Below are 57,671 nucleotides of genomic sequence, written 5' to 3' on the forward strand. Positions count from 1 at the left end.
CCGTGCTGCTGATCAGCGGGCGCTTTGCTTGTGTGAATACTCGAGGACCGAGCAGAAACGAAACCTGACGATCGCCATTCGGCGCCAACGGCGGAGGCTGCGGTTCCTCGCAGCTCTCGCTTTTCTGTAATTCTTCTGGTGGTAGACATCGCAGCGGCGGAGTGGGCTTCGCCTTGGCGGTTACCGTCGCTTCAGGTCACCTGCAGATTAATTAAGCCAAGAATAATCCGATCATCGTCGCCGCGAAAATAGCGATCACCGCAGTAAGCGCGATTGACAACATGGTCCGCTGGTCAGAACTCATTCCAGTTGCTCCGTGGTCGATGATAGCAAAAGAGCAGTGCGAATCAGTTCGCTGTCATTGCTCCTCTGGCAAAGGGATGATGACTTTTGACTTGCTCTTTGTCGGCTTTTCGCCGGGCACATGCGACATGGTCTTCGTTCTGCTCTGCAATTCGTCATCTTTGACCGTGGTCTTGGTCTGCGACTTGCTGAATGTGCCTTGGTCCATGGCTTGTGCCTTTGCCTTTCCTTGCAATTGGTTTGGGTTCTCCTTTACCGTCGTCCGGCTTTTCGCCTTTCCGTCCGCCGAAGCGGCGCTTCCACCTACGCCGATGGATGAGGTGGTGCCGTTATCGGTATTGCATGTGCCGGCCGTGCCGACCGTACTTGCCGAAGTTCCGCCGGCTGCAGCGCTCCCGCCAGATCCTACGGTCGCAGCCGTGTTGCATTCTTGAGCATGGACCGGCATTGCTGTGGTGACCCCAACAACGACGTAAATTCTAAACAGAGTTCTCCCAAGCATGGCAGCGCCTCTCACTTCTTCGGCTTGATGATTGCGCAGGTCCCGTCCGACCTGCGCGTTACGGTCGTCCCATCCGGGCGAGTAACGCTTGCAGTGGCATAGCTCTCTCCAGTGGACGATCCTGCTGTCACCGACGACCCGGCGCTGCTGGCTGATCCACCACTTGCCGTGCTTCCGCCGACCGTCGTGGATGAAGATACGCTGCCCGATCCGGCAGTAACCGAAGTCGAAACGCCACCGTCTGATGATTTCTGCTCGATAACCGTGCAGGTCGAACCATTGTCCAGCTTGATTTCTTCCGCCATCACGGCACCTGGTGCGATGATGGCCATTACGCCCATTGCTGCGAGTAGGTTGATTGCTGATGAACCGGAGGTCATTGGCCTCCTCCTGTCACAAAAGGCGCTGGCTCGGAAAACTATCCAAGCCAGCAGATTTAAAGTTAGCAGGACGGCCGCTTACCCTTCGAACCATCCTTCTTGGCGAGACCGGGAGGACAATCCTTGTTGCTCTCATTGTCCTGGGCGGAATCCCTGGCACTGTTGTCGTCGCCCGTTACGCTACCTGTCGTTTCGCCCGACGTTGAGCCACCGGTACCCGTCGTCGAATTCGCCCCGCCCGTTCCGGCGGCGGAACCGCCAGTTCCGACCGAGCTGCTGGTGGACCCGCCACCTGCCGAGGAACCGCCAGTACCAAGCGTGGAAGCCGAGCCGGCGTTACCTGAACCTGCCGCGGATCCGGCCGTACCGACAGAACTGCTTGATGTGCCGCCACCCGCCGAAGAACCACCCGTCCCGAGCGTTGATGCGGAGCCGGATTGGCAATTGGTGGTGTTCGGGTCGCAATTGCCGCCCGCAGAGCTGCCGCCCGTTCCGACGGTGCTGCTCGAGGTGCCACCGCCCGCGCTGGTGCCGCCCGTTCCGACCGTACTACTCGACTGTGCGTAGGCGCCCAGAGTGGTGCCTGCAAGAAGGCCCGCTGCGAGGGCTGCCCTTATGAAATACCGCATTCGGAGTTCCTTTCCTCACGTTGAGAGACTCGAGGCTGCAACCTGCCCTTCAAACTCGAACGATCACAACCTGTTCCGGCATAGGACTTCGGACCCTGCAGGCACCCCGCCAGAGGTCCGGTCGCCCATCAGTCTTTGGTCTGAAGGAGTGATGGGGAAGCGTGCTGTATTAGCGGCGCGATCGCCCGCAGACGGTCTCGCGGCCCCGGTCGGGATCTTGATCTTTCCGTTCATCCCGGTGGGATAGAAGCCGCCCTTGGAACCTCGCGGCCGCTGCTGGCGGCAAGGAGGAGGGGTGGGCTTGCCTATGTCGGCGGTTGCGCAACCGGCTGGACATGCGCGGAGTCGGCCAAGCTGCGCGAATTGCTCGAGGCAATCCGGACGGATTCGCCGGCGGTGAACCTGAAGAAGAAGAGGGCCGTCTTTGTCGAGCCTGTGCTGGTCGCCAACAGCGTTCATTGCGGCCGTCGCAGAACCGTCTATTCTGCGACGTTGCAAAAGTCAGGCAAACAAGGGTCGCTGCAATCGGGAACTTCGCGACCAAAGAGAACCACAGTATGGAAACGATTATCGAGATTGGGACCATAAAAGATATCGAGTCGTGGGCGGAGCTTCGCGTTGCGCTGTGGCCGCATCACTCGCTCGAAGATCATCGAGCTGAGTTGAGCCGGGCGTTTCTTTCAGAAAGTGGAGAAGCCGTCGCGTTCATCGCTCGAAATGCTGAGAATGAAGCTGTCGGGTTTGCCGAGGCCACTTTGCGACATGATTATGTGAATGGATGCAGCAGCTCGCCCGTTCTATTCCTCGAAGGAATTTATGTTCGGCCCGTTGACAGGCGAAAGGGTATCGCACGACTGCTTTGCAATGCCGTTGCCGATTGGGGAAAGCCGTTTGGGTGTGTCGAGTTTGGCTCTGACGCGCTGCTTGAGAATTCAGCCAGCCATGCGCTCCATGCCGCTTTAGGATTTGAGGAGACAGAGCGCGTCGTGTTCTTCCGAAAGCCACTTTAGGCCGGTGTTGCCCTTCCACAAGGATGGTTCGCCGCACAGATCCTAAATTTCGCGACAAAATCGCGGAGCTGATTTTTCAGTAAAATTCTGTCGCAAGAATACCCTTGCAAACGTTGGAATCTCGCGACGGACTTTTGCGACAGGTTCGATGACCGGAACGTGCCGACTGCCTCCATGTCCCTGAACCGCCATCATAAACTCACGGTTGACTGAGAGGTCACCTAAGCTCCTAATTTCAGCTATGGGCTCCAAAGCTCGCTCGCCTCTGGGGAACACGTAGTCTCTCATCTGCTGCTGACGCAACCGTCCGCATTCACAGCCGCTTGGCCATCCAAAGGTGCGGCTGGCCCTCGTCCTCGTAATCGACATCGCTGATCTGCGTATAGCCCTGCTTGGCGTATACATCCTGCGCGTATTCCTGGGCATGCAACTTCACCAGTTTAGCGCCGGCCTCGCGCGCGGCCTCGTCGCTCGCGGCAATGATCACACTCGCCAAACCCCGGCGGCGAAACGCCGGCATCACGGCTACGCGGCCCAGCAGGTACGTCTCCCCTGCCGTCACGCCCTCATCGAACGTGCATGGGGGCGACTGAGGGCTCTCGGGCGCGAGTGCGCGCTGAACTAGCTCGGGAAACAGGCGTGAGCACCCGGCCAGCTCGCCATGGATATAAAGCGTCACGTGCACGCAGGAAGGGTGGTCGTCGATGCCGTCGAACTCATTCTCATAGCCCTGCTCTTCTATGAAGACAGTGCGCCGCACCGCAAAGGCGTCGTCACGCGCTTTGGTCTTGATCTGCGGAGACATGGAGGCCCTTCATCCGTCGGTTCGCTTGCGCGCCATCATATCGGCAGGCAAACCATGTCACCCATATTTCCTGATTGTATCGTTTCGGCGCGCCCTAGTCAGTTCGTGGTTCGTCCGCTGTTGGCGCATCTGGGCCGCTGAACGCGACACCTGGAAGATGCCTAGGGCTCGTCCTCGTCCCCTGGCGTAAGGGTCGATTTTACGTGTTGCCTTTGGATGTCCTACAGTCTGTGATGCCGAACGAGCTCGTTCGGCCGCATAAGGTCTTGGTCGCTTCAACGACATTCCTATGGCATTGTGTATAGGCTATGGTTCCCGGCATGGTGGAGCCGCTGTATGCCTTCGGTGACTTCGTGCTTGATCCCGGCCGCTCTCTGCTGCAGCGGAACGGCAAGGCCGTCGTTGTTGGTCACCGCGGCCTTGCGCTCCTTCAGGCGCTGCTGGAGGCCCGAGGAAAGGTCCTGTCGAAGGCCGACCTGATAGAGCGATGCTGGCCGAATACGGTCGTCGAAGAAAGCAATCTTACCGTTCAGATCGCGGCCTTGCGCAAGGTGCTCGGCACGGCTCCTGATGGCCGGGAATGGATCGCGACCATACCGCGCACTGGCTATCGCTTTGCGATCGCATCCGCGGGCGAAGGAGGCATGGCAGTGATGCCGGTAAGGCCAACACTCGCGGTTCTACCCTTCACTAATCTCGAGGGTAGTCCTGACCAGGGTTACTTCGCAGACGGCGTGGTGAACGACCTCATTACGGCGTTGAGCCGCTTCAAGAGCTTCGCAGTGGTCGCCCGACATTGCTCGTTCGGATACAATGGAAGTCTCCCGGACGTGCGCTTGGTCGCGAAAGAACTCGGGGTGGGCTATTTGCTCGAAGGCAGCGTAAGACGGTCGGGAGATCGATTGAGGATTGCGACGCAACTCGTCGACGGCGGCAGTGGGATACACCTCTGGGCGCAGAGTTTCGACGGCCTGGTCGGCGACCTTTTTGATTTCCAGGACCGGATCACCGAAAGCGTCGCGACGTTGATCGAACCGCATATCCAGACGGCAGAGATCGAGCGGTCGCGTCTGGCTCGGTCGGGAAGCATCGCGACCTACGACATCTATCTGCGAGCTCTGGCAAAGATCTCGACAGAGTGCGAAACCGACAACGCCGAGGCGTACGCGCTCCTCATGAAAGGCCTGGAGGCGGAGCCTGACAATGCCCTTTTGCTCGCGCATGCGGCCTGGGCCCTCGAACATCGTCACACGATGGGCTGGGCACCGCTCGGCAGGGACGACGTGGGAGATTGTGCGGCGCTCGCGCGCCGCGGCCTCGAACATGCAGCGGGAGACGCGATGGTGATGGCGCATTGCGGTGTCGCGTTGCTCCAGACAGCAAAGGACTACGACTGGGCTGTGGCGGTTCTGCAATCTGCGGCAGAAGCCAACCCAAAAAATCTGATGGTCCTGGTCAGGGCCGGCCTTGCGCATCTTCATTGTGGGAGCCTTGATGAGGCGCTCGCCCACTTCCATCGGGCCAACCGTTTGAGTCCCGGCGATCGGGGCGCCCATTTTTCGCTTTGCGGGATCGCGGACGTGCACCTGATCCGCGGCGAATACGCCGAAGCTAAATCCTGGGCTGCTCGCGCACTCGCAAGCAATCCCAACTTTGACCCGACCCTATGGGTGCTGATCGCTGCCAATGCCCATCTCGGCCGCATAGAGGAAGCGCATAGCTATCTGCGTGCGCTCAAGCGCATTACTCCGGCAGTTACAATTGCCCGCATCGAGGCCGGACAGCCTGCCAAGGACCCGACGAGGATGGCTGCCTTGCTCGAAGGGCTGCGGAAGGCGGGCCTCGAGGAAGGCTGACGATTTAGAAGATTTCGGAATTTTTCGAAGGGAGATTTAGGACAGAAAGAGCCTTGTTGATCGAGCCTGCTCTCACACCGCACAGAGGACGGAGCAGATGCTTACCACTTTCACGATCCTTTCCCGAGACCAAGGCAACATCCATATCCCGTCTCGCGACCAGCATCGCGAGCAAGCTGAACCGTTAAATGAAGGCGTCGTGGAACCGACCAACGGCCGATGGAAGCTTCGGAATATCGCCAGCACTATCGTGAGCCTTCCCAGCCGACTTCTACTCGGCGGCTCCTCACGTGCGTGTCCCTAAAAGTCTCGGCCCAGAACGCGTGACAGGCTTGGCCGAAAATCGTGGCGACAGAGGTCACCTCTCGAGCTCTTCTGATGCTCCTGCGCACCACCGTGCAGTTGGTAGGCGCTCAGGTCATCGGGTGTCGCCGGATCTGGTGATCGCTTGAGAAACCCGGCGACATTCTTGATCGCCCGAATATGGGCTTGCTGGGCTTTGTCGCCCAGTCCACGGATGCGTATGTCTTCGATCATCCGCTCGCGTAGCGGGGAGGTCCTATCCTCCGTCATGCAACCTCCTGTCTGAAGATTGAGAACACCCCAATCGTCAGCCAGGACCGCAAAACCCGCAAACGCACGGCGTTCAGTTCATTGCTGCACCCTCACCACAGGCGCCAGTGCCGCGCGAGCGGCTTCGTCCTTAGCTCGAATTTGGACTTCCGCGTAGCAAGATGGCGGCGCTTCTCTTCGAAGCGCCGCCATTAAGTACTACAGCTCGACCTGCTCAGAGATGGCCATGTGCGCCGCCTTCGTCCGTCTCATCGAGTGCGTGCCGTAGCGCTTCGGATCAAGTCCGATGCTCAACACCCAACTTTCGACGACCCTGCTATATTGCCGCGTCGACAGATGCGGCAGTGCGCAGGCCCAAATCTCGGTAAAGAAACTCACTCCCGAAGGGCCATCGACTTCATTGATTTTCCCGCGGTGACCGAAGACGTCGGCGGTGGCTGGTCAACCAACGCGCTTTGTGTCTGACATCCGTTGCCTTTTCGGAGTATCGTCTTCCAATTGAGGGATCCGCATGCCGGAATCAACCGTCTCAGTTTTCCGGTTCGGCAGCTTTACGCTGGACCTGGCCCAAGGCACGCTGCGGCGGGGCGCCGACCCTGTCTTCCTGCGGCCCAAAGCCTATACGATCCTTGCCCATCTTGCGGAAAATTCAGGACGCGTGGTTCCGAAATCCGAGCTAATGGACGCAGCCTGGCCGGGGATATATGTTACGGAGGATTCGCTGACCCAGTCGATCAGGGAAATCCGCAAGACGCTCGGGGAAAGCATGATCCGGACAGTGTCGAAACGCGGCTACATGCTCGCGGTCGGCACGGAGGAGATGCCGGACCTGTCACGCCAGCCGATCGTCGCCGTACTACGCTTTCGAAATGACAGCGGAAATCCGACGGACGACGCGCTCGTCGATGGTTTTGCGGAGGACATCATATACGGTCTCGCACGCTTCGGTACCTTCACGGTGCTGGCGCGCAATTCGAGTTTTTCCTTTGCTTCCTACGTCGCTCCGGAATGGCAGCAGATCCGCGCGCGCATTGGCGCTGATTATGTGGTCGAGGGCTCGGTCAATCGACATGGCGACCGCATCGCCGCCGCTGTCAGTCTCGCCGATGCGTCCAACGGAACCCAGCTCTGGGGCGAACGCTACGTGACCGAAGGGACCGGCCTCTTTATTGCCGAAAGCGATATCGTCGAAGCGATCGTCGGCCGCTTGGTGGCGCGCGTCGACAATGCCGGGCTGCAGCAGGCCATTCGGAAGCCCGTCACGAGCCTTGCCGCCTATGAACTGGTGCTTCGTGGCTTTGCCTTGCTGCGCGATCCGGCTCAGAGCGATTTCCAGGGGGCGGAAACCCTTTTCCTCGCAGCCTTGGAAAAGGACCCGAATTACGGCCTCGGCCTTGCCTACCTGGCGCTGTCGCGGATCGTCATCGCCGAGTTCGGGCGCGCCAGCCCGGTAGTGCTGGCAGAGGCGCATGATCTCGTCGAGCGCGCCGTGGCGCTCGCGCCGGATCAGTCCCCCTGCCGACGCGTGCAATCCCTGGTGAGACTCTACATGCGGGAACACGAGGCGGCGGAGCGCCACCTCAGGATCGGCTTGACGCTCAATCCGTACGACGCCGACTCGATCGAGCAGATGGGCTATGTGCTGACAATGCGAGGACGTCACGTCGACGCGCTTGGTTGGCTCGACCGGGCGATCCGCATCGATCCGCTGCAGCCGCACTGGTGCCAGTACGACCGCTCGCTCGCGCTCTATCTGATCGGCGAGTATCGGGCGGCAGCGGAGGCGCTCGAAATGGCGACGCGGCCGGCGCCGTGGATATCGACGCGGCTGGCCGCCTGCTATGCCCAGCTCGGCCGGATCGAGGACGCAAGGCGTCAGCTTGCCAGCGCCAGGGAACGCGACCCTTCTTTCTCCCCGCTCGACTACACCAGGAGCGGCATACCCTTCGAGCATCGCGGCGATGCCGAGCATCTGACAGACGGGGTTCTGCTGGCTCTCGGCAGCACCTGAAGCCAGCATAGACCCGGTAGGTCCGTCGAGCGCCACCGCCGCGTGAGCCAAATCAATCGATCACGACCACCACATAACCTCTCCGGTAGGGTTGATAAAAGGCGCTGCCGCACCGCCAGACAGGGGTGCCGTTGACATATGTGAGGGCGCAGCCGGTGGGGAGTGCCGCAACGGTGACGGCCGTGCGGCGGATCACGCGGCGCGTGGTGCGGCGGGTGACGCCGGCAACGCTTACCGGCGTCAAGGGGCGCCCAATGCGGGCCTGGGCGCTGCCGACGAAGGAAAAGGCGGGCGGGAGCCCCGTCAGATCGGTCAACGCGACCGTAAGGGCGATCGCGATCCCAAACGCGCGGGAGGCGTGAAATTTTGCTCCAGTCATTGAAGGTTCCTTATCCGGGTTGGTCGGGTTTATTCCGGAAAATGAATTCGCAGGGTTGAGCGCGGATCAGCGAGCGGCCACCTCCCAGCGAACGGCATTGAACGCGGCGAGATGGGCGAGGACGAAGAAGCCGTGCAGGCCGGCAGTCATGTAGCCTGCTGCAAGCGTTCCGGTCAGAATGAAAAACTGCCAGAACAGGAGATTGGCGGTGCCGAGCAGTAGGTGCACCGCTGCCCCGACGACGTGCAAACTGCTCCCCGCTCGCCACAGCATCACCCCGAGTATGAAGGCAAGACCATGGGCTTCGATGAAACCTATTGCGGCACCGGGCACCCCGTTCAGGAGCAGCGCTTCCGGCCCTCTTGCAAGAAAGGAGCCCGCAATGTCGACCGTCATGCCGCCGGTCGAAGCAATGAGCAGGAAGGCTGCGTCAAAGCGTAGGAGAAAATTTCTGTAGGCAAGCATGTTGATGTTCCTTCGGAGTGCGTTTCACTCAATAGGCCGAGATCGGCATGGGCTGGGCCGGCGGCTTGATGGCCAGTTCATGCAATTTTTGCGAGCTTGGCTCTGGCGCCTTGATCCGGAACCAAGCGACATAAAGCGTCGGCAGGAAGACTAGCGTGAGCAGCGTCGCCACCACCAAGCCGCCCATGACCGCGTAGGCCATCGGACCCCAGAACACCGTCGGCGCAATTGGGATCATGCCGAGAATCGCCGCGGCGGCAGTCAGCAGGATGGGCCGCAGGCGGTGTTCCGTGGCGCTGATCACCGCCGACCAAGGCTCCTCACCGTCGGCGATGTGCTGGTCGATCTGGGCGATCAGGATCACGGAGTTGCGGATCACCATGCCGATCAAGCTCATTACGCCAAGGATCGCGACGAACCCCATCGGAGCCCCGGAGAGAAGCAGCGCCGCGGCAACGCCGATGAGGGCGAGTGGTGCCGTCATGAACACGAGGATGAGGCGCTGGAAGCTCTTGAGCTGAACTATCAGCACCGTAGTCATCAGCAGCAGCATCATCGGGAAGACCACGTAGATGCTGGTCTGCGCCCTGGCGCTGTCCTCCATGACGCCGCCGAGCGCAATGTGGTAGCCGTGCGGCAACCGCCCTTCGAAGGCCTTGATATCGGAGTCGAGTGCCTTGACGATGGCAGTCGGGTCACTGCCGGGCGTGACGTCGGCCTGGACCGTGACCGTGGGCACGCGGCCGCGGCGCCAGATCAGTGGCGGCTCCGTCGCATAGGCGAGGGTGGCCACATGGGCGAGCGGGATGCGCCGCCCACCGGAGGCGGTGACGGTCAGGTTGCGGAGCGTGTCGAGCTTCGCCCGTTCCTCCGGCACGGCTCGCGCGACAATATCGATCAGGTGGGCGCTGTCGCGCATTTGCGTGATCGTTGATCCGCTCAGCACCGTGTTGATCGCTTCCGAGAGCTGCTGCGAGCTGATGCCGAGAGCCCGCGCGCGATCCTGGTCGACCCTGACCTTGATCACCTTGGCCGGCTCGTTCCAGTCGTAGTTGATGTTGCGGACATGCGGGTTGGCGCCGATCACCTGGGCAAACTCGTGCGCGTAGCTGCGCGTCGCGTTCATGTCGGGCCCGGATACGCGGAACTTCAGCGGCCAGCCGACGGGCGGGCCCATTTCGAGCGGCGTCACGCGAGACATGACGTCGTCGAAATCTTCCGAAAGCGCCGCCTCCAGCCGAGCGATCACGCCCTGGCGGACTCCGGGCCCCTTAGTCACGACCACGGCCTGGGCGAAGAAGTCGTTCGCAAGTTGGGCGTCGAGAGGCAGATAGAACCGCACCGCGCCCTGACCGACATAGAACGTCCAATGTTCGATGTCTGGATCCTTTTTCAGGATCTCTTCCACACGGCCGACGACCTGGCGCGTCGCATCGATGGAGGCGGTGCGGGGCAGGGTAAGGTCGACCATGACTTCGGGCCTGTCGGACTTTGGGAAGAATTCCTGCGGCACGAAGTTCATCGCCACCACTGCAAGTCCGAAGAGGCCGGCAGTGGCACCGAGCACGGTCCACTTCGCCCGCATGGACTGCTCCAGCACGCGACGGAACCAGCGGAGCATGGGTGAGCTTTCGTGCGCGCCATGTGTCGCGATGCGCTCCGGCAGGATGGCGACGCCGGTAAGCGGCGTAAAGAGCACGGCGACAACCCATGAGACGATCAGCGCGATGCCCACCACGGCGAAGAGCGAGAAGCAGTACTCGCCGGCGCCGCTCTTGGCGAAACCCACCGGAACGAAGCCGGCAATCGTCACCAGAGTGCCTGTCAGCATCGGAAATGCCGTGGATGAATAGGCGTAAGTGGCAGCGGAGACCCGATCGTACCCCTCCTCCATCTTGGAGATCATCATCTCGACAGCGATCATCGCGTCGTCGACGAGAAGACCCAATGCGATGATCAGGGCGCCGAGCGAAATGCGCTGCAGCGAAATGCCAAAGTAACCCATCAGCACGAAGGTGATCGCCAACACCAGGGGAATGGCCACCGCCACGACGATGCCCGGTCGCCAGCCAAGGGCGAGGAAGGAAACCGCAAGCACGATCGCCACCGCCTCGGCGAGGCTCTTGGTGAACTCGCCGACAGATTCCTCGACGATGCGCGACTGGTCGGCGGTCAGCGAAAGTTCGACACCGATCGGCAGGTCGCGCCTCAATTCCTCGACCTTTTCCTTCAGGTGTTCGCCGAGCGCGAGCGCGTCGCCACCTGATGTCATCGAGATGGCGATGCCGATCGCCGGCTGTCCGTTGAAGCGGAATAGCGGCTGCGGCGGGTCGGAATAGGTGCGCTTGACTTCGGCGACGTCTCCGAGACGGAAGTACTTGCCGTCGGTATAGAGATTGATCGCCTTCAGGCTTTCTTCGGAGGTGAACTCGCCGGAGACGCGGATAGCGATGCGTTCGGGTCCGGCGTCGACGGTTCCGCTAGGCTGAAGTGCATTCTGCGCCTGCAGACCCTGCGAGATAGTGCCTACGTCGAGTCCGAGCGCCGCCACCTTCTCCGTCGAGAACTCCAGATAGATCTTCTCGTCCTGCTGGCCGATCAGATCGACCTTGGCGACGTCCGGAACCTGCAGGAAATCGGCCCTGAGGCTGAGCGCCAGGTCTTTCTGCTCACGATGCGACAAGCCGTCCGCGGTCAGTGCATAAATTAGTGAATAAGTGTCGCCGAACTCGTCATTGTAGTTGGGACCCATCGCGCCGGAGGGCAACGTGGACTTTATGTCGTCCATCTTCTTGCGGACTTGGTACCAGAGAGGCTGCACCTCGGCCGCCGGTACCGTGTCCTTGAGGTTGACGAAGACGACGGATTCGCCAGGCTTGGTGTAGCTCTTCACGTAGTCGAGGTTCGGGAGTTCCTCCAGCTTCTTCTCAATGCGATCGGTGATTTGGTTGACGGTGTCGACGGCGGTGGCACCCGGCCACAGGGTCTTCACCACCATCGTCTTGATGGTAAAGGCCGGGTCTTCTTCCCGCCCCAGGGTCGAATAGGCCCAGAGACCGGCAAGCGCGGCCACCACCATCATGTAGACGACGATGCTTTTGTGGCGCAGTGCCCAGTCGGAAAGGTTGCAACTCGTCATGATATTCCTCCCACGATAAACCACCGGCGCTAGATCGCAGCGAGCGAGCACAAGCGCTCGATCGTCGACGGTTCGACGTGCCTCGGTTTGATTGCATAGGTCTCGAGGAAGCGCTCGAAGGCAGTTGCGTCCTGCTTCGCGACGATCGCGATATGGCCGTCCGGCCGCACGAGATAGGCCGTGTTCCTGACTATTCCGACCCGGCATGCCGCGGTGCTCCAGTCGAAACGGTGAAGCGGGATGCCGGCGAGCGAAATCGCTGCGCCGAACGCCGGCTCGACCTCACCATAGACATGGACCTGCCAGTCGAGGGTGGTGAGACATGCATGGTTATCGCCTTGTCCAAATGGCACCCATGGCAGCCGGTCGCCGCCCTGGACAGCACCGGAGCGGCCGGAGCTGAGGGCGCTGTTTCGATAGGTGATGCCGGTCTGAGAGATGAGCGCGAAGAAGGCGCGGGAGCCGATCTTCGTGCGGGTGATCGCCGAGATCACCTTTGCCATTGCGTAGCGCCGCCACAGCCCGAGGAGCCAGGAGCGACCCGATACGAGCTTGAAGGCCTGGTCTGTGCTCTTGATCAGCACGCGGGCGAAGGCGAGGCGCTCGGTCTCGTAGGTGTCGAGCAGTGAAGCGGCGGCGCGACCTTGCAGCACGGCTGCGAGTTTCCAGGCGAGGTTGACGGCGTCGCCAATGCCGGTGTTCATCCCTTGGCCGCCGGCAGGGCTATGGATATGTCCAGCATCTCCGAGCAGAAAGGCACGGCCGACGCGGAACCGCTCCGCGACGCGATGGTGCACGCGATAGGTCGAGAACCAGTTGAGCGCCTTGATTGCAATGCCGGTGTGGCACTCGATTTCCGGTCGAAGGGCTTCAAAGGTGATGACAGGGTCTCTTTGATGCGCCTCCGGAACCACGCCGATCAACCTGATGCTGCCAGTCTGCCGCACCGGCATGACCAGGGCGAAGCCGTAGCTGCCGAGGCAGACGTCCATGCCGTTCCGCGTCACTTCTCCTTCGCCGTCGACATCGGCGACATAGAAGGACTGGTCGTAGGTGCCGCCGGGAAAGCCGATTCCGAGGGCATGGCGAACGGTGCTGCGCGCGCCGTCGCAGCCGCAGACGTAGCGGGTCTTGAAGGTCCTCTCGACGCCCTCGCGAATAGTCGTGACGGTCACGCCGTCATTCTTTTCCTCGAACGCCACAAGTTCGGTCTGCCGTTCGATGTGGACACCGGCCTCCTCGAGGTGAGCCATAAGCACGCGCTCATGGATGTCCTGCGGCAGCGCGAAGGCATAGGAATAGCGGCTGACGCCTTCGCCGAACCTGCTCAAGGGGATGATGGCGCTTACTTTCCGCGGCGTGCGGGCGGTCAATTGCTCGAGGCGGATGCCGGCCTCGAGCACGTCATCGACGACGCCGATCTGCCGGTGGAATTCGAGCGTCCGAGCCTGCACGGCAAGGGCGCGCGACGTTTCGCCGGGCCCGGCCGACTTGTCGATGATGCGGATGTCGACGCCCAGGCGAGCGAGCCAGAGGGCAAGGGTCAGGCCCGTCGGCCCGGCGCCGACGATCAGGACTTCAGTATCGAGAGCGTTCATTTGCCGTCTCCTTCGATGCGGACTTTCTGCCGGTCACGCAGCCGGCTAACGCCGGCCGTAACGACAATGTCTCCCTTGGTCAGACCGTCGCTCACAACGACACGGTCGGGCTCGTAATGGGCAACGACTATCGGCTTCAGCGCGACCGTGTCGTCTGCGCCCACAACCCAAACCGCGGGCTCGCCACGCAGATCGAACAGGGCACTTCCGGGAATGGTGACAACCGGATCGCCGGGCCGCTCCACCCGGCCGGCCACGCTGGCGCCGAAGCGCATTGCCTCGGGCGCATTTTGCAGCGCCACTTTGACCTGATAGGTGCGCGTCGCCGCATCCGCCATCGGCGCGACCTCGCGCACGAAACCGAGGACGGCAACGGAAGGATCACTGAGGAGCGCGATTGTGATCCGAGCGCCTGCCCTCTCGGCCGGGTGGGCCGCGAACATCGCCTCGGCGATCGAGAAAACGGCGTCCTTGTTGGCCGGATTGGCAATACGCGCGACCATCTGCCCGACATTGACGACCTGGCCTTCCTCAGCGCCCACGGCGGTGATGATGCCGTCGAAATCGGCCCGGAGTTCGGTATAGGCGAGCTGATCCTTGGCCATGTCGAAGGCGGCAGTCATCGCCTCGAGCTTGGCGACGGTCGAACGCAAGTTCTTTAAGGCAGCATCGTGATTGGCGCGCGTCGTATATCCGTGCTCCAGCAATCTTCTGATGCGAACCTCGCTCGCCCGCGCCTCGACGACGGCGGCCTCGGCCGCCTGCTGATCGGCTTTGGCGCTTCTCAGGCGATTGCGATATTCCTGATCATCGAGCCGTGCGAGCACATCGCCCTTCCTGACTTTCGCCCCGACTTCGACAGTTCGCGACACGAGCTTGCCGGAGAGCCGGAAAGCAAAATCGCTCTCGCGCTGCGGACGGATTTCCCCGACGGCGCTGTTGCGGACGGGCATCGCCCTGGGCTCTACCGTCAGCGTCCTGACGATCCGGACTTCGCGCCCGTCCGAATTGCCCGTCGTGACGACGTTGCCGTCGCTGCTGTTTGCGTTGGACCAACCAACGAAACCGGCCGAGGCAAGGCAAAGCGCAATGGTAGAGAGGACCAATGAACGGCGGCTTTTGATGCGGCTATTCGGCATATAACCCCCAAGAGAGGCTGTCGCCGGTCATTGCTGTCCGGCGTTACACCCCAAACGATCTGGAAAACTGAGGCGCTCTGCGCACCTTGCGTCATCAGTTATCGCCGGAGGGTAGGACCGAAATCCCGATCGGAATCTGAAAAAAATCTGATGTCTTCATGAATGGCATCAGGAGGGACGGGAATGCCAATAAGCGCGCTGGCAGTGGAGGCAGCGGTTTCGGCAGTTGAACGCATTTAGGTCCGCCACAAGGTGCAGAACGGACGATTGCCAAAAGATAGTTGATCGACCGCAACGGGTCGATCGGTCCGGTTCAGGGTCACGTCGCAGTCGGGTGGACAGCGGAAGTCGGACGACGGGAGCTGAATGGGCATGATGCGCCAAGTTCTGGCCTTGAAGCCGCCCCTGCACGTGACACGGGGAGGCTTTGGGCGTCCGACGGCTGATTAGGGTAAGGTGACCGCGGCCAACAAATAGCCTTGGCTGTGGAGGTACTCGAAGAACTCGGAAACCGGCACGAGCGCCACAATGAAGAGTGCGTCGCGCACGGTCACTCGTAGCGCTCTGGGCGAAAAGCTCCGTTCCGGGCCCCATTGGAAACCTGAAAAGTCCGGCCAAAACAGCGGCGTGCCACGGGCGTAGTCGTCGAATTCCTTACCAAAGACGCGCGACAGATATGCCGCCTCTCGGTTCGCGGTATACAAGAAAATGAAATACGCCAGAATGGTAAAAAATGCCGCTACCATAATTGAACCGAACACCAGACCAACTCCGAAGATCGCCATCAGAGAAAAGAAGTAAAGGGGGTTGCGGGTGATCGAGTAAGGGCCTTGGGTCACGAGCTCGGCGTTCTTTCTTCCGCCCACGTAGAGGATCGACCAGATCCGGCCGATCACCCCAACAATGACTAACAAGGTACCGGCCTGCTCAAGAATACTTTCGAGCAGGCTATAGCCTGGGCGAACGGGGCGACTGACGAGATTGAGGATCACGAAGGCCGTCGCGAGCGCCCAGAGCAGCAGAATTCTCACCTTCTGTCTGAATGGCCGTTCCGGCCGTGTTGCAGAGTGGGTCATTGATCTACTTCCGTGTAAGATTTGAATTTTTTGAGAGGAATTGAGCAGGTAAACGGTCCTTCCTCTAGTCTTCCTTGGAAGATCCGCTTGAGAAGCAGCAGGAAGTCGTCGACGAGGGTGAAGATGATGGGGATGACGATGAGGCTGAGTACCGTGGAGGTCATGAGGCCGCCGATGACGACGATCGCCATCGGTTGACGGAAACTCGCATCGCCCCCGCTAAGGCTCACGGCCACCGGAAACATGCCGCCGCTCATGGCGATCGTCGTCATCACGATTGGGCGGGCTCGCTTATGGCAGGCATCGACGAGGGCGTCGAACCGAGACATGCCGCCGCGCCGCCCCATAATCGCGTATTCGACGAGCAGGATCGAATTCTTCGTCACGACGCCCATCAGCATGAGTAGGCCGATCACCACCGGCATCGAAAAGCTCGTGCCGGTCAGCACCAGAGGCAGCAAGGCACCCCCCAGCGACAGCGGAAGCGCCGTCAGGATCGTCAACGGCTGGAAGAAGTCATGGAACAGCAGAACCAGCACGGCATAGATGCAGAACACGCCGATCGACATTGCGATAGCGAAGTTGTCGAAGAGTTCGGAGCTTCGCTGCAGTTCCCCCTGTTCGACAAGCTTGACACCGTCCGGAAGGTTCTGCAGGGCGGGCAATGCCTGCGCCTCGCGAAAGACCTCACCGAGGATGCGGCCGTTGAGTTCGACCGACAGCGTGACGTTTCGCAAGCGGTCGATGCGGCTGATCTGCGACGGGCTCCCGTCGACGCGGATGTCGGCGACCGAGCCGAGATCGACGCTGCCCCTGACGCCGGCCACATGCAGATTGGCGATGTCGTCGAGTGCCGTCCGGTTTCTGGGATCGAATCGGACGCGGATCGGAAGCTGGCGCTGTGGCAAGTTGAGCTTGGCGAGCGCGGAAGAATAATCTCCGTTCGTTGCCACGCGGACCGCCTCTGAAATCGCTTCCGCCGTGACGCCGAGGGCGGCGGCGCTGTCGAGATCCGGGACGATCTGGATTTCCGGGGCCTGGAGGGAGGCACTGGAGGACACCGCGCCGATGCCCTGGAGGGTGCGCAGTTGCTCTTCGAGCGTTGTGGCCGCCCGGTCGAGTGCATTGGAATCGTCGCTCGCGAGCGTGATGTCCAGCGTCGTGCCATTGCCGCCCGTGCCCACCTCGACCCTGGCGCCTGGAACAACGGCAAGCGCCTGCCGGATGTCGTTTTCGATCTCGGCCTGCTTGCGGCTGCGTTGGCCGATCTTCTTTAGGTCGACGACGAGTGCGGCGGTCGCCGTGTCGATTGTCGCCGAGGAAGCGATAAGGTCGCCTGACGAGGCGCTACCGACCGCGGAGAACACGCGTGTGACGTCCGGCAGATCGGAAACGATATCCGCCGCTCGCCGTGTGGTCGCGTCCGTTTGTTGGATCGTACTGCCGGGTTGCAGTGTCAGGGTGACTTGCGTCTGCGCGTCGTCCGACGGAGGCAGGAAACCGGTGCTGAGCATGGGAATCATCGAGAGGGAGAGCCCGAGGAACAAGCAAACGCCGAGAATGGTCGGCTTGCGATGATGCAGGCAGGTTTTGACGACGGTCATGTAGGCACGCATGATCCGGCCATCCTTTGCCTCGACGGGGTGCGCCTTCATGATGTATGCGGCCATCATCGGCGTGAGCAGGCGCGCGACGACCAGTGAGGCGAGAACCGCCACGGCTGCCGTCACGCCGAACTGGCGGAAGATCAGGCCTGGAATGCCGCTCATGAAGGCGGTCGGCAGGAAGACCGCGACGAGCGTCAAGGTCGTGGCGATGACGGCAAGGCCGATTTCATCGGCAGCTTCGAGCGCAGCCTCCTTCGGCGGCTTTCCCGTTTGCAGATGGCGCGCGATGTTCTCGATCTCGACGATGGCATCGTCGATGAGGATGCCGACCACGAGCGAGAGCGCGAGCAGCGTGACCGTATTGAGGCTGAAATCCGCCAGATACATTACAAGGAAGGTCGGAATGACCGATAGCGGCAGCGCCACCGCCGAGAGAAAAGTCGCCCGCCAGTCGCGCAGGAAGAGCCAGACCACCACGACCGCGAGAATCGCGCCCTCGTAGAGCATGTGCATCGAGCCAGCATAATTTTCGACAATCGGCCCGACCGTGCTATAAGCCTCGACGATCTCGACATCGGGATTGGAGGCAGCAAAATCCTGCATGGCCGCGTCGATGGCGGCCGCAACCCCCGTGTCCGAAAAGCCGTTCGATCGTTTGACCTCGACAGCGATCACGGGTTCGCCATCGAGATAGGCTATCGACGACCGGTCGGCAAAACTGTCCGTCACTGCGCCGATCTCGTCCAGCCGCACCAACACGCCGCTCGGAAGCGGGATCGCGAGCGCCTTCAGTTCCTCGATCGAGGAAACCGCGCCGAGCGTGCGTATCCCCTGCTTGCCGCCGCCGATCTCGGCCCGGCCGCCCGATGTGTCCGACTGCACGGACTTGAGCTGTGTGGAAACTGTCGCCGCGCTGAGGCGGAGCGCGCTCATGATCGGGGGGTCGAGGTCGATGTGCACTTCACGGTCGATGCCGCCGATCCGGCTGACCTCGCCGACGCCGGGTACGGAAAGCAGGGCTTTCGTCATGTCGCTGTCGACGAACCAGGAGAGTTCCGTCTCGTTGAGGCGCGTGGAGCGCACAGCATAGGTGAGGAGAGCGGAGCCCTGCACCGTCGCCTTGGTCACGCCCGGTGCCTGCATCTCGGAAGGCAGGTCGCCGCTCGCGCTGTCGACGGCATCGCGCACCTCGCTCAATGCTTCCTCGCTGCTCTTTCCGAGCTGAAACGAGACATTGATGGTGACGCTCCCGTCCGAGACCTTCGTCGTGATGTGGTCGAGGAGGCTCAGTGAGGCGAGCCTGTCTTCGATCTTGCGCGCGACGTCCGTTTCGAGCTGGGCCGGTGCGGCACCTTCAAGCGTGGCACTGATCTGAATCGTCGGCAGGTCCATGTCGGGAAAATTCTGCACCGCGAGCCGGTCAAAGGCGAGCAGGCCGCCGACGGTCAGCAGGATGAACAGCAGGATGGCGGGAACCGGATTGCGGATCGACGAGGCGGAAAAGTTCATCGGGCTTCTCCCTCTTCGAGCTGAACGAGCGCGTCACCGACCACGCGGACGAAGGCCTTGTCTGAAAGGAAAGCGCCGCCCGCCATCACGACCTCGGCCGAGCGGTCGAGGCCCGAGAGGATCTCCACTTCGCTACCATTGCGGCGGCCGGTTTCCACACGAACGCGGGAAGCGCGCTTATCTGCGTCCACGGTGAAGACGTAAGAGATGCCGTCACGCAGGATAAGCGCCGTCTCGGGCACGGTTAGCGCCGCCGTGGTGTCAAGTTCGATCTGACCGGTGACGTAAAGGCCGATGGGAGGGCGCGCCTCCTGCGGCAGCGCCACATAGAGGAGTGCCCGTCCGGTATCGGTGCTGACGGTCGGGCCGACGAGCCGAACTGTCCCTTTGACGCGTCGGTCACCGGGACCGACGAACGTAGCGGCCAGGCCTTCCTTGATGCGCGGCAAATAGCGTGCAGACACTTCCGGCTGCCATTCGACGCGCTGTTGGCGGATCATGCGGAACAGTTCCGTGCCGGAGGAGACGACCGCGCCAAGCTGGGCCGAGCGGGATGTGATCAGCCCATCGTCCGCGGCCAGGATGGTTGTCTTGGCAAGCTTGATCTTTTGGCTTTCCAGCGAGGCTTCGGCGGATTCGACACCGGCGATCGCCGTCTGCTCGGCGATCAGGTATTCGTTGATCTTCTCATCCGAAAGCGCGCCGCTTCCCTCCACCTTGCGTGCCCGGCCGGCATTCGCCCTCGCCTTGGCGAGGTCGGCCCTGGCGCTTGCCAGCGCCGCCTCCTGGTAATGCAGTTCAGCGCGCACCGATTCGTCGGCAAGTCGGCCGAGGGGCTGACCTCGAGAGACGACCGATCCGACATCGACAAGGACATCGGTCACACGCAGGCCATCGATCTCCGCAGCGATGACCGCCTCGTGCCATGGTTTCAGCCAGCCGCTGGCCGGTATCGTCTCAGGCCACTGGCGTTCTGCAGGCTTTGCTACGGCGACGGTAAGCGCTGCTGCCTCGTTCTGTTGCGCGAGCACAGGCGCCGCGGCCGAAACGAGCTTCACACCGAGGAAAAGGGCAACAACAAGGGGTTTCGCTCGCATCAGAGCTGATTTCCTTTTGATTTTTTCTGGAGAGTTCCGGAGGCCGCGGCGCTCGTATTCCAGCCGCCGCCGAGTGCTTTGTAGAGTGCGATCCAGTAGCGTACCGAGTCGCGGCGGATCTCGATGAGCGAGAGTTCTGCCGACTGCGCCGACCGCCGGGCGGTCTCACGGTCGAGAAGGCTCGCGCCGCCCGCTTTCCAGTTTGAATCCACGGCGTTGAAATAGGCGCGGTAGTTGCGCGCCGCGACCGTCGCGTCGCCGATGCGCCGTCGCGTGCTGTTGATCCGCACGAGCGCGGCTTCGACTTCGGCGACTGCATCCAGCACGCCTGATTTGTAGGCGGCCACTGCCAGATCGTAGGCGGCTACCGCGCTTGCCACCGCCGCGCGGCGCGAACCGCCGTTGAAGAGCGGGATTGAAAGGGCCGGGCCGAAGGACCAGGGCGCCGAAGTTCCCGTCAGCGAAGAACTGCCGATCGTCACGGAGCCGCCGAGGCTGAGGCTCGGATAGAGGTCTGCTTTGGCCGCTCCGACCTCGGCGAGTGAAGCGGCGACCTCGAGTTCCAGCGCGTTGATGTCAGGGCGTTGCCGCAGGGCATCGGCTGGCACGGCCGCGACGCTGAAGGTCTTCGGCGTCGGAATGTCCGACCAGCCTTTCGCCAGAAGATTGCGCACACGAGGCTCGTCGCCGCTGGTAAGGCGGGTGAGTAACTTGATGAGAAGTTCGCACTCGGCGCGCTGCGCAGTGAGTGTCGAGGCTGAGGCCGCAGCGCCCGCCCGGGCCAGTGCAAGGTCGCTGCTCGACGTGAAGCCAGAGGCCGCCGCCGTCTCGGTTGCCCGGATCGTCTCGCGCTGCGAGGCTACTTCGGCAGTATAGGTACGCTCTAGCTGCCGACAGGCACGGTATTGCACATAATAGTCCGCCACCTCGGCGGCGAGCGATACGCGCGCGCCGTGCCAATCGGCGATCCTTTCGTCAACCCTCAACCGTGCTGCCTCGCTTTTCTGCCGCACTTTGCCGAACAGGTCGAGCTCCCAGGCGGCGTCGAGGCTGCCGCTCGTCATCGTGGAGGCCGCAGCTTCGCTGGCACCGTTGCCGCCAGCGCCCGAGCGCGCGAGCGAAGCCGAGCCGCTGAGCCCCGGAAAGAGGTTCGATTGTGCGGACGCCAGCGTGGCACGGGCGCTCTCGATCTCAGCTGCTGCGGCTTCCAGGCCGGGGCTTTTGGCTTGTGCCATTCCGACGAGCGTTGTCAGCGACGGATCGCTGAAGGTCGACCACCAGGACACAAGATCACTGGTCCGGCCGCCATGCGGGAAAGTCGCATGCCAGACATTTGCTATCTCAACGTCGGGTTTCCTGAGATCGGCTACGACCGTGCAGCCTGAGACGACTAGGCAGGCCGCAATGCTGCCGATGTCGACGATTCTACGATGGGCCGCCTTCATTTACTGCACTCACAATCCCTTACTTTCCTGCACGGGATGTAGCGGATCGAATGTGAGGCGGGGTCGAAGATCGATTAAGATAGATTAAGTTTGATGTCGGGCGGTACCGGGCAGAAAGGCACTCCGGGCTCCAGAGTTACTCGTGCAATCGTATTATCCGCCGTTGCTCCTGCGGATGCGGCTTAACAACTCTTAACAAGAGGAAACCCAAGCCAACGACAGAATCGATTAGTTCCGCCAGAGATATCTCGAAGAAATCTGGCTGTGAACTATGAAGGTTTGCTACTGCGGTCACCAAGTCTGGCGTACAGGCTTCGAAGCGGAAGCGGCATTCACGGCGGCTGGTGGACGGCTGGCGGACGCTTTGATGTCTCGTCGGAATTGCAGGTAGAGGCTACAGATATGCCTCGACTGCCAGCTATCCTCCTGTTGGCGTTTCTTGCTGGTTGTATGGCGCCGGGCCGTATTCCTTACGGGCCAAAAGCCGCATCGGCAGCCAGTGTCGAGGGGTTTGGCGATATCCGCATTTACGCGGATTCGCGTGGAAGTTTGCCCCAGGGACGTGCTTGGCTTCCTATCCTGAGACACAAGGAAATCAACTACCTCGTATTGTCGGGCGGAGGGGCCGGGGGCGCGTTCAGTGTCGGAGCGCTGAAGGCCTGGTCGGACAAGGGACAACGGCCCGAATTCGACATGGTCAGCGGCGTCAGCACGGGTGCGTTGATTGCACCTTATGCCTTTTTCGGGCCGGCCTACGACAAGGCGCTGGTCGATCTTTATACAAGCGGCGTCGCCCAGGAGTTGGTCGACGTGAGATTTCTGCTCAGGGGGCTGCTGGGCGCAAGTCTCCTCAACCAGGAACCGCTTCGGAAAATGGTCGAACGGTATCTGACGCACGACACACTGGCGAGAATCGCCGTGGAGCATCGCAAAGGACGGCGCTTGCTCGTTTTGACCTCGAACCTCGATTCCCAAAGAGCGGTGATCTGGAACATGGGTGCCATCGCCGACAGCAACCGGCCCGACGCGTTGCAACTCTTCCGGGACATCATCATCGCATCGGCCAGCATCCCGGGCCTCTATCCCGCTGTGCTCATCAAGGCCCAAGCCGGTGGGCGAATGTTTGAGGAGATGCACTCCGACGGAGGGGCAGCCTCCCAGATCCTGACCATCCCGGAGGGGTGGATTGCCAATGCAGAAGAGGACGAATGGCCCAAAGGGCCTAAGTTCAACATGTACATTCTCGTCAACAACGCCCTCATGCCGGAATTCGCCATGACCACAAACAATACGTTGATCGTCATGGCGAGGGCGAGTTCACTCCTCATCAAGGCACAGACACGCAGCGCGCTGCTGGCTACCTACGCCTATGCCCAAAAGACCGGCATTCGGTTTCGGATGGCTTCGATCGATGCGCAGGTTTCCTACGACATGACCGACCCATTCAATACGAATTACATGCGCTCGGTCTACAACTTGGGGTACGCAAGAATGGCAAGCGACAGCCTGTGGAAAGACAGGCCCTCGTTCACCGACACGCCGGCAGCCACACAGATGGCGCAGTGGCGATAGCCGCACCCGTCTTCCCTCACTTAGCAGGGGGCGCTTCCCCGCATTGCCCTGATAAGTATTCAACCGTGTTATGGAAAGGAAAGAGAATATCGAATCTCGTTGTTCACGCGACCATCACCCGCATCGTGCCGGCCAACGCCACGGTCGCCGGTCTGTCGACTGCGGCTCGCAGCCTCGTTCGTGGTTCCGGTGCTCGTCCGGAGACTGCCGCACGGCTAGCGGTCTTTCTGTGGAGGCCGAAGGCAGGGACGCCAGGCACGCTGGTCGCCGAACGCGACGATCCGGGTCGCGCTGTGCCGGCCACAGAAATTCCGCCGATCCCGATGCAGGGAGACCAGCGGAATTGCTGTTGTCTGCTGGTCTCCTAGAACTTGTAACCGACGACCAACATCGCTGACGGCTGCACATCGTCCTGAACGATCGGGCTGTCCTTCGCGTCGCCGGTCAGGAAGCCGACACCTGCTTGGCCTCGGATCAGCCAGTTTTCCGTCGCCATGTAGGTCACGGAGGCTTCGAGGTCGACGCGCTTGAGACCCGCGCCTGCATCGTATTGCCGCAAGCCTGACCGTGCGGACTGGGCAGCCGTTACCCCAAAGTAGCTCTCCATATGGTTGTCGTCGGCGAATGTCGCGGAAGCGCCCGCGGAAAGGATAAAGCGATCATGGTGATGGGAGACATTCGCTCCGACTTCACTGAGCAGACCGTCGCTGCCGCCAATCGTTTTGTCGACAGACGCATAAAGTTCCATGGGCCCCAGTTCATACGAGATCTGCGTTCCAACGACAGCGCCGGCGTCGATGTCACCGAGGCCCTTAAGGTGAGGGGAATCGTCTTCATCGCGCCCCCCTCCCATGTCGTAGCCGCCCTTCACCGTGAACTTGAAACCGTTGGACTTGAACACGTCGACGGCCACCCCGCCAGGATCGACGGTGACGCGATCACCGAAGGCTGCGGAGATCATAGGAATGGGGACGAGTTCAAACTCGTCGGATCCTTCGAATTTTGGCGCATAGATGGCTCCGGCGCCGACCATAACGTCCCAGTCCGAAAGCTTCTGGCGTATCCCACCGAAGCGTCCGTTGTCGAAGCTCCCTGACGGTGGAATGGCGGCCGCCTCGCTCTCGTAAACGTCGGCAGCGCGTGCCTGCAACAGGGGGCAAGCAAACACCGCGAAACCCGCAGCTATGGCGACACGCGGCCGGATTAAAAAGGACTTGGTCAATGACATTCGAACTCGCTCCTGGGGGCTGATCGAGAGAGTGTTCAACGCGGAATGCGTCATACCTCTCGCGGCCGCACTATCCCGGACGACGTCGTTAACTTGGGTTTTCTGATGTTAAGAAATGTTGGCGTGGCGATGCCGCTGGCCCCGCGGGTCCTGCCTATCAGAGCGAAACGCAGATAATGAGTGCAGAACGACACTCATTCGCAACAGTCCGCACAGCTTCCGCGTGAGTGTGCAGACCAGTTGTCTGCACCCGAACAATTCAAGGCCAGCCATCCGTTCAGACAAGCTCGGTCCAATACTCGTCATGGTGTGGCCAGCCGGTGATTTCGGTATCGATGATCGTCGCGCGGCCGACGGAGTGGTGGCGCCTCGCTACGGTCCAGCTTTAGCTTAACATATCAAAATATCTTCACCCGTGACTTTGGGTGTGTTTTGGCGACAATGAAACATCGTGCCTGAACCCAGCTTTCGATCACACCCTTGAAGAGCAACCACATGACAGCTCAACATCTCATCGCGCCAGAGACAGTGCCTCGCATTCTTCTTGTCGAGGACGACGACGAGATCGCTGCGATGGTCATCGAAATGTTGACGGAGAATGGTTTCGAAGCTGCTGCGGTTGGCTCAGCCGCTAACATGGATGCAATCCTGAAGAAGCAGTCCTTCGATCTGGTTGTGCTCGATGGCATGCTGCCGGGAGAAGACGGGTTCAGCATATGCCGGCGGCTGCGGGCCTCGTCGACCATTCCGATCGTGATGCTCACAGCACTTGGCGATGAAATTAATCGCATTGTAGGCATCGAGCTTGGAGCTGACGACTACATTACCAAGCCGTTTCATCCGCGGGAATTGATGGCGCGAATAAAAGGGCTGTTGCGGCGCGCCTCATACGGAGCGATCTCCCCCCCGCAGCAGACAGCCATGCAGTTCGCCGGTTGGCAGATCGATCCGATCCTGCGGCAACTCGTGAATCCGGAGGGCGTGCACGTTTCGATGACGACGGCCGAGTTCGATATTCTCCTCGCATTCTGCCAGAATCCCGGTCGCGTCATGACGCGTGAGCAGCTTCTCCGGCTGACCCATGCCGGTGCTGCAGGTCCGGTCGAACGCAGTATAGATGTTCACATCAGCCGAGTTCGCCAGAAAATCGAATTCAATGTTCGGGAGCCGACCCTGATCAAGACGGTCCGGCTCGGCGGCTACGTGTTCACGCCCAAAGTCGAGGCGTACTGATGTTTGCACGCTTTCAAGCTGGGTCGATCCGCCGACAGATTGCGGCCCTGGCTGTCGGCCCCGTCATCTGCCTCGTCATGCTGGGTGTAATTTCCGAATTGCTCTTGCGTGACGATCTGGAGAGTGTTTCGTATGCCAGAACGACGGCCTTGAAGATCGAGACGGTCGTCGATCAGGTTCGAGCGTCCACGTCCGCAGAGCAACGAGCGGCGATTCTAGACGCCACGTCCGGGACAGGGCTTCGGGTCGAACAGGTCTCGGCAGCGGAGCTTTTGAAGCAGGCAGATACGGACATCTCCTTTGAGGATGTCCGCCATCTTGTGCAGAACAATCTGCCAGCCAGCTTCGCAACGGCTTTCCGGGCGAAGACTTCCGCTGGAAAACTACACGATGTGCTGGTCGTCGGGGTCGGTGATGACCGGGCTCTGGCGTTCCTCCCTGCGCCACCGCCTCCGGATGCATGGATCAGCGATCAGCAAGTCAGCATCGTCCTGCAACTGATGGGTCTTGTCCTGCCCGTGGTTCTTCTGTCGCTCTATGCGGCACGGGTGATTGCGGCTCCCCTTCTTAAATTTGCGCAGGCCGCAGAAACCTTGAAGCCCGATGACGGGCCCGACAGGCCTTTCAACGAAGGCGGAGTGGCCGAAATCCGAACCCTAGCGAAATCATTGAATGACATGCGCAGCCGCGTTCGCAGCATGATCGATGACCGCACGCGCATGCTGCGCGCAATAAGCCACGACCTCCGTACACCACTGACGCGACTGCGGCTGCGGGCGGAGCGCTCGACGCAGCCGGAGCTGAAAGCAGCGTTGCTGAACGATATCTCAGCTCTCAGCGACATGGTCAACGATACGCTCAGCTATCTCAGCAAGGAGATGGCGGCCGAGAAACCGGTCAATGCCGACCTGCCCAGTCTGTTGACGACTGTTTGTTCCGATTTCTCCGACGTCGGCTTCAATGTGCGATATGTGGGACCGGAGCGCTTTGCCTATCGCTGCAAGCCGAGATCACTGGCACGTGCGATCACCAACCTCGTCGAAAACAGCACCAAGTTCGCTCACGAAATATCGGTGGAGCTTTCGATCCTTGGAAATGGGAGCCTGAGAATATGCGTCATCGATGACGGCCCGGGCCTTCCCGTCAGTTTGCGTACCCGGGTGCTCGAACCTTTCTTCAAGGCCGATACGGCGCGAACATCGACCGACCGCGGGGGGTTCGGTCTCGGGCTCTCGATCGTCGACGACATCGTGCGGGCACATGGCGGCACGATCGAACTCCTGAACAGAGCGCCGCAAGGTCTCGCGGCACAGATGGATTTTCCTACCGAAGGGCATGCGGCGAGCGGCGCCGCGCCTAAGCGAACGACTGGCCACGTTGGCTGCGCTGTGTGATTCCACAAGCCCCTATACCCGATCGCGTCAACGAGGCGCGCGAGAGCGACCGGGTGCTTCCGGAGCGGTTCGGGGTGGCAAATCATCGAGCCCGCTAAGTCGCTAGGTCCCGTCCTTTGGGACGAGTGGGCGAGGCCCGCAACAAAATCACACAAAACCAAACACACTCTTGCACAGGCAAAGGCTAAATTCTTCGTCTCCGTATGAGGAACTCGCCATCTTTGGAAGCCATTCGTCCCAACAAAATCCTTGTGTTTCTGCCCAAGGCGGCGGCCAATATGATCGCCACGAAACTGGCGGAGCGTGGGCATGAGTCGATCGCAGTGTCGACGGTGCCGGAAGTCTTTGAAGCACTCCGTTCTGATAATTGCTCCTTGGCCGTAACGACGCGACCGGAGATTGATCTTCTGCGCAGCATGCGTCCGATACCTGTAGTCAATCTTGAGATTTTCTTCCACGCAGCGCCTTCCGGCGACGGGCCATTGACAATGTCCAAAAGGTTCGACGGAAGCGCATTTATGAAACGGATCGAGTTCCTTGCTCAGCCTACGGGTAGAAGAGTTGTGCCCGGACTGGTTGCCTATGATCAAGGCAGGGTCGCTGTTGCGGACCTCGGTGAAGGCTAAGGCGAGATCATGGCCGAGGCGCACACCGAGATGGCGGCCGCTAGCGGGGACGCCGAACAAGCCAGAGCGGTTGAGCCGGCTGCCCGCCGACTGGCGACGAAAGCATCGGCTCCGCGCCGAAGATCAAAATAAATAACCGGTTGGCCACGTCGCCGGCAGCATCCAAATTGCTGGCGGGGAACGGGAGGACTTGCGCGGCTTTACTAGCCCGCCATGACTAGCCCCTCTGTGCAGGCTCTGTCGCCGTTTTGATTGGAACCATCCGCCACCATGAGGGGTCTAATATAAGTCCAATGCGGAGTATACGAAGCCTTGCTCGAGGGAGCCACGCGCGGTGCCGTTCCGACGACGAGCTTTACGCTTTCTGTCCAGAAGCGAAGCTGAGACTTTCCAACCAGGACGCTTGTCCGCGCCTCGCTGCTGGCCTTGACGGACCTGGATCTCAACGAAGGCAACGCGCTCTGCACGATCTACGAGGAAGTCATCGGTTGCCTTTTAGTCGGTACTCGCCGCAACGGGCCGGTAATATCGGTTGTGCGAGCGGATTTGGGTCCGCTTCGTTTTCTACCTTTCTTCGCGGGTCGCCACTGCTTCCAAGGCAATCGCGACGATGCTGTCGGCGAAGCCCGTGTCGAGTGAACGATGCCCGACAAGCAGCCGGTAGAAGACGGGTCCGTAATTCATGTCGAGCAGTACCTCGAGGTCGTGCTGCAATATAATCTCTCCTCGCGCGGCAGCCTGGGGCAACAAGGCGCGACCGGCCTCGCGGCTCGAGAGGATGACCTGGTTGCGGAAGGTTTTGGTGAATTCGCTTTGGAGTCGGCGGGCACGAGCGTCGTGGCGATTTGGCGCCCCTCTGGTGGTCTTTAAAGGCCTGGTTCAGCGATCGCATCTGCCCCGCGAGCGCCGCTCGCAGGCTTGTCCCGACTCCTGAGAAGATGCCCGGATCTCCGGACATCAAGGCGGCCATAGCGAGTTCGGAGGCGTTCGCCAATGCCTGTAGATCGTTGGCTTGCCCACGGAACGCGGCCCGCTGCTAAAAGTCGATCCGCATCACACGTCCGGGCGTCGAGCAGCTATGCTATTTTTCAGAGCGAACATAGGATCACAATCACTTGGTCCTTCGCCATCGGGGACTAATGGCCCTGGCCCTCGTACATCGCAACAACCGGGATGGGTCGGCTCTTTCCTCAGTCGAATGAGCGGAGAGCCAAGTCGACAGGCGTGCAGCCGAAAATGCGTACACCAACCATAGCGCAGCTAAAAGCGGATCACGGCGCCGAATATCGGGCCATGCTCGATCACGTCGAATTCAAATCCGTCGCTGCTCCATCTTCGATAGGCACATCCCCCGGGTTGAGCGAGCGTCTGTGGCTTGAGCGCGACTGCCAAAGGTGTTGAGCCGTGCCAATGCTCATTGTTCTCCTGGCGGGTGACGCGCCCGCGCGCGATGCATACATGTCGAGGAGAGCTGTGGCGACTTCTGGGGTGACGCCCGCCTCGGTCAAAGCCGCAAGGCGGCACGCGGTGACTGCGCCTCAAAAAAGATTGGCCAACCGGTCCTCAGCTGACCCATAGAGCAGCTGCCCGGCGCCGACTGCGGACAGAAGAAAGCACTCGGCGAGGGACTAAGCTCACAAGGGATTGACGCAAAGCCCGTTACAGAAGATTGCATAACGTCTCAACGGGAACTCACGACCTCTTCGTAGTGATCAGGTGCAAGGCGGAATTGCCCCCTGTGACCGCCGCTGCTGATAGCTTGCGATCGAATGTCGCCAGCTTGCCCCCACGCGCCTTGGCGAGGGCAAGTAGGTAGGTGTCAGTTACCTGCCCCGAAGTCAGGATCTTCGCGGGAGCGATATCACCTGACCCGACAAGGCTCACATCATCCGGCCAAAAGCTATGACCGGGGAGCGACCGCAATTTTCCGACTACCTCCATCACGAGTGACGGCGAACCGGGAGAATTGGGATATTTGGGGTTTCCGACGATCCGGATGACACCATTTTCGGTAGTGGGGCAAGTGGCCCACGCGGTCTGTCCATTGGACGCGAACCACTCGTGCGCGTCATCATGCGCTACGTGACCCGGATCGATTAGGGCGATCACCACATTGACGTCGAGCAGGAAAGTCACGGCAGTTCGTCACGCAAGGCGTTGACGATTTCGAGCGTCACCGGTGGCGCATTCGGCCGGGGTGACAGGAGAGGAATTCCATTGCGCTCGCCGCCACCGCGCGGCCGGCGCAGAGAACGCCGCGCCAGCTCGGAAATGACCTCGCCGACGCTTCGACGCTGCTGGGCTGCCATCGCCTTCGCTGCGATCAAAACATCATCGTCGATCGCCAGGGTCGTTCTCATATCCGCTCCACTTACGCATCAATCATCACGCATCATATAGAGCAACAGGGCGGGCTTCTCAAGGTTGATGGCGAACGAAGATGCAGTCATCGCTCCAATCTGTCCGCCGGCGCAGAGGGTTGAAATCACAATCTCAATTCATCCACGGTCGCCGGTCCGAATCCGTTCTCGGCGAAGGATAGAAGTCGACATCCCGCTTTTGGCATGTTGCCGGCTTTCGATTGTCTCAGTCGGGTGGGGAGCCGAAATTCGAGCGAACGAGCGAATCGGCCGCTAAGCGGGGACCTTTCAGCCATTCGTGTCGGCCGTACTAGGACGAATTTTAACTGCCGCCCTGTTGCTTGCGTCGAAGCTCTTCCCGGCAAGCTGATGGCGGTAGTGATCGTCCAGGCATGAAGCTGGTACTCCTGACGGGATGGTACAACTCGGCAAAAAAACCGCCGACCGGCTTGCGCGTCGCCTGATGATGCTCATCCAGTCGGTCGGATGGAGCTCGCAGTTTACCTGGCGCGGTCATGGTGCTGTGGGGGAGGAGCGCCGATCTAGGCCATTCTCGCGGCGGGGCGTGGCCGACGCGCGGGCACATCCATGCAGTCGTCATGACCGCCGTATGGCAACGACTAGGCAAGGATTTGCTGCGCCAGCACCACGAAGCACACGCCCAAGGGGGCGGCCACCGCCAACCTTTAGGGACAAGAGTTGCTCGACATCCTACTCAAAGGCTCAACGAAACATGAACTTCCGAGTCTGAACGCTTGAGAGGGAAGAGGATTCCAATTGACTGTTCGGGAGTTAACGTGTCGCGTCCCCTCGACCTGGCTCCCTCGCATGTGCCGCCAACTGCTTCAATTGCTAAACTTACCCGCACGGCAATGCTGTTGGATGAAGTCCGACAGGAAGGTTGAAGCGTGAACGCACCTCCGATGCACAGCGATCGCCTGAGGCACCTTCGAGAATGTCCCATCAACAATGCGGAAACCTGGATTCTCTTCGCAGAAGCGTGACAGAGACTCGGTCAAGCCCGCAGCCGCATTGCACCGGAAGGATACAAGCATGTCCAGGGCGGAGGCGGGATTTTCGGCATGGAGGACAATTGCATTTCTAACCTGTCGCTCAAGCTGCTTTGTATACGCAGCGGTTCTGGCGGCGGCAATGCGTACTCCTTTGACGTCGACATGCTCGACGCTGCCTAGCGGGCTACTGTCTGACACCAGAAAACTGGCGGTCACCGTGGTATAGGGGGGCGAGAAGGAGAACCTGTCGGCACGTGACGGATCGGAAGCAATGAATGCAACGTCCCACTCATTGTCTTCGGCAGCCGCAAGAATGTCAGCTGCCGATCCGTATCGGACCAGCGACAAACTGCAGTCGAGTTCTGCCGCAAGTGCGATCGCGATCTGCGCGCTCGGCCCTGTTAGAGCGCCTGTCACTGGATCGAGTTGGACAAGTGCGGCATTCGACATGTTGACCGCCGCTCTGATGACTCCTGTCGGTGCGATTTCAGTAAGGAGTTCATCACGTTGCGACATCGTGGGACGCTTCCTGAGATGCAAATCGTGCGGCGAGTGCTTCCGATCCCCTTGCTAGAACAGCGACATCGACACCAACGGCAGTAAATAGTGTTCCGAGCGAGATGCACCGTGCCGCGAACTTTTCATCCGGGGTAAGAATGCCTGCAGGCTTGCCCAACGCTTTCAGGCGTTCAATCGCGTCGACAATTGCATCGACCACCTCCGGGTGGCTCGGTTGGCCCCTGTGTCCGAAACTCGCTGCCAGGTCTGCCGGTCCTACGAATACGCCGTCCACTCCCTCTACCGACGCAATCGACTCGAGGTTGCCAAGCGCTTCCCGCGTCTCAACTTGCAGCAACAGGCAAATTTCCCGTTCCGCATTTTGCGCATAGTTCGCAACTCGGCCGAAACGAGTGGCGCGCGTCAAGGCAGAAACACCACGGATACCATCCGGAGGATATCGCACGGCCGCGACTGCGGCTTTCGCCTCTTCCGCGTTCTGAACGTAGGGAATGAGCAGTGTCTGAACGCCAATATCCAGGAAACGCTTGATGAGAACGGGGTCGTTGATGGCCGGGCGGACGACTGGGGAAACGTCGTATGGTGCGACCGCTTGCAATTGCGGCAGCACGGTCAGAACGTCAGCCGGAGAATGTTCCGTGTCGAACAGGAGCCAATCGAAACCTGAAGGCGCGACGATTTCTGCGGCGTAGCTTCCCGGCAAGCCACACCACAGGCCGATCTGACTTTGACCAGCAAGGAGCTTCCGCTTGAACCGATTGACAGGATGTTCCATCTAGCACCTCACACGAATGACACGCCGATGGAGCCAACAGGGCCATAGTCGGCCTGAATGACATCACCTTTTGCGATATCGACAGGACGCGTGAAGGAGCCGGCCAGGACTATTTGTCCCTTCTTCAGGCCACCGCCCACAGCATGAAGTTTGTTGACCAGCCAAGCGATGCCGGCTGCCGGATGTCCCATGATCGCCGCCGACACGCCCGACTCCTCGATGATGCCGTTCTTGGAAAGAGTCGCTCCGACCCAGCGGATATCAATGTCCATCGGTCGAATTATACGACCGCCAACGACGATGGCGCCGAAAGCCGCGTTGTCCGCAATGGTGTCGGTGATCGCTCGGGGGACTTCGGTCCGGTAGTCGATAATCTCGAGTGCCGGGACAACGAACTCGGTCGCACGCAGGACGTCATAGATCCTGGTGCCGGGCCCGACGAGATCCTCACCCATAACAAAGGCCAGCTCGACCTCCAGGCGCGGTTTGATGAACAAGTCAGCCTTGATCTGCGCTCCGTCATTATAAAGCGCATCGTCAAGAATGCAGCCGTAGTCCGGCTCCGTCATTTTCGAGGCCATCTGCATGGCGCGTGACGTCAGGCCGATCTTATGCCCGACGATCCGTGCGCCCTTGGCCACCCTCGCCTCCGCCCACAAAGCCTGAATCCGGTAGGCGTCCTCGAGTTCGAGGTTCGGGTAGGTCTCGCTAGGCTGTATGATCGGCTTGCGCTCGATTTCAGCTTTGAGCAGCGCGTCTGCCGCGGCCAGGCGTTCTTCTTCGGTGATCATATCGTTTGCTCTGCTGATTGTGATTTATTTGATCGGGGGACGCGGCAAAACGGCTTCGCCGGGCTCCATGACATAGGTGTAGTCGAGCGAGAACCACGGACCAGGAATATCCGTTTCGGTCGGATGAGGCTCCTCATGACGAGTGAAGTCGCCGGTCAGCGCTGCCGTGACACCGAACTGAACATCGGAGTCGATGTTCGGGTCGCTGGGGTCGAAGACTTGGGAAATCAGCGTCTTGTATCCGTGCTTGAAGATCAGTGCGTGCAGGTGCGCTGGTCGGTATGGATGGCGTCCCTGAGCTTTGAGCAGGCGTCCGACCACGCCATCGACCGGTATCGGATAGCCAACCATCTTGACGGTCCTGAACCAGAACCGGCCTTGCTCGTCGGTCATGAATTTGCCGCGCAAGTTCATCTCGGCCTGGTCCGGGTCCTGGTTTTCATAAAGACCGACGGGAGATGCATGCCACACATCCACTTCGGCGCCGGCAATTGGCTTACCGTCGCGGTCAACGACCTTGGCATGCACGAACAAGGGAGTGCCCGGCGTTTCGGATCGGATAATCGTCCCGCCATTTTCGACTCGCGGAGAGTTGAGGCGCCAGAATGGGCCGAGCAGCGACTGGGAGGTCTCAGTCTGTCCTCTGTCGCCATTGTTCAGCAGACAGACAAGTGAAGACACGCCAAGAGAACCCGCCATCAGCACAAACTCGTTGTGGTGATCAGTATGCAGCTTCCCGATCTCATTCAGCATGGCTGTCGCCTCCCGAAACTCGACCTCCGTCAATCGAACCTCGCGCACGAATGCATGAAGATGCTTGACCATCGCGACGAGGATTTCTCGCAGGCGGGGGTCTTCAGTGCGATTCATCACAGCAAGGACGGCTGGCGTCAGATCGCTTTCATTTTTGATCACCATGTGGGCTACCTCCCGATTTCCCCGACTATCCGAATAATCGATTATCTGTCAAGCGCTCCGTACATTATCGCGGCGCCAATAAGCCGAGAGAAGAAGCGCAGCGGCACGCGATGCGTTGATATTATTACGTATTATCTGCATCAGGGAAGATAGGCTTGACTTTTTGCAGATTTCAGTGCACTCAGATTGACACGAATAATCGTTTATTATATCGATCATCGACAATTAGTTCAGGAGCTTTGGGAGGAACAATGATACCGGATGACGACGGCGCATTTGCTCCGACGGCAGAAGATGCTCCATCGTCTTCTGGCTTTCTCGATGACGGCAAAAACACAATTGGGAGCCAGCTTGCATCCCGTCTGCGTGAAGCGATCATCTCCGGCGAGCTTCAGGCCGGCAGCAAGATCAATCTCGACAAGGCGCGCAAGACGTTCAACGTAAGCCTCAGTCCGCTGCGTGAAGGGTTGGCGCGGCTGATATCGGACGGTCTAGTGGAGTTCGAGGACAATCGCGGCTACCGCGTTTCATCAATTTCCTTGGCCAATCTGGAAGAGATCACCACCCTGCGCGAAGAGTTTGAAGTCTTTGCGCTTCGCGAGTCCATGCGGCTCGGCGATGTGGAGTGGGAAGGCAACGTCATGCGCGCGCTGCATCGCCTTAACCGCACCGAGCGTGACGCGGCTCGGCCAGAGACACTGGAGCGCTGGGAAGAGCTCCACCGCGAATTTCATCTGACACTCATATCGGGCTGCGGGAAGCCGATCCTGCTCCATTTCTGCAAATTGCTTCTTAATCTCAACGACCGTTATCGCCGGGTGTTTCTGACCCGCACGTCGGGTGACCGCAACGTCAGCCAGGAGCACAGCGAGATCGCTCAGGGAGCCGTCGCGCGGGATCTGGACTATTCGTGCGATATGTTGCGTCAACATATTCACCGCACGGGAACCAATCTGCGCAATCACCTCGCGACAAAGGGGATCTTGTGATGACCGTCGCGAAGCCAAGACCGGGCCTTGAACTGGGCGTGGCGCATTTTTCATCCATCGCGCTGCCGCCCAAAGAATTCGCCGTGATAGCTGCTCGGGCGGGTTTTGCGTCGATAGGTCTGCGTCTGCACCCCGCCTTTCCCGGAGCCCCTTTCTACGAGTTGCCGGTGGGCAGCCAAAGTGCCCAGGAGTTCAAGGCAATTGCCGATGGCGAAGGCATCAAGGTGTTTGATATCGAGTTCTTCGTGATCGATGAGAGCTTCGTTGCGGCCTCCCATGAGGCGACCGTGGCAGCCGCTGCGAACATAGGAGCGCGCCGGCTGAGTGTTTGCGGCGATGATCGAGACGGCGGCCGTCTTGCCACAAACCTTTCTGAGTTTTGCGCCCTCGCGGCGCGATATGGAATGTCAGTCGACATCGAAAACATGGGCTGGCGGACGGTAAGAACCTTTGGCGACAGTGTTGCGGTCGTGAATTCCTGTGGAGCAGAGAACGCCGGTGCCCTCGTTGATGGGATTCACTTCTTCCGAAACGGCGCTTCGATCGACGAGCTTCGCGGAAATGCAGGGAAGGTAAAACACGTCCAGCTTTGCGACGTCCGCGGGCCTGCTCCCAAAACAACGGACGCAATGATCGCCGAGGCGAGAAGCGGTAGGCTCGCTCCTGGAGAAGGCGAATTGCCATTGAAGGACCTCTGGGCGGCAACCGAATACGGCGCTGCTATCTCGGTTGAAGTGCCACTCGTCGGGCCGGTGGACCCGGAGGCACATCTAAAACATCTGCATGACAGCGCACTGGGAATTTTGAAACCGGATCATTGATCCGGCGCCGACGCGGCGTAAGCCGGTCGGAGGGAGGAAGTCTTACATGACTTATACGTTTGATTTCGGTGCGGTCCTCGACCGCGCCCCGGAATTGCTATGGGCCTCGCTTGGAACGCTTGGCCTTGCGTTGGCTGGGATGGTCCTCGCACTCGTCATAGGACTCCTGGGCGTTGTTGCAAGGTCTTCCAAGAGCAAGATGACACGCACTCCCGTGATCCTCTTCGTCGAGGTCGTGCGTAATACGCCATTCCTGGTGCAGATCTTCTTCATATATTTTGCCCTTCCTCTCATGGGCATACGCCTCAATCCGACCGTCACTGCGATCATTGCCCTCGGGATCAATGGCGGGGCGTACGCAATCGAGATCATCCGAGGCGGGGTCGAGAGCGTGTCGCGCGGCCAGATCGAGGCAGGTTTCGCACTTGGTCTGCACAAGGCGGACGTTTTCCGGCTCATCGTGCTCAAGCCGGCGCTGCGGGCGATTTATCCCTCGCTCACAAGCCAGTTCATCATGCTGACACTGACAACGTCTGTCTGCACGTCAATCGCCGCCTACGAACTGACCTCGGCCGCTCAGCGCATTGAATCTGACACCTTCCGCAGCTTCGAAGTCTATTTCACGGTGACCGCAATCTACCTGGTTATTTCGACGCTGATGATGGGCCTCTTTGCCCTCATTTCTCGCCACTACTTCAACTACCCGACGCGATAGGAGGCAGCCATGGGTCCCATCGGCGAAAATGAATTCTTCTTTTTGATGCAGGGTTTGAAGTGGACCGTGTTGCTCGCGATCGTGGGCTTCATCGGTGGGGGTATATTCGGAATCCTGACAGCGCTGCTGCGCACCTCGAAGAAGAAGGTCTTCCGGACGATCACCGCAGGGTATATCGGCATCTTCCAGGGCACGCCCCTTCTGATGCAGCTCTTCGTTGTCTATTACGGCGTTGCGCTGTTGGGCATCGAGGTCAACGCGTGGATCGCGGTCGCAATCGCCTTCACGCTCCATGCCAGTGCTTTCCTGGGAGAGATCTGGCGCGGCTCCATCGAGGCTGTGCCGAAGGGCCAGACGGAAGCCGCCAACGCCCTCGGTCTGCATTATGTCTCGCGGATGAAAGACGTCATCCTGCCGCAGGCCCTGAAAATCTCGATGCCGGCCACGATCGGCTTCCTTGTCCAGCTCATCAAGGGCACGTCGCTAGCAGCAATCGTCGGCTTCATTGAACTGACTCGCGCCGGCCAGATCATTTCAAACCAGACCTATCGTCCGCTGCTCGTCTTCGGGATCGTCGCCGCAATCTACTTCATCATTTGCTGGCCCCTCTCCCATGCCGGAAGTGGCCTCGAAAAACGGATGGCGAAAGCCGCCCGCTAACCGCTTCGCTGGAAGCAAAACCCTGGAGGAGGAGCATACTTATGCATACCAATCGTCGGAATTTTCTCGGACTTGCACTGGCAACTGTTGCCTTCACAACCGTCGGCGCTGCCGCCGCCTCTGCGGCAACTGTAGAAGAAATCAAGGCAAAGGGCACGCTGGTCGTCGGCATCCAGGGCGACAACGCGCCTTGGGGTTTCGTCAATACGAGCGGCCAGCAGGACGGCTTCGACGCTGACGTCGCCAACCTTTTTGCAAAGGAGTTGGGCGTTAAGGTTCAATTCCAGCCGCTCGCCGTTGCCAACCGCATTCCCGCGCTAACGACCGGCAAAGTCGACATCCTGTTCGCAACGATGGCAATGACGGAAGAGCGGGCGAAATCAATTCAATACAGCAAGCCCTACGCCGCCAACACGATTTCGCTTTATGGCGCGAAATCCGACACGGTTACGAAGCCTGAAGACGTTGCGGGATGGGAGATCGGCGTTCCGAAGTCCAGTTCGCAGGATAAGGCAGTAACGGACGCCGTCGGATCCACCGCAACGGTTCGCCGGTTTGATGATGACGCCGCAACCATCCAGGCTTTGATCTCCGGACAGGTAAAGGCGGTTGGCGGCAACCAGTTCTATGGTCAGCGGCTGGATGCGGCGAGTGCCGGCACCTTTGAGCGCAAGATTAACTTTCTGACGACCTACAACGGAGTCGGGACCCGTCTCGGCGAGAAGGACTGGAACGAAGCCGTCAACGCCTTCATCGAGAAGATCAAGGCCAATGGTGAGCTTGCCGCCATCACCAAGAAGTGGATGGCGATCGATCTGCCGCAGTTCCCTGAATCCATTCCGAACATCCCGTTCACCGTCAATTAAAGCCCAAATGGAGGGTTCCGTGCTCAATTCCGCAAACGATCAACCGACGCTGATTTCCCTTGAGGATGTGCAGAAGTGGTACGGCGCTTTCCATGCCTTGAAATCCATCAGTCTGTCGGTCCGCAAAGGCGAAAAAATCGTCCTCTGTGGGCCGTCAGGCTCCGGAAAATCGACGTTAATCCGCTGCATCAATGCCCTCGAAACGATCGAGGAAGGCAAGATTGTCGTCGAGGGTCAGGTACTGGACGGAAGCACCAAATCCGTCGATGCGATACGGCGCGAAGTGGGAATGGTCTTCCAGAGCTTCAATCTCTTCCCGCACATGACCGTACTTCAGAACTGTACACTCGCCCCGATGCGTGTTCGAGGCACAAGCCACGCTGACGCAGAGCGACTGGCTCGAAAATATCTCGAGCGCGTTCGAATCCTTGACCAGGCTGAAAAGTATCCTGCGCAGCTATCCGGCGGGCAACAACAACGCGTTGCCATCGCTCGCGCGCTCTGCATGGAGCCGAAGGTCATGCTCTTCGACGAACCGACCTCTGCCCTCGATCCCGAAATGGTGAAGGAGGTGCTCGACACCATGATCGGCCTCGCCCGTGACGGCATGACGATGATCTGTGTCACTCATGAAATGGGCTTTGCCCGTCAGGTCGCTGACCGCGTCATCTTCATGGCCTCCGGAGAAATCGTCGAAGAGGCCGAACCGGAGGTCTTCTTCAAGTCTCCCAAGCACGAACGCACAAAAACCTTCCTCGGCGAAATCCTTGCCCACCACTGACGTCCGAAGGCGATCCCAATGCGCGACAAGAAATTCCTCGTGGGACTGATCGGGGCCGACATTCAAATGTCGAAGTCCCCGGCTCTCCACGAAACGGAAGCTCGACATCAGGGCCTCGATTACCGCTACGAGCTTCTCGACCTGGCCGAGCGAGGCCTTCCTGCCTCGGCGCTGCCGGACCTCCTAGACGAGGAGGAGCGGCGCGGTTTTGCCGGGAGCAACATTACACATCCGTGCAAGCAGTCGGTGATCGCCCACCTCAATCGCCTTTCCGAGGATGCAGAGATGCTCGGTGCGGTCAACACCGTGGTGTTTCGTGACGGCGAGAGGATCGGCCACAACACTGATTGGTACGGTTTCTACGAGAATTTCCGGCGCGGCCTTCCGGACGTCGCGAAGTCGCATGCCGTCCTGCTTGGCGCCGGCGGCGCCGGTGTCGCCGTGGCGCATGCCGCAATGAAGCTCGGTATTGAGAGACTATCGATCTTCGACCAGGATTCGACACGGGCAGAAAACTTGGCTGGGCAGTTGAATGATCGGTTCTCAAGGGGTTGTGCGCGCGCCACGACGGATGTCGGCAGCGCCCTGGGCTCCGCGGACGGCCTTATCCACGCGACGCCCACGGGTATGAAGAGCCATCCTGGCTTGCCGATCGACCCAAAATGGCTTCTGCCACGGCATTGGGTCGCCGACATCGTCTATATGCCGCTCGTCACAGAGCTCCTTGCTCTCTCCGAAAGAAAAGGCTGCCGGACCCTTCGTGGCGGCGGCATGACCGTCTACCAGGCAGCAGCGGCTTTCGAATTGTTCACCGGGATAGCACCCGACGCAGAGCGCATGTCCCGTCACTTCATGGACTTGTGCCGCCTGTCGGCTTGATGGAGAGATCCCAATGCCGCATATCATCATCGATTATGGTCGGGGCGCAGGCGAGCACGTAGCCATGGACCGGCTCACGCTGACCGTGCATCGCTGCGTTCGCGACGGCGGCCTAGTGAAACCTTCCGCCGTGCGCACGCTTGCGCGGGAGGCGACATACTCCTGCGTGGGCGATGAGCATGTCGATAGTCATTTCATCCAAATCATCGTGCGGATGGCACCGGGTCGTACTGCAGAGACCAAGCAGAAGCTCCTCACTGCCGTTCTCGACGCCGCGCGGACGATCGCCGCGCCTGCTCTCGAAGCGGGAAGGCTCGGCTTGCGCGCAGATCTCTACGAGTCGGACCCTGATTTTGCTGTTCAAGCAATCACGTTCGTCTGACCAGGACGACGTGCTCGAGAAAGACACTATGCTATGAGCCTGATCTACGTTCTCAATGGACCAAACCTCAACCTGCTTGGCAAACGCCAGCCGCACATCTACGGGCATGAAACGCTCGCAGACGTAGCGGCGGACTGCCGCAAACTGGCAGCCGAACTCGGTCATGAAATCCGCTTTCATCAGAGCAACCGGGAATACGAGATCATCGATTGGATTCATGAGGCGCGCGAGGACGGTGCGGGCATCGTCATCAATCCGGCAGCCTTTACCCATACCTCACTCGCCATCCTCGACGCTCTGAACACATTTGAAGGACCTGTGATCGAGATCCACATCTCCAATGTGCACAAGCGCGAAAGCTTCCGACACCATTCGTTCGTTTCGCACCGCGCGGACGGCGTGATCTGCGGCCTTGGAACAGAAGGATACCAGCTTGGCATCCGGCGCGCCGCGACAATGATCAAGGCGGCGAGCAAGAGCTGAGTTGACCATGACCCAACGGGTTAAGCTGGCCGTACTTGGCGCAGGCCTCATCGGTAAGCGCCATATTCAACACGTCCTGGCCGAGCCCTTGGCGCAACTCATTGCGGTGGTCGATCCCACGCCGGTTGGCGAGACTATTGCCAAGGAAGCCGGCGTGAAGTGGTTTACGAGCTTCGCGGACATGATTGCCGCAGACCGACCTGACGGGATAATCGTGGCTACGCCCAACCAGGCTCACGTCCAGAACGGGTTGGAAGCCGTTGAAGCCGGCGTTCCCGCACTCATCGAGAAACCTATCGCCGACGACATTATATCCGGGGAAAAGCTGATCGCAGCGGCTGAGGAAAAAGGTGTTCCTCTATTGACCGGCCATCATCGCCGACACAATCCGGTGACGCAGAAGGCAAAGGAAATCATCGAAAGCGGGAAGCTCGGCCGCGTTCTTGTTGTCAATGCGATGTTTTGGCTATTCAAGCCCGACGAGTACTTCGACATCTCGTGGCGTCGTGAGCGCGGTGCGGGGCCGGTTTTCCTCAATCTCATCCACGACGTCGATAATCTGCGCTACCTTTTCGGCGATGTGGCTGCGGTTCAGGCACGCGAGTCCAACGCGGTGCGCGGCAACGCAGTTGAGGAAACGGCTGTGATCCTGATCGAGTTCAAGAATGGAGTTTTGGGAACTGCGACAGTCTCGGACGCGGTGGTCGCACCGTGGAGCTGGGAGATGACAACCGGAGAGAATCCGGCTTACCCCAAAACCGAGCAATCCTGTTACATGATCGGAGGAACGCACGGGTCGTTGGCTGTTCCGTCGCTCGAGGTCTGGTGCAATCCTGGTAAACGGAGTTGGTGGCAGCCATTTGACCAAACGCGTATCGAGGTGGACGACGAGGACCCGCTCGTTCTGCAGATCAGGCAATTCTGCAAGGTGATCCGCGGAGACGAACCGCCGCTTGTCAGCGGGCGTGAGGGGCTCGAAACCTTGAGGGTAGTCGATGCGGTAAAACGCGCTGCGGCAACGGGTGAACGTATCGAGTTGAACTGACGCCTGAGTAATGTGACCGCCTGCTCGCCCTTCGCGTCTCCTTGCATCCGATGCGATGAGAGCGCCGGCTCAACACCGACGTTAGGCATCGCGCTTCTGGCGGAGGGAATCGTCGCCGCCGCTCTGTCTTCGCCCGCCATCGAATGGCAACGACGCAACGCTTCATCGAATTTCGGGGTGACTGCTTGAAGCCGACTTAGGGCAGAAATCAAAGTCCGGCTTGACGTGCCTTTTTTGTCTTTCGGTACTTGGGCCGGATTAGCGCAACGGGTCGACCATCCCCGTTCCCCCTCGTCGCAGTAGGGTCCTGGTCGCGTCAAATCAGTGCGGGGCGGGGACCCGCCGCGGCTTTAGGCTTTGCCGTCATGCCGTCGCAGTAGCAGCAGAAATGGCGGAGTTCGACCAGGCGATCGACCTCGATCCCAATCTGTTCTAAGCATATTACTTCTATGCCCGCGCTTGCTTTACCCAAGGGAAACTGGACGAAGCGGCCAGGCATTTCCAACGCGCCGCAGAGATCAAACCTGACGACTACCAGTCCTTGCTCGTGCTGGTAAACGTTCTCCGATCGCTCGGGCAGGAGAAGGAAATGAAAGTGGCGGCGCGGGAAGGTGTCGCGCGCGCCGAGCGTGAATTCATGCTGCGCCCGGAAAACTCGAGAGCCGCGTATCTAGGCGCGGTGGGTCTCGCGGCGCTTGGCGAGCTTGATCGTGCCAAAGAATGGGCAGCCCGCGCTTGGCCATCGATCGGGACGACTGTCTGGCCAAATACAACGTCGCTTGCTTTTATTCCCTTGAGGGTGAAGCTGATCGAGCGGTCGACCTGCTGCTTGAGCTCCTCCCGAGCGCCATCCATGAAACAATGAGGTGGGTTGAATACGACTCGGATCTCGTTGGATTCGTAGCATCCACGCTTCCCGCAGGTGCTCGAACTACTCGGGTAAGAGAGACGAAGCTCGCGACGGGGCGGGCGGCGGGCAGCGGGCGCTTATGCACTGCAACTAGGACGCTTTTCAGAGCGCCCCTCATGGTTGCCTCGCTCTGTGTCCTTGCACAAGGCAGCCTGTCCAAGTCGTAGTGCGGTGACGGACGCCTGACGATGCGTTGCGGTGATGGAGGAAACTTGGTTGCACAAACATGTTGATTTAAGCATTCAGATGGATGACGTGTTTCGCCGGCAATGTGGCCGGCAGCATGATAAGCGGATTGTTTGAACGAGGGCCCCTCCTGAAAAAGTTGCCTCCATGAGAAACGCAAACCCGGTTGTCCGGCCTCTCCCGATGAGGTTGAGGCTTGAAGCCGCGATGGTGCTCAGACAGTATAATAAGGCGCATTGCCGTGCCGACCGACTTCGGCAGCAGAAGCACGAACTCGACAGGCGAGGACGAGCCATACTGCAGCAATGGGTTGATCTTAAGGCGCAGAAGGCGCCGGCCGTAGAGCTGGACGCACTACTATCCCAATCTCGGATAATAGCCGAACAACGCTGCACGCTCATACAGCAATTGATCGAGGCTGAATGCGCCCTTGTGGCCGCCTTTGAACGTGCACAAGTGGTCCTGCGGAAACTGGGTTTCGGCCGAGAAACATACGCCGGGTGAATCGCACGCTCTGCAGCGTCGTCATCTTCGGTCGGCAAGCCCTTGGCCGTTGTGCGAAGGGCAAGGGGCCTCGATGGCGGCGCCTCTGATGCAAGGGCGCCTCTGCCAGACGCCACGTGCTGGGCGCCCGTCCGATTTCTGCGTCTTGCGGATAAGATCCTCGCAACATGTACAGCCGAAAGCATGGTCCGTAACGGATTTTGAAGCTTCTGTCATGCTTGTTCTATATGGGAGCCGACTCTGCTGGTCGTTGCGTACTCAACCAAAGACTCCTCGGTCAAGATCGATCGCTATGATTGACCCGGCTAACGTCGAATTGCTCTTCGGTCGCTCATCGCAACCTTATCGCGTTACAATTGAGGACTGCACCGCAAATATCCGACTCAACGATAGAAGATACAGACGTGCAGCAAAGCGAAACGATCGTTCACGCAAGCGGGGACTCTGAGATCCTCAACGTCATTCCGGCGTCGGCTGGGCCGCGACTGGCAACGGCCAGAGGCGGGGCGATCCATGCTATCCGGCCTCCCGGATCGCAGACGCTGGTAGCCGAGAATCACTTTGCCGCCGTGATGCTCGCGCCGGCGCAACGGATCCGAGCCGCTCTTGGCAGCGACCGGATGCAGGAATACGACGCTCCCGTGGGTGCTATCGTCATCCAGCCGCCGCATGTTGAGGTGAGGGCGGAATGGACGAGCACGCGAGAAGAGCTGATTGTTGCCTTCAGGTCGGAAAGCCTTCTTGATCTCGCCATGCGTGAACTGGAGCTTGGCGAGGTAGCACTTCAGCCGCCGGCATTCGGGACCGTCGACTTGAAAGCTCTGCGGTTTGCCGAACTGTTGAAAATGGAACTGATACAGCAGGAGCCGCCAAGCGAAATCTATGTGGACTCGCTCGTCACCCTCTTCGGCATTCATCTGCTGAGAGGCTACTCGGCGGCGCGCAAGCAACCTGCGGACGTGAAGGGCGGTCTTTCCGCTGCAGGCGCTCGCAGAATCCGGGAATTCCTGCATGAGAACTTCACCCGTAAAATGACAGTGGCGGAGCTTGCTGCGATAGCCGGGCTGTCGCCATACTATTTCATTCGAGCCTTCACCAAGACATTCGGGCAGCCGCCGCACCAATATGTGCTGGCGCTACGGCTGTCGTTTGCGGAAAAATTGCTGGGCGACAACAATTTGACGATCGCCGAAGTGGCCTATCTCAGCGGCTTCTCGAGCCAAAGCCACCTTACTGCCGTTATGCGGAAACACCGGGACATTACCCCGACGGAAATACGGATGAGACTCTAGCTCCTGCTACGACCAAAACATTACTGATAAAGCAACTTCTAAAGAAAATCCCCCATAAAATCAGTGTGATAAAAAGGTGACGAGTTTTCATTGAAGGCGTCTTTCCAGCAATCTTCTGATATGCGGAGCAATTTCCTGAAATACCGCCGGCCCGGCGTGTGACACGCATGAAGCGCCGAACTGTCGATGTTTGAGCGGCTGGATGCAACGACAGACGGTGCTGCGTGAGGGGTGCCACATGGCAGCAGAGGTTATTTCGCGAGGCTTGCGTCCGGGTGGGGCTGGATGACGATGGAGAACTGGAGTGCCGGGGGATGGGGAACGATACCGCGAGGCTGGACGCGGGTCTTCAGCCGCAGGGCGGCATTCGACGTCCTGGCTAGGAGGCTTCGGGGATGAGCGGCGAAGCGGCCCCGAACATGCGGCAAACACTTTCCGAAGCCGTTGACCAATCGGTGCGGCGAGCACTGGAGACGCTCGAAGAGCGTTACGGAAGCGCGCTATCCGAAGCCAAACGGGACCTGCTGCTTGCCCACTACGTCTACGGTCTTGCAGCAGTGCTCCTTGCGAGCGAGGCTGGCGCCCGGCAACTCGAGGCGATCGAATCCCATCTCAAAGAGGTGATCCCGGCCGAGCGAGCCGCGACGGCTCTGCAAGCGGTGCCGGAGGAGGGCGATGCTTGGCTGATGAGCACGCTGGATAGCATCGAAGCAATCGGTGGAAAGCACGGTCATGCGCTTCTGGCGCATGGTGCCGCTGCCAGCCACCTCAAACCATTCTTGAACAGAAACACATCGGTGGCGGGGCCGGCGGAGCCTGCCGCGATCGAGAGCAGAGCGGTAGAGGAGATACTCACCCGATGATAGCCATGCGAGGAACTGCTGCCCGGCGCGGTCTCACCTGCTTTGCAGGAAATTGGATTCTTGGTGCGGAAAAGAGCGACCGTTCGCTTCGCCGTCGCCTCATGGCCGTCCTGCGCATGGCACATCTCGCGCTTGGCGTGAAGCGTAATCGGATCGGCCTTGGTGCGCTCGGGTTTGGAAACGCATCTTGTGCCGCAGGATCGTCAGGAACGCCCGTTGCTCCGGCGGGCAAGTGCGCGGGTGTGGCGCTGTTGGTCCTATCGGCGCTTCACGCCGTTCCCGCGCATGCACAATATGCCGCTGGCGGCGGTTCGGCGACGGCTCCCAACTCCATCGCCATCGGCAACGCGTCGGCATCCGGATCAGGCTCGATTGCCGAGGGCGTCAACGCCAATGCCAGCGCCACCAACGCCATCGGGATCGGCGTCGGGGCGATCGCATCGGAGGTCAACTCGATCTATCTCGGCGCGCGCACGGTGCCCGGCACGGGCGCCACGGGCGGCGGAGCTATCGCAATCGGCACGGACGTAGAAGCAAGCGACTCATGGGCCATCGCGATCGGGCTTCAGAGCGCAGCCTCAGGGCCGGGCGCTGTAGCACTGGGCCGCCTCAGCATAGCGTCAGACAGTGCCGCCACCGCCGTTGGCAACCGCGCCCAGGCGACGGGGAACAGCGCGACCGCACTCGGTGCGCAGGCCTTGGCCATTGGTGCAAGCACCGTTGCTGTGGGCCAGGGTGCCGGCGCCGGATCTACCACGGGCAATGCCAGCTCCGTTGCGGTTGGCATTGCTGCCGGCACGCTCGTTCAAGGCGCGCAGAATACCGCCATGGGCGGTGGCATCGCCAGCGTGATGCGAGGCGCCGGTTCCGGCGTGACGGGCGCGCGCAACGTCGCCATGGGAACCGGCGATGGCACCGTTGCCTACGATGCTAGCCTGTCGGCCTCCGCAGGCAGCCTGGTTACGGGCAGCGACAATGTCGCGATCGGAACCAATGCCGGCATTGGCGTCGCCGCCAACGGGACGACATCGATCGGCCACAATGCCAAAGCCAGCCAGACCAACGGCACTGCCATTGGCTTTGGAGCAACCGCCACCGGAGTGAACGCCATCTATCTGGGCGGGCGCACCGGCGCCGGAACGGGTGCTCTCGCTGAGAGCGCGATCGCCATCGGCACGGACGTGACGGCAAACGTGGCCGACGCCACCGCGATCGGACGCCAAAGCGTGGCGGCTGGCCAGTTCGCTGCTGCGATCGGGACGAGTTCCAGTGCCACCGGGACAAGCTCGGCAGCGTTCGGAGCGAATGCCGCCGCGTCGGCCAACTTCGCACTGGCGCTGGGCAATGCGGCCACAGCCAGCGGAATCAGCTCGATCGCGGCCGGTTCTGGTGCGCAATCCGCGGGCCTCACCGCCACGGCTATCGGCAACAACGCCAATGCCTCGGCGGCGAACGCCGTCGCGATGGGGACCAGCGCCGTCGCCGATAGCGAAGATGCCGTGGCTATCGGCAATGGCTCGACCGCCACCGGCGGCAAGGCAGTCTCCATCGGCTCGGGCAACGTCGCCAACGGCAACGGCGCGGTGGCGATCGGCGACCCCAACACCGCCACCGGCGACGGCGCCGTGGCGCAGGGCATGGACAACAGCGCCACCGGCAACGGCTCGGTGGCCATGGGCAATACCAACATGGTCGGCGGCGGCGGACAGGCGGTAAGTACGCCGGGCGTCGCGGCGCAGGGTGCGGTCGGCATCGGTTATCAGAACACCGTGACCGGCCAGGGCGCCGTGGCCATCGGCGACCGCAACATCGCCAATGGCGCAAGCGCCATCGCCATGGGCAGCCAGGCCAATGCCGCTGCCGCCAACGCGATCGCGCTTGGCGCCGGTGCAACCGCCACAAATGCCGGAGCCGTGGCTCTCGGTTCCGGCAGCGTCACGGCCGCTGCGGTCGCCACGCCGAACACCTCCATCAATGGAACAACCTACAACTTCGCCGGCACGGCCCCGGCCTCGACAGTCAGCGTCGGCGCTGCCGGCGCCGAGCGCACCATCACCAATGTGGCGGCGGGCCGGATCTCCTCGACTTCGACCGACGCGGTCAACGGTTCGCAGCTCTTCGCGACGAACCAGGCGATCACGGCAGTCGGGACCGATCTCGACACGTTTGGGACCAGCGTGTCGACCGCGATCGGCGGCACCTCTGCCTACAATCCGACCACCAACCAGGTGACGGCGGGACTTGCGATTGGCGGCACGACCTACAACAGCGTGCAGTCCGCCCTGTCAGCGCTGAACAGCACGGCCTCGGCCGGCTGGAACCTGCAGGCCAACGGGGGTGCCGCAACGAATGTCGCTCCGGGCGGGACGGTGCAGTTCCTCAACGGGCAGAACATCTCCGTCACGCGCAGCGGCACGGATATCACGATCGCCACGACGCCGGCCCTCACCGCCGACAGCCTGACGCTGTCGAGCGGGCAAGTGTTCGACGCCGCGGGCCTCTTCATGAACGGCACCGGCATCAGCGGGCTTCTGGACGGGACGGTCTCCTCGACCTCGACCGAAGCGATCAATGGCTCGCAGCTCTACGGCACGTCGCTGAGCATCGCCAACATTCTCGGCGGCGGCGCCATCGTCAACCCGGACGGCACCGTCAGCAGCCCGACCTACACGATCGCGGGAAGCACCTACACGACGGTGGGCGGCGCCTTGACGGCCATCGACAACAGCCTGACCGGCTTCGATGACGCCATCAACGGCGGCGGGATCAAATATTTCCACGCCAATTCGACGCTTGCAGATTCAAGCGCCGTGGGAACCGATTCGGTCGCCATCGGCCCGCAGAGCGTTGCCACAGGCAACAACAGCTTCGCGGCGGGTCCAAACGCCCTGGCAAGCGCCGGCGCCTCGCTCGCCATCGGCCAGAACTCCCAGTCGACGGTGCTCGGCGCCGTGGCGCTCGGCTCGGGCTCAGTCGCCGACCGGGCGATTGCGCCGGCGTCCGGCAGCATCATCTCCGGCACCGACATCATTCCGTACAACACAACGGACAAGACCCTGCTCGGCGCGGTCTCGGTGGGCAACTCGACGTCCTACCGGCAGATCACCAACGTCGCCGACGGCACGGAGGACCAGGATGCAGTCACCATACGCCAGCTCAAGGGGGCCCTGGCCTCGTTCGCGGTGTCGGGCACCCAATACTTCCACGCCAATTCGACGGCCTCGGATTCACTTGCGGTCGGCCTAGATTCCGTTGCGATCGGGCCGCGCACGACCGTCAACGGCGACAACGGCATCGGCATGGGCAACGGCGCCGTGGTCCAGATGACGGCGCCGGGCGGCATCGCCATCGGCCAAAACTCGACTGTCAACTTGGCCGACGGCGTCGCGCTCGGCACAAATTCGACTGCGAACGGCATCCAGGCGATGGCGCTCGGCGCCGGCGCTACCGCCAATGAACTGGGCAGCGTCGCACTCGGCGCAGGCTCGACAACCGCGGCCGCAGTGGCAACCACCGGCACCACGATCAACGGCGTCGCCTACACCTTCGCGGGCACGAGCCCGACGAGCACGGTGAGCGTTGGCGGCGTCGGCAGCGAACGCACAATCACCAATGTGGCTGCAGGACGAATCAGCGCCACATCCACCGACGCCATCAACGGCAGCCAGCTTTATGCGACCAATCAGGCAGTCGAATCCCTGCAGTCGGGAATTGGCGATCTTGAGGAGACCGCGGTCAAATATGACCAAAACCCGGACGGCACGAGAGCGAACTCGTTGACACTGGTGGGCGGCGATCCGAGCGCGCCTGTCATCATCCGCAATGTCGGGGCCGGCGTGGCCGACACGGATGCGGTGAACGTGGGGCAGATGAAAACCATCTTGACCGAATCGAAGTCCTATTCGGACGAACGGGCGACCTGGGCGGTCGGCCAGGCACGCGACTATACCGACGAGGTGGCGGAAACGACTCTTAGCTCGGCCAACGCCTACACGGACTCCAGGCTCAGCCAGCTCAATACCGACATAGGCGACATCCGGAGCGAGGCTCGGCAGGCGGCGGCGATCGGTCTGGCGGCGGCTTCGCTGCGCTATGACGATAGGCCCGGTAAGCTCAGCGTCGCGGCAGGCGGCGGCTATTGGCGCAACGAGGGAGCTTTTGCATTCGGAGCCGGCTACACCAGCGAGGACGGGCGTGTTCGCGCCAATCTTTCCGGCACGACCGCGGGCGGTGCGTGGGGCGTCGGGGCAGGCCTCAGCGTAACCCTGAATTGAGGATCACGAGGAGATGGCAAACGACAATCCCATGGAAGTTCCGTCGCATGGACGTTGATTGCCTTCCACTGCGCGGTCGCGACGGGTGTTCGTCGCGGTCTCCAAACCCTGCGGATCCCGTCATGAAGTTCTTTTTCGTCAATGTTCCGTTCACCTGCTGAGCCCATGCGCATGCGACACCAAGCTGGTGCAGGGCGGCTCGTCCTCCTCGCAGCGGGTTGCCTGCTCCTGGCTGCCGGCTCGCCCGTCGCTGGCCAGGAAACTGCACCCTACCGGATAAAACCGTCGGAGGTGGTGCCGCCGCAAGGCGTTCCCTTGGGCAGCTATCGCCGGATCATCCAACCTTTCGAGAATTGGGATCTCGTCTGCGATGAGAACCTCAAGGCCAAGCACAAGGTGTGCAACATCAGCCAATCCTTCATTGACCACAATCAGGCAGTTATTTTCAGCTGGTCTCTGGCCGCCGATGAGAAAGGCAAGCCCTTCATGATCCTGCGAGCGCCCGCTGAGCTCGGTAAGGGGAGCAAGATTTCGCTCGGGATCGCGGGACGGGAAAAGCCCGTCGACGTACAACTGAGCGCCTGCGACAGCAAGGTTTGCGTCGGCTACGTGCCCGTCGGCCCGATTCTTCGGCAGCAAATCGGCGAAGAGGCCACCATCAACGTTTCCTATATCCCACCTTCAGGACCGGCGGTCAGCCTCGATGCCCCTTTCAAGGGGGTTAACTCTGCACTGTCAGCCATCAACTAACGAGAGACGACATGACCCGCCAATCCATCCAGGACAGAATTTTGACCGGCACTCAGACGCTTGCACCCCCCGAGCCGCCGGCAAGTCCACCATCGGCACGTCGGTCGGTGTGGCGGGTGTTGCGAAACGCCGCGCTGGCCGGCATGTTCGCCGTCGTGGTCGCTGCGGCTGTGGTTCTCTCGTTCTATTTCTATCCGCCCCTCGGAAGATTTATCGCGGAGACCGCCTCGGCTCAGTCGCAAGCGCCGGCCGAAAGCAAGGCGGCAGAAAATAAACCCGCAGAGAATAAGCCGGCGGCAGGAAGCACGGCAGCCTCTGAAACGCCGTTTGAAAAGCATGCGAACCAGGCAGGCGTCCGCACTTGCGCCAAGGTCTTCGCCGCGCTCGGGCAGGCCCTGACCTTGGGCACGATATATACCGAGCAAACGCAATGGAACACGTCGTCCCCCGATACCCATCCAGTGCAGGCCATTGCCGGGATGACCTATGACCTTCCCGATTACAAGGCACAGGCGGCGGGTGTCGTGTTCGCTTCGCCCATCGGTGAGGGTTGCGAGGGAAGCTTCGTACGGGTGGCGCCATTCCAGAGGACATGCCAGGAAATCGTGCAGACCCTCCCGAAGGGCAGCGTCCTGGCGGACAACCTTTCGAACACGATGCTTTTCAATCTCGGCAACGATGGCGGTCAGGCTCTTCTGGTTCCCACCGGAAATGCCTGCGTGGTCGTTTCCGTCGCGAGAATGGCGGGGTGACGGTCGGCGCTTGGGAATTAATGCCTGATCAACTCAGCTCGGGAGCACAAACATGCCGTTCAGCCGTCGCTTTTGGCCCATACTGATTGCCGCCATCATTGGCATTTCGTCCAGCAATGCTGCCGATCTGGTGACGCAGCAGCCTGAGCCCGGGCACGAGGAGAAGGGCATCTGGGGCGCGATCGCATTCTCGCCCGTGGATGGCCGGCATGGCTTCTTCTGGGGCGCCGACAAGAGGACCGAAGCGGAAGATGCCGCGCTCGAACATTGCAAGAATGCGGACGGCGCGGCTTGTAAGGTGGTCGAAGTGTTTCGCAACCACCGCCATTGGGATGACGACGACGGCACGGGTTTTCCGTATGAGCATTGTGCAGCTCTGTCGCTAGGTGAGACCTCCCGTGCTGGAACCCCGTCCTGGGGTTCCGCTTCGGCGACGACCCGTCGCGAAGCGGAACGAAAGGCCTTGAGCCTCTGTGGCGGTCAGGAGAACCAGTGCGGAATCCGCGAATGGGTCTGCACGTAACTCTGGACGTCAATGCAGCGAGGGAACGAGCCACGGGACGTTTTCCCCTCTCTCGCTTTGCCGCTTAACGCGACAAGGCAGCAACCCGCTTACCTAAGGGCAAGAGGCGGCGCGTATGAGGGCAACCAACACTCGATGGTCTAGCCCCAACTGCATTTGTGTGGTGGAGTTATACGCGGGAGTGCAAAAGCAGCGAGAGCCGGTTATAGGCGGCTGCGCCCCGTTCAGCGCTAGCCGAATGTCGATCGTGCGACACCCAAGAAAGCTAATGCTCACGAGCCATTGAAGCAGTGCCTCGGGTTATTGCGTGCACGCATCCGGGCCAGCAACGGCTGCGATCTGTCGCCGCCCGAACCGAGCTCACTCTCTTGCCCTGTGGCCTTCCTCTTCTATCTCCCCACAAATGGTGATTGAAACCGCTTGCGGGTCCTTCTATGGCGATCCAGTTGTCTATCGGAAACCCATAAATTAGGAGTCCCGAATGGACGGAGAGGGGGACGGGCTTGTATCTGGGACAGGCATCAACGCCGGGAACAGAACAAGCTCGAGTTGGGGGTCCAATGACAGGGTTTGTGTTTGCAGGTCCTCCTGCGGAGGAAGGCGCCGTCGATCTATTAACCGCATGCGGGCGCCAGCTGCAGCCTGTTATCCAGGCGATTGTCCAATCTGCGGTGGCAGCCGGATGGTGTGAGGAAGACGTACTGCTTTCATTGGTGGATGTTGCGTGGGACATGTATGAACAACGGCGCGGCGATGATGAACCGGCTTCATAAATCCGCCCGCCCCGAGCAGCTGGTAACTTAGCAAAGCCGCTTGGGTTTGACGAAGGACAACCCCATCTCGGTCGTCAGGGTCCTGAACGGGTCGATTTTTCCCGTTCAGATCCGTCTTGGAAGGGTCGGCTCCGCAGTTCGGTCGCCTAGTCATTCCGGTCTGTTCGCACCGATGAGCCGCCTTTGGCGCGACGGTTGCGTCCGACCCATCGAACGCCTTCCTGCGAGCGCACATCAGGCCGCAGGAACTGAAAACGTGCCGAAACTAGCTCGTCCTTGCGAAAACGTAGGCGGGGCCTCTTCTCTCGGCAAAACCCACCCCGGGATAGGTCCAGTGATAGCCCAGCATCTTAACCTTGTCGGTAGCGGCGCGATCGAGCAGTTTTTTGCGGTTCTCGATCGCCAGATCCGGCTGGGCATCGAAGCCGAACTTCCACTCCGGATGCTCGAACGAGATGATTTCGTTGCTCATTGCATCGGCAGCTATGATGAGCCCCTCGCCACCCGCGACCTCGAGTGAGATATGGCCGGGCGTGTGGCCCGGCGTGTCGAGCACTGACAGACCGGGCACGATCTCATCGCTGCCCTTTACCATTGTTACGCGACCCTTGACCGCGCCGAGGTCACGCTGAGCGCCTTTCACGAAATCTGCCATCTCGGCCGGCATTTTTGATAGGAGCCCGGGGTCGGTCCAAAAGTTCCATTCGGCGCTGCCGACGAAATAGGTAGCGTTCGGAAGGAACAACTTGTTGCCTTCCGTAAGCGTTCCCCAAATGTGGTCAGGATGCGCATGTGTAAACACCACCTTGGTCACCGCGCCCGGCTCGATGCCCGCCGCTTTCAGGTTTTCAGCAAGCTTGCCTGCCGTTGGTTGGAACTTGTTGCCTGAACCGTTGTCGATAAGGATGAGATCGCTGCCCTTTCTCAGCAACGGGATGTTGGCAGCCGGCTCGGCTTTGCCGGACGACCAGCCGAGGCGCTTGGCAATATCTGCAAGCTGTTCCGGAGAGGCATCGGTAGCCATGATGTTGAGTGGCAGCCTCAGAGAACCGTCGCTCAGCACGATCACTTCGAAATCGCCTTGCATGAAGCGGTAGGGGGCGGCGGAAAGCGCGAGCGCCTTCCACGGCATCAGCGATATCGACGCCAGGGCTGCGCTACCGATGAGGAAGCGACGACGGTCGAGCAGATGCAACAGTTCTTCACGATCGATGATGGCCATGGGCTTGTCTCCAGAAACGGATGGCGCCGAAGTTCTGAGCAACTACGCTACGCTCAATCTCGAACTTCCAAAATCACAATGTGTGTCCGCTGGGTGGAAGCGGCGCGGGCTCACCCAGTGAGGTGTGCCGAAAAGTTCTGACGCGTGTTATGCTAGGATCCAAGGTTTTGTAATGCGCGCGGTGCTGACGTCATTAGCTTTGATTCTCACGGTGACGACGGCCACCGCGGGAAGCCCGTTGTTCGACGCGGTAGCAAGCGGAAACGCAGCAGCGGTCGAGCGGGCTCTTGCCGCAGGGGCCGATGTCGACAGCCGGTCGCGCGACGGGGGCAACGGCTCTTATCAACGCCGCACTCGCAGACCAGCCCCGGATAGTGGAATTGCTGATCGATAAGGGAGCCGACGTCATGGCGCGCAATTCGGGCGGCTTTACACCGCTTCATGCCGCGGCCTATTCTGGTAGTTTGCCGATCACCAGGCTGCTGATCTTCCGCGGCGCGACGCTCGACGACGCGGCAAATAAAGCGGGCGCAACGCCGCTGATGGTAGCCGGCGAGGAAAACCACGTCACACTCGCCGAGTTTCGAGGCGATCGCCTCCTCGTAGCGGCGGTCCACGACCTGGATGATGGCAAGAACGGCATACGGCGATGACAGATCAGGGTCGAGCGACAAGGCGCGGCTCGCCTTGTCGTAGGCCCTTTTGCGCGCCAGCGCGCTTTGGAGAACGTCGTCGAAGGTGCTTCGCCAGACGTAAGCCGTGGCTCGGGCGTCGGCGGCGAACGCCTCTGCAAAGCCGGGGTCAAGCGTCTCCGCGCCTCCAACATCCGGGAAGGAGTTCCGGTCCTCGCCGCCTGCTCGGCCCGCAGATAGTAGTCGTATGCTTCTAGGTTCGCGGTCGGCGGCCGGACAATCCGCTCGGTCTCGTACTGCGTCAACTCGAGACCGAGCGCCTTGGCGATCTGGCGGCTTATCTCGTCCTGAATGGCAAACAAATCCGCCGCGCGGCGGACAAATCGATTAGCCCACAGAAGGTCGCCGCTTGCCGCCTCGATCAATCGCGCATTGAGGCGGATTTGCTCGCCGGTCCGCTGCACGCTGCCTTCGACGATATAGCGCACCCCGAGATTGCGTCCGATCTCGGCCAAATCGATGGGCTTGCCCTTGTAGGCAAACACCGCATTGCGGGGCGATGACGTCGAGGTTAGAGAGCCGGGCGAGATCGGTGATCAGGTTATCCGTAATGCCCTCGCTGAAATAGTCCTGGGCCTGGTCGCCGCTCAAATTGGCGAACGGAAGCACCGCGAGTGATGGATGCTGCGGTGCGAACTGCCGCTGCCACCCGAAGACAATCGCGGTGACCGCGACGAGCAGCGTTGCGACCAGCGACAGCATGATCGCCCTTCGCCCGGGTCGGCTGGCAGCCGCAAGGACATTGGACCGCATCTATGATACTCGCGAACTCAACCAGCGCACCATCGCCCAGCAGCTTGATGATGCGGCCGTGGAAGCTATTGATCGTGGGATCGATTAACTCTCGGCGGCAGGTCTTCAACCGCTCAAGGGTGCCGACCTCATCCTCTCCCATGAGGCGGCTATAGCCGACCACATCGGCAGAAAGGATCGCCGTGAGCCGCCTCTCCATTTCTCTGCCCACCCTCCCGATGGCCAGCTTTATCCTACTACTTCCAGGGCGCGCAGACAGCGCAGGCGCTGACACGCACGAGTGCCGAAACAGCGTCCTCAGCGATCGCCTTTTGGGAGCGTCGAAGCGCTGCACTGACTTTCAAGCGAGACGTTTCGATCATTCCCGTTCCCCATCGTCGCAGTAGGGTGGAAACAGTGGACCAGCGGGTCGTAAGTCTGAATTGTTCTCAGCACAATTATCCCGCATTCTAACCGTTAGGCGCCCCCTCTGCCGCAAGTCGGCCGCGTTACTGCTGACGAGTCGCTCGACCAGGCGAGCAGCCTCCTCTGCAATAGCGGGAATGGTGCCTGATTTTCGCGTCGATCCGAAATCGAGGCCGGCAAAAAACAGCCCCGGATTGGTGGCGACTCCATCCTCGTGTACGGGCTGACCGGCTGCGTCGAGAGCGAGGGAGCCGGACCCATGAGAAATCGCCGGTGAAGCCCGTGCACCAGACCACCGATCTGATGCCGTTGGCGGTACAGTCGATGGACCGGATCGGAGGATCGGGCAGACGCGGTTCAACCGTCTCGGCGGGATCGTCCTTGGCTGGGGGCGCATCGAGCCCGGCACGCTTGATGTATTCGTCGATCAGCCGCTTCGCGTTCGCGGAAACTTCGTCAGCAAACCGCATGTTGGTTTCGAGCTCGTCGCCGAAGATGAGGCTGCCCATTCTCCACGCCCCTGAAACGGCCAAGCAACACCACCCCTTGCGCGCCAAGCGATTGCAGGCTGATCGTGTGGGTCGCACCGACCAGCGCGCGGGCTGGAAGCTTGCCGGAGGGAGGACGAGTTCCTTGCGGGGGACATCGAGAAAGGCGGCCAGCGTCAGCCAATTAAGTATGTTGCCGCCGCGATAGTGCCGCACCCAACGGCCGTTGCGACTGGTCGAAGACCACGCGCCCAGCTAGTGCCAGATCCTCGGCGATCTGGCCGCCCGATCGTCCGCTGCCGACCACCAGCACCGCGCCATTCTCTAGATCGGCTACGCTGCCATACGCCGAAGAATCTACCTGGTGAATGGTGATTGGCAAATCCGCTGACCCTGGTGGCCGGACCTGTTGATTTTGATCGCCGGTGGCGATCACCACATTGCGGGCCAGAAGCGCGCCGCCCGCCGTTGTGACGCGAAAGACCCCATTGTCTTTCGTCAGCTCCTTCACTGGGGTTTGGGTGCTTACCGGCAAGCAGTGTCGCTCGGCATAGCCTTCGAGATATGCCGCGAACTCGTGGTGGGTTATTGCGCCCCTGGATCGGGTCCCCCGTATGAGTCATCGGGTAAGATGGAGCGGATTGTCGGCGAGTTCAGTCGAAACGAGTCCCATCGCTGCGTTCGCCAGGTCTCGCCGATCCGGCCTCGATCGAGCACCTGATGATTGCAGCCCAGCCGTTTTAGAAAATAGCTGACGCCGAGACCCGCCGAGCCGGCGCCAACCACAATGGCATCGAGTACCTCGCTCATGCGCCCGCGCCCCCTGCCAAACTATAGGTCTATATCATCGTGTCCCTCGGCTTCTGGCAAGGCTACAGTTGCACATGAGAGGTCCGCGATGGGGTCGCTTTCCCCGTTCTCCCAAATTCGCAACAGGGTGGAAAATCGCCGTTCGGGGCGGTTCTACCGAACGGCTTGGTAGCGGACGAAATCGACGTTCAAGTGTTGTCTGTGGGTAACTTGCCGCGGCACGACGCGGCCTCCGCAATGAGTTCCAAGGAGTTTGCCGGGAAAGGCTCTGGCTCCATTAAGAAAAACGCGCATGAAGCCGACAGTACGGCTTACTGGCTTATTCAACCCAGCATTTGATTGCTTAGGACTGCTCCCCTTTGCCAGGTGTGGACATGGCTCGGAAGCGATGGTCCGCGACGCTCTCACGCGCTCGTGCGATCACTCGCTCTGCCCAGGCAAGGGGTTCTGCACGGGTATAATCCTCAAGCACTTTGGCATGGTGCTCCGCCGCGTCCCAATCGCCGCCCTTGATGCAGGCCTCGATGGCAGACCTCCTGAACTCCAGCTGGTTAAGCACGGCCGCTCCTCTCGCAAGTAGTCCCTCTGCCTCGCCGAGCGACGATGCCCGGACTTCCGGATCGTCGGTGATCAACGCCAGCTCGCCCAAAACGCGCGGCCCCGCGAAACCTATTCCTGTCTCGCGTGCGATTGCGAGCGCGTGTTTCACATGATCAAGCGCGCCATCACTGTCGCCCGAAAGGCGCAACAGGCTGGCGTGTATATATAAGCTGAGAGCTTCGAATCGCCTTGCACCGACCGAGATCGCCAGTTTCAAGGCTGCCTGCGTGTGATCGAGCGCTTTGCCATGTTGTTGCAGCTCGCGATAACAGAGGGCGGCGGCGTTTTGGGCAAGTATCTC

At 60.6% G+C, this 57,671-nt stretch carries 51 protein-coding genes and 5 pseudogenes (1 of these 56 running past the window's edge); 27 read left to right on the forward strand and 29 right to left on the reverse strand.

The features are described from left to right. Positions 1-358: 358 nt before the first annotated feature. The 3 genes from CO656_RS24025 to CO656_RS31435 all read right to left on the reverse strand — a co-directional run bounded on the left by CO656_RS24025 (position 359) and on the right by CO656_RS31435 (position 1,814). Complete coding sequence (locus CO656_RS24025; protein ID WP_097527397.1) at positions 359-805, reverse strand: hypothetical protein; 447 nt, start codon at positions 803-805, stop codon at positions 359-361. 11 nt (positions 806-816) lie between these two features. Continuing rightward, positions 817-1,185 (reverse strand): hypothetical protein, encoded by a 369-nt coding sequence (locus CO656_RS30355; protein WP_179864834.1) that lies wholly within the window; start codon positions 1,183-1,185, stop codon positions 817-819. 62 nt (positions 1,186-1,247) lie between these two features. Then, positions 1,248-1,814, reverse strand: a complete 567-nt coding sequence (locus tag CO656_RS31435) for a hypothetical protein (protein ID WP_037421107.1) — start codon at positions 1,812-1,814, stop codon at positions 1,248-1,250. Between the two features lie 276 nt (positions 1,815-2,090). On the opposite strand from CO656_RS31435, the gene CO656_RS31310 reads away from it, so the two are divergent. Further along, positions 2,091-2,402: a hypothetical protein gene (locus CO656_RS31310; protein WP_337441768.1), complete on the forward strand. Its 312-nt coding sequence runs from the start codon at positions 2,091-2,093 to the stop codon at positions 2,400-2,402. After that, positions 2,372-2,824: an aminoglycoside 6'-N-acetyltransferase gene (aac(6'), locus tag CO656_RS24045; protein ID WP_097527399.1), complete on the forward strand. Its 453-nt coding sequence runs from the start codon at positions 2,372-2,374 to the stop codon at positions 2,822-2,824. The genes CO656_RS31310 and aac(6') overlap by 31 nt, the downstream gene beginning before the upstream one ends. A gap of 313 nt (positions 2,825-3,137) precedes the next feature. Here the strand turns inward: aac(6') and CO656_RS24050 are convergent, their stop codons facing one another. Further along, entirely contained in the window at positions 3,138-3,629 is a 492-nt protein-coding gene (locus CO656_RS24050) for a GNAT family N-acetyltransferase (RefSeq protein ID WP_097527400.1), read from the reverse strand. Between the two features lie 320 nt (positions 3,630-3,949). Between CO656_RS24050 and CO656_RS24055 the strand changes: the two genes are divergently transcribed. Next, a complete protein-coding gene (locus tag CO656_RS24055) occupies positions 3,950-5,485 on the forward strand; it encodes a winged helix-turn-helix domain-containing protein (protein ID WP_097527462.1) in 1,536 nt (511 codons plus the stop codon). A 300-nt stretch (positions 5,486-5,785) separates the two neighbouring features. Here the strand turns inward: CO656_RS24055 and CO656_RS29880 are convergent, their stop codons facing one another. After that, positions 5,786-6,058 (reverse strand): phage integrase N-terminal SAM-like domain-containing protein, encoded by a 273-nt coding sequence (locus tag CO656_RS29880; protein WP_141471741.1) that lies wholly within the window; start codon positions 6,056-6,058, stop codon positions 5,786-5,788. Positions 6,059-6,286: 228 nt separating this feature from the next. Next, positions 6,287-6,406: pseudogene (locus CO656_RS30975) on the reverse strand (tyrosine recombinase xerD); the annotation flags it as partial. 163 nt (positions 6,407-6,569) lie between these two features. Between CO656_RS30975 and CO656_RS24070 the strand changes: the two are divergent. Then, a complete protein-coding gene (locus tag CO656_RS24070) occupies positions 6,570-8,069 on the forward strand; it encodes a winged helix-turn-helix domain-containing protein (protein WP_037415821.1) in 1,500 nt (499 codons plus the stop codon). A 52-nt stretch (positions 8,070-8,121) separates the two neighbouring features. Here CO656_RS24070 and CO656_RS29885 read toward each other — a convergent pair whose 3' ends face one another. The 9 genes from CO656_RS29885 to CO656_RS24115 all read right to left on the reverse strand — a co-directional run bounded on the left by CO656_RS29885 (position 8,122) and on the right by CO656_RS24115 (position 21,523). After that, complete coding sequence (locus CO656_RS29885; protein WP_103452585.1) at positions 8,122-8,448, reverse strand: hypothetical protein; 327 nt, start codon at positions 8,446-8,448, stop codon at positions 8,122-8,124. Between the two features lie 66 nt (positions 8,449-8,514). Next, complete coding sequence (locus tag CO656_RS24080; RefSeq protein ID WP_097527402.1) at positions 8,515-8,913, reverse strand: hypothetical protein; 399 nt, start codon at positions 8,911-8,913, stop codon at positions 8,515-8,517. A gap of 28 nt (positions 8,914-8,941) precedes the next feature. Further along, entirely contained in the window at positions 8,942-12,052 is a 3,111-nt protein-coding gene (locus CO656_RS24085; protein ID WP_097527403.1) for an efflux RND transporter permease subunit, read from the reverse strand. A 29-nt stretch (positions 12,053-12,081) separates the two neighbouring features. After that, a complete protein-coding gene (locus tag CO656_RS24090; protein ID WP_097527404.1) occupies positions 12,082-13,650 on the reverse strand; it encodes an FAD-dependent monooxygenase in 1,569 nt (522 codons plus the stop codon). Then, positions 13,647-14,789 (reverse strand): efflux RND transporter periplasmic adaptor subunit, encoded by a 1,143-nt coding sequence (locus tag CO656_RS24095; RefSeq protein WP_097527405.1) that lies wholly within the window; start codon positions 14,787-14,789, stop codon positions 13,647-13,649. The genes CO656_RS24090 and CO656_RS24095 overlap by 4 nt, the downstream gene beginning before the upstream one ends. Positions 14,790-15,235: 446 nt before the next feature. Continuing rightward, entirely contained in the window at positions 15,236-15,865 is a 630-nt protein-coding gene (locus CO656_RS24100; RefSeq protein WP_097527406.1) for an isoprenylcysteine carboxylmethyltransferase family protein, read from the reverse strand. After that, a complete protein-coding gene (locus CO656_RS24105) occupies positions 15,862-18,981 on the reverse strand; it encodes an efflux RND transporter permease subunit (RefSeq protein WP_097527407.1) in 3,120 nt (1,039 codons plus the stop codon). Before CO656_RS24105 ends, CO656_RS24100 begins: the two co-directional genes overlap by 4 nt. Beyond that, positions 18,978-20,078, reverse strand: a complete 1,101-nt coding sequence (locus CO656_RS24110) for an efflux RND transporter periplasmic adaptor subunit (RefSeq protein ID WP_097527408.1) — start codon at positions 20,076-20,078, stop codon at positions 18,978-18,980. The genes CO656_RS24105 and CO656_RS24110 overlap by 4 nt, the downstream gene beginning before the upstream one ends. Then, the gene (locus CO656_RS24115) at positions 20,078-21,523 is read right to left on the reverse strand and encodes an efflux transporter outer membrane subunit (RefSeq protein ID WP_097527409.1); all 1,446 of its coding nucleotides are present in this window, start codon (positions 21,521-21,523) and stop codon (positions 20,078-20,080) included. The genes CO656_RS24110 and CO656_RS24115 overlap by 1 nt, the downstream gene beginning before the upstream one ends. 264 nt (positions 21,524-21,787) lie before the next feature. On the opposite strand from CO656_RS24115, the gene CO656_RS24120 reads away from it, so the two are divergent. Next, positions 21,788-23,095, forward strand: coding sequence for a patatin-like phospholipase family protein (locus CO656_RS24120; protein ID WP_234819582.1), 1,308 nt, complete (start codon positions 21,788-21,790; stop codon positions 23,093-23,095). A 364-nt stretch (positions 23,096-23,459) separates the two neighbouring features. Here the strand turns inward: CO656_RS24120 and CO656_RS24125 are convergent, their stop codons facing one another. Beyond that, positions 23,460-24,323 carry a MipA/OmpV family protein gene (locus tag CO656_RS24125; protein ID WP_234819583.1) on the reverse strand — a complete coding sequence of 288 codons (864 nt, stop codon included), beginning with the start codon at positions 24,321-24,323 and terminating at the stop codon, positions 23,460-23,462. A 495-nt stretch (positions 24,324-24,818) separates the two neighbouring features. On the opposite strand from CO656_RS24125, the gene CO656_RS24130 reads away from it, so the two are divergent. The 3 genes from CO656_RS24130 (at position 24,819) to CO656_RS24140 (ending at position 27,576) form a co-directional block, all read left to right on the forward strand. Then, positions 24,819-25,556: a response regulator transcription factor gene (locus CO656_RS24130; protein WP_050988190.1), complete on the forward strand. Its 738-nt coding sequence runs from the start codon at positions 24,819-24,821 to the stop codon at positions 25,554-25,556. Positions 25,557-25,660: 104 nt separating this feature from the next. Then, positions 25,661-26,950 carry an ATP-binding protein gene (locus CO656_RS24135; RefSeq protein ID WP_234819584.1) on the forward strand — a complete coding sequence of 430 codons (1,290 nt, stop codon included), beginning with the start codon at positions 25,661-25,663 and terminating at the stop codon, positions 26,948-26,950. Between the two features lie 221 nt (positions 26,951-27,171). After that, a complete protein-coding gene (locus CO656_RS24140; protein WP_234819585.1) occupies positions 27,172-27,576 on the forward strand; it encodes a hypothetical protein in 405 nt (134 codons plus the stop codon). A 564-nt stretch (positions 27,577-28,140) separates the two neighbouring features. Here CO656_RS24140 and CO656_RS30980 read toward each other — a convergent pair. The 7 genes and pseudogenes from CO656_RS30980 to CO656_RS24175 form a co-directional block, all read right to left on the reverse strand. Continuing rightward, positions 28,141-28,380 (reverse strand): annotated as a pseudogene (locus tag CO656_RS30980) (TetR-like C-terminal domain-containing protein); the annotation flags it as partial. 888 nt (positions 28,381-29,268) lie between these two features. After that, positions 29,269-29,712, reverse strand: a complete 444-nt coding sequence (locus tag CO656_RS24150; protein ID WP_097527412.1) for a TA system VapC family ribonuclease toxin — start codon at positions 29,710-29,712, stop codon at positions 29,269-29,271. Then, entirely contained in the window at positions 29,709-29,936 is a 228-nt protein-coding gene (locus tag CO656_RS24155; RefSeq protein WP_037415848.1) for a hypothetical protein, read from the reverse strand. Before CO656_RS24155 ends, CO656_RS24150 begins: the two co-directional genes overlap by 4 nt. 845 nt (positions 29,937-30,781) lie before the next feature. Continuing rightward, a complete protein-coding gene (locus tag CO656_RS24160; RefSeq protein ID WP_097527413.1) occupies positions 30,782-31,465 on the reverse strand; it encodes a transporter substrate-binding domain-containing protein in 684 nt (227 codons plus the stop codon). Then, on the reverse strand, positions 31,452-32,243 hold the full coding sequence (hpaI, locus tag CO656_RS24165) for a 4-hydroxy-2-oxoheptanedioate aldolase (RefSeq protein ID WP_097527414.1): 792 nt from the start codon (positions 32,241-32,243) through the stop codon (positions 31,452-31,454). Before hpaI ends, CO656_RS24160 begins: the two co-directional genes overlap by 14 nt. 8 nt (positions 32,244-32,251) lie before the next feature. After that, complete coding sequence (gene hpaH / locus CO656_RS24170) at positions 32,252-33,034, reverse strand: 2-oxo-hept-4-ene-1,7-dioate hydratase (protein WP_097527415.1); 783 nt, start codon at positions 33,032-33,034, stop codon at positions 32,252-32,254. A 24-nt stretch (positions 33,035-33,058) separates the two neighbouring features. Beyond that, positions 33,059-33,952: an intradiol ring-cleavage dioxygenase gene (locus CO656_RS24175; RefSeq protein ID WP_097527416.1), complete on the reverse strand. Its 894-nt coding sequence runs from the start codon at positions 33,950-33,952 to the stop codon at positions 33,059-33,061. A 251-nt stretch (positions 33,953-34,203) separates the two neighbouring features. On the opposite strand from CO656_RS24175, the gene CO656_RS24180 reads away from it, so the two are divergent. From CO656_RS24180 to CO656_RS24265, 18 genes and pseudogenes are all read left to right on the forward strand, one after another. Further along, positions 34,204-34,941, forward strand: a complete 738-nt coding sequence (locus CO656_RS24180) for a GntR family transcriptional regulator (protein WP_097527417.1) — start codon at positions 34,204-34,206, stop codon at positions 34,939-34,941. Beyond that, positions 34,941-35,762: a sugar phosphate isomerase/epimerase gene (locus CO656_RS24185; protein WP_097527418.1), complete on the forward strand. Its 822-nt coding sequence runs from the start codon at positions 34,941-34,943 to the stop codon at positions 35,760-35,762. Before CO656_RS24180 ends, CO656_RS24185 begins: the two co-directional genes overlap by 1 nt. Before the next feature lie 46 nt (positions 35,763-35,808). Further along, positions 35,809-36,477 carry an amino acid ABC transporter permease gene (locus CO656_RS24190; RefSeq protein ID WP_097527419.1) on the forward strand — a complete coding sequence of 223 codons (669 nt, stop codon included), beginning with the start codon at positions 35,809-35,811 and terminating at the stop codon, positions 36,475-36,477. Between the two features lie 9 nt (positions 36,478-36,486). Continuing rightward, positions 36,487-37,137: an amino acid ABC transporter permease gene (locus CO656_RS24195; protein WP_097527420.1), complete on the forward strand. Its 651-nt coding sequence runs from the start codon at positions 36,487-36,489 to the stop codon at positions 37,135-37,137. A 41-nt stretch (positions 37,138-37,178) separates the two neighbouring features. Then, a complete protein-coding gene (locus CO656_RS24200) occupies positions 37,179-38,003 on the forward strand; it encodes a transporter substrate-binding domain-containing protein (protein ID WP_097527421.1) in 825 nt (274 codons plus the stop codon). A 7-nt stretch (positions 38,004-38,010) separates the two neighbouring features. After that, positions 38,011-38,784, forward strand: coding sequence for an amino acid ABC transporter ATP-binding protein (locus CO656_RS24205; RefSeq protein WP_179864836.1), 774 nt, complete (start codon positions 38,011-38,013; stop codon positions 38,782-38,784). An 18-nt stretch (positions 38,785-38,802) separates the two neighbouring features. After that, positions 38,803-39,663 carry a shikimate dehydrogenase gene (locus CO656_RS24210; RefSeq protein WP_176536642.1) on the forward strand — a complete coding sequence of 287 codons (861 nt, stop codon included), beginning with the start codon at positions 38,803-38,805 and terminating at the stop codon, positions 39,661-39,663. Between the two features lie 13 nt (positions 39,664-39,676). Continuing rightward, positions 39,677-40,045 carry a 5-carboxymethyl-2-hydroxymuconate Delta-isomerase gene (locus CO656_RS24215; protein WP_097527423.1) on the forward strand — a complete coding sequence of 123 codons (369 nt, stop codon included), beginning with the start codon at positions 39,677-39,679 and terminating at the stop codon, positions 40,043-40,045. A 33-nt stretch (positions 40,046-40,078) separates the two neighbouring features. Continuing rightward, positions 40,079-40,528: a type II 3-dehydroquinate dehydratase gene (gene aroQ, locus CO656_RS24220; protein WP_097527424.1), complete on the forward strand. Its 450-nt coding sequence runs from the start codon at positions 40,079-40,081 to the stop codon at positions 40,526-40,528. A gap of 7 nt (positions 40,529-40,535) precedes the next feature. After that, a complete protein-coding gene (locus tag CO656_RS24225) occupies positions 40,536-41,573 on the forward strand; it encodes a Gfo/Idh/MocA family oxidoreductase (protein ID WP_097527465.1) in 1,038 nt (345 codons plus the stop codon). Positions 41,574-42,021: 448 nt separating this feature from the next. Continuing rightward, a pseudogene (locus tag CO656_RS31315) lies at positions 42,022-42,117 on the forward strand (tetratricopeptide repeat protein); the annotation flags it as partial. Positions 42,118-42,162: 45 nt separating this feature from the next. Then, a complete protein-coding gene (locus CO656_RS30990) occupies positions 42,163-42,438 on the forward strand; it encodes a hypothetical protein (RefSeq protein ID WP_234819586.1) in 276 nt (91 codons plus the stop codon). A gap of 1,031 nt (positions 42,439-43,469) precedes the next feature. Continuing rightward, entirely contained in the window at positions 43,470-44,465 is a 996-nt protein-coding gene (locus CO656_RS24240; RefSeq protein ID WP_245428542.1) for an AraC family transcriptional regulator, read from the forward strand. A 395-nt stretch (positions 44,466-44,860) separates the two neighbouring features. Beyond that, entirely contained in the window at positions 44,861-45,328 is a 468-nt protein-coding gene (locus CO656_RS24245) for a hypothetical protein (RefSeq protein ID WP_097527426.1), read from the forward strand. 242 nt (positions 45,329-45,570) lie between these two features. Further along, positions 45,571-49,602, forward strand: coding sequence for a YadA-like family protein (locus CO656_RS24250; protein WP_337441765.1), 4,032 nt, complete (start codon positions 45,571-45,573; stop codon positions 49,600-49,602). 315 nt (positions 49,603-49,917) lie between these two features. After that, positions 49,918-50,352 carry an invasion associated locus B family protein gene (locus CO656_RS24255; protein WP_348627681.1) on the forward strand — a complete coding sequence of 145 codons (435 nt, stop codon included), beginning with the start codon at positions 49,918-49,920 and terminating at the stop codon, positions 50,350-50,352. 11 nt (positions 50,353-50,363) lie between these two features. Then, positions 50,364-51,104 (forward strand): hypothetical protein, encoded by a 741-nt coding sequence (locus CO656_RS24260; RefSeq protein WP_144353234.1) that lies wholly within the window; start codon positions 50,364-50,366, stop codon positions 51,102-51,104. Positions 51,105-51,156: 52 nt separating this feature from the next. After that, positions 51,157-51,627, forward strand: a complete 471-nt coding sequence (locus CO656_RS24265; RefSeq protein ID WP_097527429.1) for a DUF4189 domain-containing protein — start codon at positions 51,157-51,159, stop codon at positions 51,625-51,627. A 1,038-nt stretch (positions 51,628-52,665) separates the two neighbouring features. Here CO656_RS24265 and CO656_RS24275 read toward each other — a convergent pair. Then, a complete protein-coding gene (locus CO656_RS24275; protein WP_097527431.1) occupies positions 52,666-53,622 on the reverse strand; it encodes an MBL fold metallo-hydrolase in 957 nt (318 codons plus the stop codon). 172 nt (positions 53,623-53,794) lie between these two features. Between CO656_RS24275 and CO656_RS24280 the strand changes: the two are divergent. Then, positions 53,795-54,206, forward strand: a pseudogene (locus tag CO656_RS24280) (ankyrin repeat domain-containing protein); the annotation flags it as partial. Positions 54,207-54,212: 6 nt separating this feature from the next. On the opposite strand, the pseudogene CO656_RS24285 reads toward CO656_RS24280, so the two are convergent. The 5 genes and pseudogenes from CO656_RS24285 to CO656_RS24295 all read right to left on the reverse strand — a co-directional run. Then, positions 54,213-55,266, reverse strand: a pseudogene (locus CO656_RS24285) (hypothetical protein); the annotation flags it as partial. 289 nt (positions 55,267-55,555) lie between these two features. Continuing rightward, on the reverse strand, positions 55,556-55,981 hold the full coding sequence (locus CO656_RS31440; RefSeq protein ID WP_337441766.1) for a hypothetical protein: 426 nt from the start codon (positions 55,979-55,981) through the stop codon (positions 55,556-55,558). Positions 55,982-56,144: 163 nt separating this feature from the next. Then, positions 56,145-56,576 (reverse strand): NAD(P)-binding domain-containing protein, encoded by a 432-nt coding sequence (locus CO656_RS31445; RefSeq protein WP_337441769.1) that lies wholly within the window; start codon positions 56,574-56,576, stop codon positions 56,145-56,147. Beyond that, positions 56,546-56,770, reverse strand: a complete 225-nt coding sequence (locus CO656_RS31450) for an NAD(P)-binding protein (protein ID WP_337441767.1) — start codon at positions 56,768-56,770, stop codon at positions 56,546-56,548. Before CO656_RS31450 ends, CO656_RS31445 begins: the two co-directional genes overlap by 31 nt. A gap of 343 nt (positions 56,771-57,113) precedes the next feature. After that, positions 57,114-57,671 carry the 3' end of an adenylate/guanylate cyclase domain-containing protein gene (locus CO656_RS24295; RefSeq protein WP_097527432.1) on the reverse strand. The gene runs 2,664 nt beyond the window's last position, so only the last 558 of its 3,222 coding nucleotides appear in the window; its start codon lies beyond the right edge, outside the window; its stop codon occupies positions 57,114-57,116.

Origin of the sequence: Sinorhizobium sp. FG01 (assembly GCF_002531875.1) — a bacterium.
Classification (GTDB): Bacteria; Pseudomonadota; Alphaproteobacteria; order Rhizobiales; family Rhizobiaceae; genus Sinorhizobium; species Sinorhizobium fredii_C.

Coding starts and splice junctions, on each gene's coding strand:
- CO656_RS24025 (WP_097527397.1), bottom strand. CDS start 805: ATGCTTGGGAGAACTCTGTTTAGAATTTACGTCGTTGTTGGGGTCACC.
- CO656_RS30355 (WP_179864834.1), bottom strand. CDS start 1,185: ATGACCTCCGGTTCATCAGCAATCAACCTACTCGCAGCAATGGGCGTA.
- CO656_RS31435 (WP_037421107.1), bottom strand. CDS start 1,814: ATGCGGTATTTCATAAGGGCAGCCCTCGCAGCGGGCCTTCTTGCAGGC.
- CO656_RS24050 (WP_097527400.1), bottom strand. CDS start 3,629: ATGTCTCCGCAGATCAAGACCAAAGCGCGTGACGACGCCTTTGCGGTG.
- CO656_RS24055 (WP_097527462.1), top strand. CDS start 3,950: ATGGTGGAGCCGCTGTATGCCTTCGGTGACTTCGTGCTTGATCCCGGC.
- CO656_RS29880 (WP_141471741.1), bottom strand. CDS start 6,058: ATGACGGAGGATAGGACCTCCCCGCTACGCGAGCGGATGATCGAAGAC.
- CO656_RS24070 (WP_037415821.1), top strand. CDS start 6,570: ATGCCGGAATCAACCGTCTCAGTTTTCCGGTTCGGCAGCTTTACGCTG.
- CO656_RS29885 (WP_103452585.1), bottom strand. CDS start 8,448: ATGACTGGAGCAAAATTTCACGCCTCCCGCGCGTTTGGGATCGCGATC.
- CO656_RS24080 (WP_097527402.1), bottom strand. CDS start 8,913: ATGCTTGCCTACAGAAATTTTCTCCTACGCTTTGACGCAGCCTTCCTG.
- CO656_RS24085 (WP_097527403.1), bottom strand. CDS start 12,052: ATGACGAGTTGCAACCTTTCCGACTGGGCACTGCGCCACAAAAGCATC.
- CO656_RS24090 (WP_097527404.1), bottom strand. CDS start 13,650: ATGAACGCTCTCGATACTGAAGTCCTGATCGTCGGCGCCGGGCCGACG.
- CO656_RS24095 (WP_097527405.1), bottom strand. CDS start 14,789: ATGCCGAATAGCCGCATCAAAAGCCGCCGTTCATTGGTCCTCTCTACC.
- CO656_RS24100 (WP_097527406.1), bottom strand. CDS start 15,865: ATGACCCACTCTGCAACACGGCCGGAACGGCCATTCAGACAGAAGGTG.
- CO656_RS24105 (WP_097527407.1), bottom strand. CDS start 18,981: ATGAACTTTTCCGCCTCGTCGATCCGCAATCCGGTTCCCGCCATCCTG.
- CO656_RS24110 (WP_097527408.1), bottom strand. CDS start 20,078: ATGCGAGCGAAACCCCTTGTTGTTGCCCTTTTCCTCGGTGTGAAGCTC.
- CO656_RS24115 (WP_097527409.1), bottom strand. CDS start 21,523: ATGAAGGCGGCCCATCGTAGAATCGTCGACATCGGCAGCATTGCGGCC.
- CO656_RS24125 (WP_234819583.1), bottom strand. CDS start 24,323: ATGTCATTGACCAAGTCCTTTTTAATCCGGCCGCGTGTCGCCATAGCT.
- CO656_RS24130 (WP_050988190.1), top strand. CDS start 24,819: ATGACAGCTCAACATCTCATCGCGCCAGAGACAGTGCCTCGCATTCTT.
- CO656_RS24155 (WP_037415848.1), bottom strand. CDS start 29,936: ATGAGAACGACCCTGGCGATCGACGATGATGTTTTGATCGCAGCGAAG.
- CO656_RS24160 (WP_097527413.1), bottom strand. CDS start 31,465: ATGTCGCAACGTGATGAACTCCTTACTGAAATCGCACCGACAGGAGTC.
- hpaI (WP_097527414.1), bottom strand. CDS start 32,243: ATGGAACATCCTGTCAATCGGTTCAAGCGGAAGCTCCTTGCTGGTCAA.
- hpaH (WP_097527415.1), bottom strand. CDS start 33,034: ATGATCACCGAAGAAGAACGCCTGGCCGCGGCAGACGCGCTGCTCAAA.
- CO656_RS24175 (WP_097527416.1), bottom strand. CDS start 33,952: ATGGTGATCAAAAATGAAAGCGATCTGACGCCAGCCGTCCTTGCTGTG.
- CO656_RS24180 (WP_097527417.1), top strand. CDS start 34,204: ATGATACCGGATGACGACGGCGCATTTGCTCCGACGGCAGAAGATGCT.
- CO656_RS24185 (WP_097527418.1), top strand. CDS start 34,941: ATGACCGTCGCGAAGCCAAGACCGGGCCTTGAACTGGGCGTGGCGCAT.
- CO656_RS24190 (WP_097527419.1), top strand. CDS start 35,809: ATGACTTATACGTTTGATTTCGGTGCGGTCCTCGACCGCGCCCCGGAA.
- CO656_RS24195 (WP_097527420.1), top strand. CDS start 36,487: ATGGGTCCCATCGGCGAAAATGAATTCTTCTTTTTGATGCAGGGTTTG.
- CO656_RS24200 (WP_097527421.1), top strand. CDS start 37,179: ATGCATACCAATCGTCGGAATTTTCTCGGACTTGCACTGGCAACTGTT.
- CO656_RS24205 (WP_179864836.1), top strand. CDS start 38,011: ATGGAGGGTTCCGTGCTCAATTCCGCAAACGATCAACCGACGCTGATT.
- CO656_RS24210 (WP_176536642.1), top strand. CDS start 38,803: ATGCGCGACAAGAAATTCCTCGTGGGACTGATCGGGGCCGACATTCAA.
- CO656_RS24215 (WP_097527423.1), top strand. CDS start 39,677: ATGCCGCATATCATCATCGATTATGGTCGGGGCGCAGGCGAGCACGTA.
- aroQ (WP_097527424.1), top strand. CDS start 40,079: ATGAGCCTGATCTACGTTCTCAATGGACCAAACCTCAACCTGCTTGGC.
- CO656_RS24225 (WP_097527465.1), top strand. CDS start 40,536: ATGACCCAACGGGTTAAGCTGGCCGTACTTGGCGCAGGCCTCATCGGT.
- CO656_RS30990 (WP_234819586.1), top strand. CDS start 42,163: ATGAAAGTGGCGGCGCGGGAAGGTGTCGCGCGCGCCGAGCGTGAATTC.
- CO656_RS24245 (WP_097527426.1), top strand. CDS start 44,861: ATGAGCGGCGAAGCGGCCCCGAACATGCGGCAAACACTTTCCGAAGCC.
- CO656_RS24260 (WP_144353234.1), top strand. CDS start 50,364: ATGACCCGCCAATCCATCCAGGACAGAATTTTGACCGGCACTCAGACG.
- CO656_RS24265 (WP_097527429.1), top strand. CDS start 51,157: ATGCCGTTCAGCCGTCGCTTTTGGCCCATACTGATTGCCGCCATCATT.
- CO656_RS24275 (WP_097527431.1), bottom strand. CDS start 53,622: ATGGCCATCATCGATCGTGAAGAACTGTTGCATCTGCTCGACCGTCGT.
- CO656_RS31440 (WP_337441766.1), bottom strand. CDS start 55,981: ATGGGCAGCCTCATCTTCGGCGACGAGCTCGAAACCAACATGCGGTTT.
- CO656_RS31450 (WP_337441767.1), bottom strand. CDS start 56,770: ATGAGCGAGGTACTCGATGCCATTGTGGTTGGCGCCGGCTCGGCGGGT.